The sequence below is a fragment of the Streptomyces sp. NPDC002057 genome, from assembly GCF_040296665.1.
GTDB lineage: Bacteria > Actinomycetota > Actinomycetes > Streptomycetales > Streptomycetaceae > Streptomyces.
On sequence record NZ_JBEOXR010000014.1, the window covers coordinates 1 to 57671 of the forward strand.

Consider the following 57671-nt stretch of genomic DNA (forward strand, 5'->3'; position numbering starts at 1 on the left):
CGGGGCCCGGACTCATGGAGTCCGGGCCCCGCCGCGTCCCCGAGAAGTGCTCAGTACGGGCGGCCGTAGTAGGTGCCCAGCTCGTCGCGGTATCCGCGGTCCTCGCCCAGGTGCTTGTCGCGGTGGAACTCCGGGGCGTCCTTGATCTGGTCCTTCGTCCGGTCGACATAGACCTTCTGGTCGTCCTGGTCGATCCGGGTCACCGTGCTCGCGGGAAGGAGGACCTCCTTGCCGAAGATCCACACACCCGTGTCCACGACCAGGTAGGCGTCACCGACCTCGTCGGAGTGCTTGTCGACCTTGCCGATGGAGCCGTCCGTCGCCTCCACCTTGTAGCCGATGAGATCCAGACCGGCCAGGTAGCCCGAAGTCGGGGTGTAGTTCCACAGGTTCTCCGTCATGCGAGAAACAACTCCTCAAGTCGATTTTGCGGTTATCCCGCTTACTTCCTTTTGCCTTCGACAGGTACGGGTGGGTTTCTTATCCGCACCACGGACCGTGCTGTTCTGTATTTGCCGCTGAATATCGCCTACCCCGTTCATCCCGGCTCATTCATCTGCGTATGCGGGCTTCAGATCCGGTCGTCCAGTGCAGACGGGGCGCCCGCTGACGTCGTGGGGTGGGTGACGGCGCTGATCAGCGAAATGACCACCACGACGATCGCGATCCACCTGAGAAATTTGAGCGCACATCCGGAACCGAAAGGAACAGGATCAAGAGGAGACCACGAAGGAGGAAGACCATCGCCATAAGCCTCCGCCGCCTTCGAGGTCTACATTTCCAGCGGCATGATGTCGGCGCAGGGTCAGGCCCGGCGCAGGGTCAGGCCCGGCGGTGGCGATGGCACCGATAAGGGAAGAGCCCCCGCCCGGTCACCCCGCCTCGGCCGCGACCGTCAGGTCAGGCGTTGCCGAACGCGATCAGAGCACCGCCCTGCGCCGGCGCGAAGACCCTCCCCTGCGCCGTCCCCAGCCCCGGCACGGTCCAACCCCGCCCATCGCTCTCCGCCACGATGTTCTCCATCGGATGCGGCTCCGCCGACAGCCGGTACGACCAGACCCTCTTCCCCGTCCGCTCCGCCAGGACCACCAGTTCGCCGGAGCCGTCGGCCACATACACGTGTCCCCCGGCGACCAGGCGCACCGTCGCCGCCTGGCGCGGGCTCGTATAGGTCCAGCGGGTGGCGTATCCGGCGGTGGTGTCGAGGGCCTTCACCACGCCGCGGTTGGCGACGTACACCCGCCCCGTGCCGAACGCGGGCGTGGCGTCGGCGGGCAGCCTCCGCACCACGGCGCCCGTCCTGCGGTCGTAGGCGACGACGTTCGCGTCGTCGGCGAAGCTGTTGCGCAGCCACAGAGCCCCGTCGCCCAACGCGGCGGGGTTCCCGCCCGGCCCGGACATGTCGGGCACGTCGTAGCGCCGCAACTCCTTCCCCGTCGTCCGGTCCAGCCGCTGGTAGGCAAGATTGTCGAAGCCGATCCAGACGCCGTCCTCGTCGACCAGGACGGGAGCGAACCCGTTCTCGACGAGGGGCGCCTCCCACAGGCGGGCGCCGGTGTCGGCCCGCAGCGCGAAGGCCCTGCCCCGGCCGTCCTGCGCGTAGACGACGTTGGCGTACCAGGTGGGCGGGTACTGGCAGAACCCGTTGCCGAGCTCCACGGTCCACTTCACCGTCCCGGTGGCCGGGTCCCATGCCCGTACCTGACCGTCCATGGTCTGTGTGTAGAGCAGCCCGCCTCCGTAGGTGACGGTGGCGTTGGGCCGACTGGTCAGGAACCGCTGCGGCCACAGGGACCTGCCCGTCGCGGCGTCGAGCCCGACGAGTTCCATGCGCGGACCGCCCTCGTCGCCCTGATCCGCGTTGACGACGGCGAAGACCTGGCCGCCCACCGCCACGGGGGCCGACACGACCGAACCCAGGTCGCGCTGCCACAGCTTCTTGAACGGCGGCTTCGCGGTGGCTCCGACGACCCGGCTGTCGCCCCGTGCGTTGGCCCGGTACCCGAAGGTGCCGCTCCGTACGGGCATCGCCGCAGGCCCTTCGCCCGACGACACGGATGACGCCGGCGGAGCGATCCCGAGCAGCAGCAAGGCACACGCCGTGGACGCCACCGCTCCCGCCCGCCACGGTCCTCGGAGCGCGATCCTGTTCACATGACCCCCCACGGTCTCGCCGAAGTTGACGATCCGTCCGATCCACCTCGGACAGCGTCGCCCGCATACCCCTGCCCCGTGTTCCCATGCACCTCCGGGATGGCATCTGCACGTCGCGCCGGCCGCGGGCCTCTCACCGTGCTCTCGGCAGCAGCAGCCGTACCGCGAGGCGCCGCACATTCCTGAAGATCAGGCGACTGCTCAAGGCACACGGCATCGTCATCCCACCCGCCGATACCCCGCCCGTCACCTCACGGTCTTCCACCCCCACGTCCTCCCTCGGAGCAGCGAGGTAGGCAGCAAGATCAAGACGACGTGTTATTGGTCTGCAAACCCTTCGGGATGATTGCGGGTCGGATGGTGGCTGACGGTCGGGCGGAGAGCAGGTCATGCACGACGTACGCCACCCGTTGGGACGGGGGTTCCGCCGCCCCAACGCGCCCGCAGAACCTGCGCCAGCCGCCCGGCCCCGACCTTGGCCGACACATCAGGACCGACGGCGAAGCCGGTCACACGTCGCCCAGGAACCCAGGCTCGGACGGCCCCATCTGCCGGGCGAAGTCAGCTGCGACTCCGAGGACCTCACGCATGGGCACAGGCCTCCGGCTCGTGGCCGCGAGATCGGCGTGAGCTTCCTCGGACCACAGGTACGGATACACGGAAAGACCCTCTCCGACAGCCAGGACGGCGGTCTCCTCACGCCAGCCGGGCCAACGCGTGCCGTCGTAGAACGTCTCCAGCCTGCCCGAGAACAGCCAGGAGACCCATCCGGAGTGGCCCATCTCCATCGCCTCCCACTCCAGGGTGTCGGGAGCGAAATACGTCATCTGGCCAGGTGCCCCCGGGCGGCCCGCGGCTGCGGGATCGCCACCGTTCAACGCGAAGACCCCTCCGACAACGTCATGCCCGACGACAAGACCTGTCGCGGGATACCAGCCAGGATCGAAGTCCGTGGGGAAGCGGTTGACCTGCGCCAGACTCGGGAGGCACCCATCCACGGGGGAACCCGAACCCCCGCCGAACACTCGCACCCACCCGTTGTCCACGAGCAATCCGCCGGTGTGCAACGCCAGCGCACCAAGCACCGATCGCCCGGTGACCTGCATCTGCAGAAGACACCGGCGGCCCTCGTTGATGTCCCCAGGCAGCACTTGAACCGGCACAGAGCTCGCCCTGAGCACCCCCTGCAGTTCCGGCCACGCCGGATCGTCCACGTTGACCAGCTCATCGATGCCTCGCATCCGCCGATGGTCGCACCTTGCGGTATCGCCCCGTCGTCCGGGCTGGACCGCGCTCACCCGGGGCCATCGAACGGGGTGCGCGCCAAGCGGGCAGGGGCAACGTCAGGGGAAGGCCTCCCCGGGTACGGCCGGGCGCCGCTGGGCGGCGCAGAGCAGCGTGTTCCGCGCAAGAGATCTTCTCCAGGTGTCTGCTCCGCTGTCACCATGTGTCGTATGACGCAGATGATCAAGGGTGCGAACGCGCCCGTCCCCGCCGCACCGCTACGTGTCGCCGTGGGTCGAGAGTCGGTGCCAGTTGGGCCGACCGTGTCAGCCGCGGCCCTTCTGCTCGACGCGGCCGGTGCAGTGCGCGGCGTTGCCGACATCGTCTTCCACGGCCGAACCATCCATCCTTCGGGCGCCGTTCGCCACGTCGGCACCGGAGAGGGTGCCGGACAGCTGGCCGAGTGGCTGGAGTTGGACCTGCTCCGCGTCGAACCCGGCGTCCAGCGGGTCCTGGTGGTCGGGTTCTGCGCGGACGGGACCTTCGGACAGGTCCGCGGTCTCTACGCCCAGTTGAGCACCTTCGACGGAACCATCGTCGCGCAGTACCCGATCACGGACGCCACCGCCGAAACCGCGTTCGTGCTCGGTGAGCTGTACCGGCGTGATGGGGCATGGCGGTTCCGCGCGGTGGGTCAGGGCTACGACGACGGGCTCGCGGGCCTGACGCAGGACGTAGGGGGCGCGGGAATGCTGGCGGCGGTGTCCCCACCCTCGCTGGTGATCCCCTCGGCGCCGCCGGCCGTGCCCTTGGTGTCCGGCCCGGTGTCGCTCGCCGGAGTGGGCAAGGCGGGCTCCGGCGTGGTGGCTCCCGGGGCGCCGTCGATACCGGGGCCCAGTGTGTCGGCGGCGGACCGGGTGCCGTCCGGGCCCGGCCCGGTGAGCGATCCCGCGACGTACCCCACCTCCCCCGTGTCGCCTGTCTCCGCGCCCGCCGGGTTCGCGCCCGCGTACACCGCCGGGACTCCCGCCGTCGGCTCATCCTTCGGGGCCGCGTCCTGGGCGGGCGACTTCTTCGCGTTCGAGCCATGCGTCTACCGCGGCAAGGGTAAGAAGACGATCACTGTGGACCTCCCGTTTCCGCCCAACGGGGAGCCGGTGATCCTGGAGGCCCGGACGGAGGAGTACAACTACATCTCCGTCAAGATTCCCGGCCGCGAGGACGATGTCTTCATGTCCGACCTACCCGATCACTATGGCCGAACCCTGATGGTGCCCAACCGCAAGGGCGGGCCGCTCACGCTGAAGGTGGCCAACTCCGGGGCGTGGCAGCTGACGGTCCTGCCCCTGTCGGCGGCCCTGCCGCTGGACTTCGGCACCACAGCGGGCAGCGGGCAGGAAGTCTTCGTCCGCACGGGCCCCGCAGCCGAGTTGAAGGTGCGGGCGGAGGACCCGCACAGGGGCTGGTTCCAGATGCACTACCACTGGGGTGACTCCCCCAGTGACCTGAGGCACCCTGCCAAGCGGCTCGTGTACGAGTGGAACGGTCGCCGGGTCCGGGAGAAGGTCGCCCTGCCCGGCGGGCCCATCCTGGTCACCATCGACAAGAGCAGGCATCAGTGGGAACTCACCCTCGATCCGGCTGACCCGAGCGCGCCGTCCCGGGGAGGGCGACGGGTATGGCGTCGCTGAGTCCGGTCCGGCAAAGGACCTCGGAGGGGTTCGCGGAGCCAGAGGGTGAATGCGGCAACGTTGGGCTCCGGCCCCCGGTGTCGCCGTGGCGTCGCGGCTCCCTCCGTACTGGCGGTCTGGTCGGACTTGTCCTGCCGCAGTCGTAGAGGTGCGGCTGGCCTTCGGCACTCCGGGCGGTCCCAGGCGTGATTCGAGTCCGTCGGCCGGGCCGGGCCCGCACCCTTGCAGGCCCGCGTCCGGGCGTGCACCGGTGGCGGAGAGAGCGGCCCGGGACGGCGCTCCGTCCTGGGGCCCGGTGTTCACGCCGTCGTCGCCCCGGACCGTGGTGACCGCAGCCTCAGGCAGCGCGACCCGGAGCGCGTACAGCGGATGGGCGTCCTCCACGAGAGACCGCAGGTCGCGGAGGAGCAGCCGTTCGTCCTCGGTCGGGGCCAGGCGACATCGGCCCGGCTTGCCGTTTGGGCCTTGGCGGAAGGGTGGTAGTGGCTGTCGGATCCGCCTGCCGCCGTCGTGCTCAGGAGGCGTGCCGGACCGGTTCCGCTCCGGTTTGGATCAGGAAGTCGGTGAGTACGTGGGCGAGTCGTTCCGGCTGGTCCTCGGGGATGAGGGTGGACGAGTCGGCGATCTCGATCAGCCGGCCCTGCGGGTACAGCTCGGCCAGCCGGGGGCCGTGCTCACGCGGCATCAACCGGTCTTCGGTCGCCCAGACGACCAGTACCGGACGGTCGAAGTCACGCAGTCGCTCGCTCCAGGCCAGCAGGGTCTCGCGCCCGGGTGCCCCGGTGGCGAATTTGGCGAAGTCCCTGCGAATGGCCCTGCTGCGGGTGGCGGGAGCGAACCAGTCGTCCATGATCTCGTCGGGGATCCCCCGCAGGCTCATCCCGCCGTATCCGCCCCGGCTGCGACGGAGGGCGGGCACGCGCATCAGCCGCGTCAGAAGCCAGACACCGCCGGGAACCCTGCAGACCTGCGCCATGGCCTTGGCCGGCCCCGGGGGAAAGTTGTCGAAGGCCTCGCAGGCCACCAGTACCAGGCGCGCGATGCGCTGGTCCCGCCCTTCCGACACAAGGAACTGTCCCCCGCCCCAGTCATTGAGTACGAGGGTCACCTGGTCCAGACCGAGCCTCTCGATGAACTCGCCCAGGAGACGTGCGACACCGCGCTGCGACAGGTCCGCATCGGGTTTCATCGGCTGACGGTGACCGCCCAGGGGCAGCGTGGGAAGGACGCAGCGGTATCCGTCCAGCAGGGGGACCACCTTGCGCCACTGGGTCTCGTTCATCGGCAGACCGTGGCCGAACACCAGCACGGGCCCCTCACCGCCGGTGTCCTGATAGTCGATCGGTCCGGACGACAACTCGATCCTCGGCATCCCTACCCCCAGTTGATAGATCGTTCTACTGTAATCTTGCCGGGGAAAGGGGTGGACGGCAATGGGACATACGGACACGCGAGCCAGGATTCGGCATGCCGCCTCGATGCTGTTCCGCCGACACGGCTACTCGGCCACCGGCCTGAAGCGGATCGCGGCGGAGGCGGACGCACCGTTCGGCTCGATCTACCACTTCTTCCCCGGCGGCAAGCAGCAGCTGGCCGAGGACATGATCCGGACATCCGGAACCGAGTACGGCCGGATGGTCCTGGCGCTGCTGGACAGCGTGCCAGACCCGGCGGAATCCCTCGTGCGTGCCTTCGAAGCGGCCGCGGACGACCTTGCGGCGGCCGAATACGCCGACGCGTGCCCGATCGGGACAGTGGCTCTGGAGGTCGCGAGCAGCAACGAGGTGCTGCGGGTCGCTACGGCGGAGGTTTTCGAGGAGTGGGTCGGCACGGCGACGCGGTGGTTCGGCCGTTGGGTGGCCGAACCGAAGGTGGCGCAGTCCCTCGCGTACTCGATGATCATGATGCTGGAGGGCGCCTTCATGCTCAGTCGAGCTGCCCGTGATCCGGAACCGCTGCGGGTGGCCGGCCGGTCGATGGCGGAGTTGCTGCGCACAGCCATAGCCCAGACCGGCGAGGGCTGATCTCGAAGCCGTGAGGGAGGTGGCCCGTACGTGAGCGGCGCACGGTTCACGGCCGGCCTGCGCCCGGCAGGACCGCCGGCAACGACCGTCGGTACGCCCTGAACTTCGGGAACGCAGAGCAGAAGCACCGGTACGTGCTGTTTCGGGCTGACCCGGCGTGCAGCTTCCCTCGGATGTCTCCCCGACCCGACCTGGACGGCCCCAGGTGAGCTGGCATCGGCTCACATCTCCCTCGCGGCACAGGTCCGGGCCGTTCGCAGCGGACGGCTTGGCAGTGCGTCTCCGCCGGGAGCGCGGGCCGGCGTAGTCGCGTACCTGCCAGGCGGTTCACCGTGACAGTGGAGGTGCGCACACGGCTGACCCCATGAGTGGGCGTGGGCAGTAGGCAGGCTGTCCTGCTCAACGGCGCGCGAGCGCGACAGTCTCGCGTCAGCCGGTTCCTTCGATGCGCGCGACGGTCACGCTCGCGGCGCTGCGGAGAGCCTCGTCCGATCCCGTACCGAAGCCATGCCGCCGTGGCGAGGCCAGCAGAGCGGCGAGTGCCGGCAGTGCGGGCGCGGCCGCTCCACCGATCTCGCCCAGTAGTTCCACCGCGCGCCGCACGGGGGCCTGCGGGCCGCGGAGTTCCTCGGGGGACACCGCTTCCAGCAGGGCGGGGAGGGCTTCGGCGGGGTCACCGGTCAGTCGCCACCAGGCCTCGGCCGCGTACGTCCGCGCCCACGGGCCGAGGGAGCCCGGTGTGGTCCGGGAGCGTAGAACGTTCCGTACGGCGTCCGCGTGGACGCGGGCTCTCGGCCCGAGCTCGGCGAGGAGGTGGAACGGGCCTCCCGCTCCCTGCCGTACGGCAGCGCCCAGCACAGTGACAGCCGGTTCCGGATCGCCCGTGACGCGCCAGTACGCCCAAGCCGCCGTCGGAGCGCCCGCCCACGGGATGCCCGGCTCGGGGGTACCACCGCCGTGGCGGGGCGGGCGGCGGGCGCCCAGCGCGAACGCCCGGAGGGTTGTGGCGGCGGCCCTGGCAGGGGGTCCGATCCGGCCGAGGGCGGCGGCCACCTCCCATGCCCAGGGGCCGGGCAGTCGCGGCAGCAACTCCGGGAGGACAGGGGCGGCTGCGGGTCCCCAACCGGCCAGGGCCCGGAACAGGGATGCCAGTTCCGGGTCGTCGGCGCGGGCCTCGCGCAGCCGCGTGACGACGCCGGGGAGCAGCTCATGAGCCCATGCGACGGGCACGGTGACCGGCACCGGCCAGGGCGAGAACCATCGCTCCGGGATCCACGGCAACACCCGCCGGTCACCGATACCCAGCAGGGCCATGACAGTCCCGCGGACGCCGACCGCATCGGGTGACGGCGCGTTCGTCAGCCAGTCCAGCAGACGGTCGGCGTGCGGGACGGCAGCGGAACCGGCGTCGTGAAGGATCCGGGCGGCGGCCTCAGCCGTCGCACCGCCTGCCCATAGGCCGTCGACAACGGTCTCCCAGAGGTGCGCGGGCGCGTCCCTGCGTTCGGCCAGCCAGACACCTGCCGCGAGCACGGTGCCCGTCGAGACCGGCGCGGGCGGTGGCGGGCTAAGGCTCTCGGTCAGCGCGGCGAGTTCGGCAGGGTGATCCGCAAGGCGCCGTGCCCACACCTGTGTCTCCTGGTGCCGGCTCGCGGCCCACGGTCGCCTGGGCCAGGGCTGCTCCTCCACCTCCGCGAGGGCGCGACCCACGACCCCGCCGAAGCCGACCGGCCACGGGAGGGATGCCGGTGACCCCGCGCGGTGCCTGAACACGCGCTCTGCCGCAGCGAGCCGGACCAGGGGAACGGGATGACGCAACTCCCTGTGGTCGGGGTCGTCGGAGAGGTCCAGGCGCGCGACCGCGGCCAGGGCTCGCAGCCGGGACGCCCGCGCGCTCGGGTGGATGTCGTCGGCGAGCCGGGAGCGGAGGGCATCGACCGTTCGGGCCGTCACGGCGGGATCGTCGCCGGGGCCGAGGGTCCCGAGGAGCCAGGCCGCCATGGTCCGCACGCCCGGACGCGCATCGACGACGAGACGCACGAGTCTCGGCAGGAGCGTGAGGAGGGCGGCGCGGGCGGCCGCCCGAGGCGGGGAGGCTTCGACGCCGGACGCGAGATCGGCGAGAAGCCCGACGACCTGCCCGCGGTCCGCCGTGTCGAGCATGTACCCGATCCGCGCTGCGGCCTGTTCGGCTGACTCGCTCCCAGTGGCGTACAGCACGCCGTCAACCAGGTCTCCGACCCGGACCTCTCCGACACCCATGTGGCTCTCCCTCCACCCGCAACCCCACCCCGCCAGCCACCCCGGCTGCCCGGCTGCCCGGCTGCCCGGCTGCCCGGCTGCCCGAGAAGATCATCACACCACGCGAGCCCTCACGAACCGGCGGGACTCCAGCTGGCCCGAGCAGGTTCTGAGCGCTTGTACGAGGTGGTCCGCCGAGGGTGGTACGGGCCAGGTTGACTAGGCCGTGTTCGGGAACTGGGTCCGGGTCATGCCATGTACCGAGATGATCTCGGTGTGGGGCGAGGGGATCTTTCAGATGACCAATGGGCTTTGCTGGGGCCGTTGTTGCCGGTCGCGGTGCTGGGCAGGCCGTCGCTCGGCCGACGGAGGTTGATCGACGGGATCCGCTGGCGGGTACGGACCGGGGCCCCGTGGCGGGGCCCGCCACCTGAGTACGGTCCGTGGCAGACGGTCTATGGGCTCTTCCGCCACTGGCAGCGCGATGGTGTCTGGTCGGCAGTTTCGACTGGGCTGCAGGCCCGTGCGGATGCGGCCGGCTTGATCACCTGGGACGTGAACGTCGACTCCACCAGCTGCCGGGCCCATCAGCACGCGGCCGGTGCCAGGCGGGACAGCCGAGCCGAGCAGGAGCCGCCTGACGGCAAGCGGTCAGAACCCGACGACCATGGTCTGGGCCGGTCTCGCGGGGGCTGGACGACGAAGATTCACCTGGCCTGCGAGCAAGGGCAGAGGCCGTTATCGCTGCTGATCACAGCAGGTCAGCGGGGAGACAGCCCGCAGTTCTGGGCGGTGCTGGAAGCGATCCGGGTTCCACGTATCGGGCCCGGCCGCGCGTTCGTCCGCTACGGGTGCGGGGCGACAAGGCGTATTCGTCGCGCGCGAACCGTGCATACCTACGTGGGCGCGGGATCCTCTGCACGATCCCGGAACCTGCCGACCAGGCCGGCCACCGCAAGCGCCGGGGAACGGCCGGCGGGCGGCCTCCGGCCTTCGACCGCGAGGACTACAAGGCCCGGCACGCGGTTGAGTGCGGCATCAACCGGCTGAAACGGAACCGGGCGGTGGCAACCCGGTTCGACAAACTTGCGGTCCGCTTCGAGGCGACGATCCTCATCGCAGCTATCGACGAATGGCTCTGACCTGGCGTGCGTTCTATCCCCTTTCACGGGTGCCCGCAGCGATCACTTCGCTCGTTGGGAGGCACTCAATCGACCTGGGTTCGATGGTGACGATGACAGGCTCACCTCGCTCGACCACTGATAGGCCGGGCGAGGTGAGCCTGATGGTGCGACGAACCAACGACTCTCCGGGCTGGTCTCGCGGGACAGCCCGGAGAGCAGTCAGCTCAGCCGGGTGATGGCGTACGCCTCGATGGCGTCGCGCTGGTAGACGGCCAGGCCCGGTGCGATCGCCTCGTACGCGGCGCGCCAGGCGCTGTTGTCCACGCAGGAGCGTCCGATGGTGCGGTACTCCTCGACGGATACGGGCCGCAGTTCGGTCAAGGCCTGGTACTGGGCGTCGATCTGGGCCTGCACGGGCGCGGCGTCGGCCGGGTGGCCGGCGGCCATCAGGTCGGCCAGCAGGATCATCTGTGTCGTGCGCTCGCGCTGTCCGGCCTCGATGTCCTGCGGGGTCATTGCGGCGACCGAGCGGGCGACTTCCTGGGCGTGCTCGGGGAAGTCGCGCAGGCTCTCCTGGTACTGGGAGGCCTGGACGCCCTCGAACAGGTTCTCCGGTCGGTTGATGGTCATGGGATTGCCGTCCTTCCTGGACTGTTCCAGTTCGGCGATCGTGCGGGAGACGGTGCCGGCCAGGGCGTCGAGCCGGTCACGCTCGGCGAGCAGCCACCGGTGGTGGCCGCGCAGGGCGTCCACCTCGTCGACCTGCTCGGCCAGGATCCGGCCGACCTCGACAAGCCCCACGCCCAGTGCCCGCAGTACGAGAATCTGCTGCAGCCGCAGCAGCTGGAGCTCCCCGTAGTAGCGGTGGCCGTTCGCCCCGATCCGGGCGGGCGGCAGCAGGCCGACCTCGTCGTAGTGCCGCAAGGTCCGGGCGGTCACACCCGACATCCGAGCGACCTCCGCAATAGGCCAGTCCATCGCCCTCTCCCTCACGATCGCGTCACAGGACCGGTTTCTCCGGCCCTGTAAAGGACGGTAGAAGCTGCCGCAGCGGCAACCGCAAGCCCGCACCCTCACGATCTGGATGACGGCCCGCGACTCTCCCCGACGGCCCCACCCAGCACACCAGCAACTTTCAACACATGGCCTAGCCTGACCGACGTGCAGAACAGGCTCACTCACGTGGACAACACCTTCATCAACTTTCGGAACTACGAGTACCAGGATTCGAGGTCACCCGCTTTCAGGTGGGTCGATGTCAAGCGTCTGCGGCTTCCGGCCGAGTCTCTCGGCGATACGCAGTTGCTTGCCGAGCTCATCGGACATGAGCAGTTCCGGGACGACTACGCCGGTGGTGGGGTACTGCCGGAGGGGATCCGGCACGGCCCGTATTGGGTGAGAGCGGTGACCCCAGACGCGTATCAACCCCTTGATCACCGGGAGAGTGACCGCATCCTGCGGACGTGGGCGAACCAGTTCGAGGACGTGCCCGTCGACCTTGCGACCGACCTGCAGCGGGAGGTCTTCGATCGTCTGGCTTCCGCCGAGCCCATCTACTACCTCAGTGAGCTCGGTGATGAGGCGATCCACGACTGGGGCGGTGTGCACAGCGAGTTCCACGAGTTCGTGCTCATCGACCGGGCGAGGGGGCTGATCACACTCCTCGTCGCGGCGGACGACTGAATCGACGGCCGTCGATCGTGTGGCACTAGGCTCGTGGCATGACGGATGTGCCCGCTGTGGTCTCGGAGTACGACAAGGGTCTGGCTCGTAAGCGGATGGCGGCCGGGGTGCTGTTCTTCGATGACGCGGGCAGGGTGCTCCTGGTCGATCCCGTCTACAAGGAGCCGTGGGAGATCCCTGGCGGGGCTGTCGAGGCCGAGGAGTCTCCCCGGGCCGGTGCCCGCCGTGAGGTCCTGGAGGAGCTCGGGCTCGACCTGGCGCCCGGACGCTTGCTGGGGCTTGACTGGACGCCTTCCCGGACGGGGCGCAGCGAGGGCCTGGCTGCGGTCTTCGACGGTGGTCGGCTGGTCCCGGAGCAGGTCTCCGCGATCCGGCTCCAGGAGGAGGAGCTGCGCGGCTACGCGTTCGTGGAGGTCGACGTGGTCGCTGAACTCCTCAAGCCCGTTCTGGCGCGCCGCGTGCAGGCGTGCGCGCGTGCGCGGCGACATGGTCGGACCGTGTATCTGGAGAACGGCTACGAGGTGGGCTGACCGCGTGGCGCCGATGGCTCCGGGTGCAACCATGGTCACGGCCGGAGGGCGCTCGGTAGATTCCCGCCATGAGTGACGACGAGGACTACCTGGACAAGAGCCCGGCTGCCGGACGCATGGGGAAGGCTGCGGAGTACTTGGTCGCGGCCTCGTGCATCCTGGCCACGGGCGGTGAGTTGAACGTGTCCACCTCGCTGGTGGACGACGAGGGGGTGGATCTCGTCTTTCACCGGCGCGGGAGTTCCGCGACCCTGGCGGTGCAGGTGAAGGCGCGGATGTCGACCGGAACGCAAGTTCAGCAGGGCCGGCTGATGGCCTTCGTACGCTCGCAGACGTTCCAGCCGCGGACCGACCTGGACATGCTGTTCGTCGCCGTGGACGTCGAACTGGGGGCGATCATGACTGCCTGGCTGGTACCGAGTGGCACTTTCGGTGACATGGTGACCGAGCCCAACAGCAAGGGGCGCTTCCGGTTCTCGGCGTCGATGAAGCCGGATTCCAAGGATCGCTGGAGCCCGTTCCGGCTGACGGCTGCGGAGCTCTCCCAGCGCGTCCTTGCCCGGTTGGTCGAGTTGGAGAAGGTGGAAGTCGAGTCGGCAGGGGCCTGACGGTTGGTGCTGTGACAGCGGGTACGAAGCGCGATTCCGCCTCCAAGGGCGGGCGGAGCCGGCCGGAGTACTCAGTACCGGTCGCCCAGGTGCTGGGCGAGGAAACGGTCGGCCGCGCGGTACATGTCGATGTTGTTCTCCGGGTTCACGAAGCCGTGGCCCTCGTTCTCCTTGACCATGTACTCGACCTCGACTCCCCGGGCGCGCAGCGCGTCGACGATCTGGTCGGACTCCGCCCGCACCACGCGGGGGTCGTTGCCTCCTTGTACGACCATCAGCGGTGTGCGGATGGCGTCGACGCGGCTGAGCGGCGAGCGGGCCCACAGGTCCGCCTCCTGCTGCGGGTCGTCGGGGTTCCCCGCGTACAGGTACCAGTTGTTGACCATGTACGGCTTGACGAACTCCGGTGCGGTGTGCAGGTACGTGACCAGGTTGGAGGGGCCGCAGAAGTCGATGGCGGCGGCGAAGACGTCGGGGGTGAAGGAGACTCCGACGAGCGCCGCGTAGCCTCCGTACGAGCCGCCGAAGATCGCGACCCGGTCGCGGTCCGCGTACCCCTCGGTCACGGCCCAGGCGACGGCGTCGATGAGGTCGTCGTGCATCGCGCCGCTCAGTTCGCCGATGCCCGCCTTGAGGAACGCCTTGCCGTAGCCGGTCGATCCCCGGAAGTTGACCTGCAGCACGGCGTATCCGCGGTTGGCGAGAAACTGGGCCGTGGGGTCGAAGCCCCAGCTGTCCCGGTGCCAGGGCCCGCCGTGGACGAGGAGTACCAGCGGCAGCCGTACGGGCTCCACGGCGCGGGGCAGGGTCAGGTAGCCCGGCAGTTCCAGGCCGTCGCGGGCGGGGACCGTGACCGGTGTCATCGGGGCGAGGACTTCGGGGTCCAGGTGCGGGAAGGGCCGGAAGAGCAGACGCCCGCTCCGCGTGGTGTGGTCGTAGAGGTAGGTCACCCCGGGGTCGCGGTCGTGGCTGAAGCTGACGACCCATCGTCGTCCGCTCGTGTCGGACGACAGGGCGAGCAGGTCGCCGTCGGACAGTTTCTCCAGGTTCTCCAGGACCTCCGCGAACTGCGGGTCCAGGGGCCGGATCTCCTGTCGCTCGCCGAGGTAGCGCACCCCGATGAGCTCTCCGGTCCGGCGGTCGAGGATGAGCGGCGAGGGCAGCGTGGGGAACACCGCGGAGCGGGGGTCGAGGTCCAGTCGCGGGTGGCTGTCGACCTCCGTCTCCAGGCCGGTGGCCAGGTCGAGTCGGACGACACGGGTGCGTTCACTGTCCCGGCTGGAGCCGATCCAGGCGCCGGTGCCGTCCGGTGTGAGCTGGAAGGGCTGGATGTCGAGCGGGTAGTCGGAGCCGTCGAAGGTGATGAGGGGGCGCAGGGTCCCCGTGTCGGGGTCCCAGCGCGAGAGTTCGATGTCTCCGCCGGGCGTCAGTCCGTGCGCGTACAGCGTGCCGTCGGGGGTGTGCAGCAGTCCGCCCACGTGGCCGGGGTTCTGGGCCAGCATCGTGAGACGGCCGGTGGCGATGTGGAGCTCGTACAGGTCGAACTCGACGGGGCTGCGGTGGTTGAGGTGCAGGATGGCGTTGCCCGGGCGTGCGGTGGTCATCTCGAAGCCCACCGCCCTGGCTCCGGGGAAGGGGGTGAGGTCGACCGCCTCGGCGTCCGGGGTGTCGAGGTCGACCCGGAAGATGTGCCAGTTCTCGTCGCCGTCGCCGTCCTGTTCGTAGAGCAGCCAGCGAGGATCGTCGGTCCAGTGGTAGCGGAGCACGCTGCGGTTGGCGTCGGCGGTGACGCAGCGGGGCTCCTCGTCCGTGTCGACGGTCTCCACCCAGACGTTGAGGCGGTCCCGCCAGGGTGCGAGGTAGGCGATGCGGGTGCCGTCGGGCGAGATCGAGGCGGCGGCGCGGACGGGTGAGCCGAAGAAGTCCTCGACGGTGAGGCGGGGGACCTCGTACGGAACGGCGGTGGCGGGCTTCTGCGGCATGGGGGCTCCTCGTCTGGTGGGGGCGGGTGGGGCGCGTCGGATTCTGTGTGGGTCAGTCGGCGCCGGGGGCGGTGGTCTCGGGGTCTTCCCGTTCGACGGGGTCGCCGACGGCTCCGCCGGTCGCGGTGCGGATGGCGTGTGCGTACCTCCGTGAGAGGGCCGCGACGTCCTCGATCGCGGTGAGATCGCTCCCGGCGAGGACGGCGGCGCCGATCTCCTCGTCGAGCACGCGCACCACCGCGGCGGCCGACGCCGCGTACAGCCGTGCTTCCAGGTCGTCGGAGGGGCGCTGAAGCCGGTCGCAGACGACGGCGCGCAGCTCGCGCTCCGTCTCGTCGCAGGCCATGAGCCACGCCGTGCGGAGGGCGGGCTCGGTGTCGGCGAGCCGGATCATCTTCATCGCGAGGAACTCGTCGGCGAGATCCACGGGCGCGCCTTCGCGGCCGAGCCGCGTGAGCTCCGCGACGAGGTGGTCCTCCAGCGAGACCTGGTGGGGCCAGCTGCGCAGCACGCTCAGGAGCGTGACGACGCCCTGCATCACGATCGGTTCGGCGCAACTCTCCTTGCTGCGGAAGTGGCGCCAGATGGTACGGGTGGACAGGCCCACCGCCTGGGCGATCTGGTCGCCGCTCGTGGCGGCGACGCCCTGTTCCCAGAACAGCCTGGCGGCCTCCCGCGAGATCTCCAGCCGCAGTCGCGCCCGCCGCTGGTCACTCATCCCTCCCCCACCGCCGCGGTGTGTCGTCGACACTTTTTCCCTCTCCTTCAGCTGTCCCTGAGCGCCATTATGTCATTAAGTGACACAGGCGGCGGCGAATCGACTCCGCGACGCCGCCTGCCGTCATGGACGCCCGCCAGGGCACGTCGAACCGTCCAGGGAACCCACGGGTGACGTTTTGGGCGTTATGTGACGGGAAAGCCCCCTGTCAGGAGGGCGGGCCCTCGCACCGGGGGGCCACTGGCGACAGAGCTCCTCCCCCGCAGAGACGAACACGCTGGAGCAGCAGAGATGAGCATCGTGAAGGCCGCAGTCAAGCGCGTACGGGGAATGATGAAGGAGGCGGACGGAAAGGCCCTGCAGAACCCGGCCTCCGAGGCAGCCGGCAAGCGCATGCAGCAGGAGGCCCGGGGCGAGGTAGCCCAGCACCGGAGCCACCGAGCCGGACACCCCCCTTCCGGCAAGTGAGGACGCCCGAGTCGAAGGGGCTGACCGTCCGGGGTGCCGCCACAGCGCTCACCAGTTCAGGGCGGCTCCGGGGGCGACGTGGAAGCGGGACGCGTTCCGCAGGGCACGGCGGTCGTGCGGTTCCAGCATGTCCCTGCGCTCGAACCAGTCGGTGAGGCGCGTACGGGCCTGCGCGTCGCGCTCCCGCACGCGGTCGTCCGCTCCCCGCGCCGAACGCGCCTCCGCGGGCGATACCTCACGGAGCAGCACGCGGATCGGGGACGTGTCGTCCTCCGACAGGTGGAGGGCCAGGACCGAGAAGGCCGTGCCCGGGGGAAACACCACCTCCGGTTCGTCGTCCGTACCGAGGAAGACGGACGTACGCCTGCCGGTGGTGGACCAGATCCCGAACTCGACCGCGCCCTCCAGTTCCGCGTCGCAGGCCGGGACCGCCGCCACCGCGGCGGGCTCGACGAGGACCGCGCCGGGCACATAGCGGTCCAGCGGCACCGCCTCGGCCGGAGCCGCGAGCATGACGGCCCCGTAGTGACCCGGCAGGCGACGCAGACCCGAGGCGAGGCAGCTCAGCACCGGGGTGAACGGGCCCGGCGCGGCCGACCGCGCGGCCTCGGCGAGGCCGGCGCGGCTCACCGGGTCGGGGCTGTCGCCCTGGTAGAGCGCGATCGCGACCATGTCCGGCTTGAGGTCGTCCTGCGCCGTGGACCGCAAGGACGGCAGCCGGGAGGCCAGCAGCTCCGTCTTGCTCGCGAGGATGTGGTAGCGCTCGCCGAGCAGTCCCCTGAGTGCCGCTCGGTCCTGGGGTCCGCTGCGGGCGCCGGGGTTGGGGGCCGGGGTCGAAGCCGAAACCGAGCCGGACCCCGTTCCCGTTCCCGTTCCCGATACTGAGCCCGATCCCGTTCCTGGACCCGATGCCGTTCCTGAACCCGATGCCGATCCCGGACCTTGCCTCTGCCTCTGTTCCGATCCCTGCCCCTGGCCCGGGCCCTGCCCGAACCCCTGCGACGCTGAGGCGGCGTGGTCGGGCGTGGATTCCGCGACCGGCGCGGTGTCGCCGTCGAGCCGTTCGGCCGACGGGAGGTCGGGGCCGGGTCCGCCGGGTCCCTCGGCCGACTCGGGGCTTTGCGAAGTCTGCGACGTATCCAGAGTCACCGAAGCCGCGGGAGTCACGGGAGTCGCTGTTTCCTCTGCGTCACCGCCCCCCTCGGCCAAGGTCAGGGGCGACGTCCGTCCGCTCGGGGCCTCCTGCCTGGGCCAGGAAATGCCGGGATCCAGCCAGTGCAGGTCGAGCGCCTCGGCCCAGGGTCGGCCGGCCTCCTCGTCGGAGCCGTCCCCGAGGAGGAGGAGTCCGTACGGTTCCGGCGCGCCCAGATCGGGGACCGCGTCCAGCACCCCGGGCAGGGCCTGCCACACCTCGGGGCCGAGGCGTCGTTCCCCGTCGCCCACGATCAGGACCGGGCGTGCCGGGTCGGGGGGCAGCAGGCGGGGGCGCGGGTCGGGCGCCTGGCCCGCCGGGCGCAGCCAGAGCCCCGCCGGTACGGACTCGAGTGCCCAGTCCCGCAGGTCCGCGCAGCGGTGCAGGGCCGGGGTGGTCGCGTCCGGTCCGAGCAGCCGCAGCCACGCCGACGGCACCACACGGCGGTGCTCGGGCGAGGCGAGGAGTTCGAGGAGCAGGGGCTGCCAGGTGGGGGCGCCCCGCTCGTCGAGGAGCGTGGTGGCGTGGTCGTCGGCCGTCCGTACGGGGAGGCCGATCGCCGCCCGTACCGTACGGCCGCTGTGTTCCGCGACGGCCACGGCCATGGCGGTGAGTTCGGTCTGGGTGGCCCACGGTGCGGCCACCAGCACGTCCTCCGCTTCTGCCACGGCCTCCGCCGCGCGTTCCAGGAGTTCGGCGGCGGGCAGTGCCGGCCGGCCGGGGGAGCCGACTCCCACGAGGAAGGTGCCCGCGCCGACGCCGATCAACGGCACTGCGGCTTCGGGCAGCCGCCCCAGCCAGAGCCCGCCCGGGACGGGACGGCTCTCGTCCCGCTCCGCTGACGACTCGAACCCGTGCGCACCGCCCCGGGACTCCGACACGACGGGCACGGGAGGCCCGGGGGGTGCGAGAGGCCCGGGGGGTGCGGGCATCTCACCGACCTCCGGTTCGCCCCCGCCTGACGGCGACTCCCCCGCACCGGCCTCCGATTCGCCCGCACCTGACGGCGACTCCCCCACCCCCGCCGCCAGCTCCCCCTTCTCGGTCTCCGGCTCCCCCGCCGTTACCTCCCGTTCGTCCGCCCCCGGCGGCCAGCCCGCCGCCAGTCGACGTGGCGGCGCCGCCGGCTCGGCGAGCCACCAGGCGCCCGGTTCGGCGAGTCGCACCGCGCCGTCCGGTTCGACGCTCACCACGCCGTCCGGAGCGATCACCGTGAAGTCAGCCGCCGTGGCGACCGCTTCGACCGGACGGCTGCCGTCGGGGCCCGGTGCGGCCAGGCCCGATGCCGCGAGCACCAGGCGCGTCGCGCCGCGCTCCACCGCGAGGGCCACCAGGTCCGGCAGGGACCGGCGGAGCACCGGTGCCGCGTCCGGCGCGGCGGCCAGGACCAGGAGGGCGGAGGGGAGCGGGGGCAGCCCGCCGAGGGCGGCCGTGAGGGCCGTGGCCGTTTCTTCGGAGCCGATCACCAGGTGCGGGCCGACCGGCAGCACGCTCGATCCGGTGGCGGGGGCGGACGTGGTCATCCGTCGTGTCCGTTCTGCGGGGTCTGGCCGTCGGGGTCGAGCAGCGGGGTCTGGAGCTGCACCGTGCGGCGGCGGGTGATGTGCAGGGCGCGTCCGGTGGGCAGCACCTTCGGCTTCGTACCGCCGAAGAGGTAGCCCTCCGTGGGCGGGCAGGACAGGAGGACGGCCGGGGTGTTGACGTCCTGGAGCTTGCGCAGGAGCTGGTCGGAGAGGCCTCGTCCCGCTCCGTTGGCGGAGCGGGCGACGATCACGTGCAGGCCGATCTCCGCGCCCTGGGCGAGGTGGTCGAGGACCGCGGCGAAGGGGTGGGCCGACATCGAGCCGTTGACCAGGTCGTAGTCGTCGATGAGCACGAAGAGTTCCGGGCCGCTCCACCAGTCGCGCAGCCGTAGCCGGTCGGGGGTGATGTCGGCGGACGGGACGCGGTTGGCGAGCGCCTTCGCCGCACCGGTGACCATCTGGCGCAGCGGGTCCGCGGAGACCGCGTAGCCGAGCCGGTACTCCTCGGGCACCGTCTCGTACATCTCCCGGCGGAAGTCGACCAGCATCAGGCGGCCCTGGTCGGGGGTGTAGGCGCGCATGATCTGGGTGGCGATGTGCTTGAGGAGGTTGGTCTTGCCGGTCTCGCTGTCGCCGACGACGATCAGGTGCGGGTCCTGGGAGAAGTCGTGCCACAGCGGCTGGACGTCGTGTTCCTCCAGGCCGAGGGGGATCCTCAGGCGGCCGTGCGGCGCGGGGAGGTCGGCGGCGTCGAGGATGAGCGGGAGCATGCGGACCTCGGGGGCGCGCGGGCCCGGCCAGTGGTCGGCGATGACGTCGACGAGGTCGGCGACGCCCTCGCCGAGGTCGTGGACGGTGCCGATGCCGTCCATGCGGGGCAGGGCGCACAGGAAGTGCATCTGGTCGCCGGTCAGTCCGCGGCCGGGCACCTTGGGCACCTTGCCGGCCGCGCGCATGTTGACGACCGAGTCCACGGCGTCGCCCAGGCGGAGTTCGAAGCGGGTCTGGAGCTGGTCGCGCAGGGCTCCGGTGATCTCGCCCCAGCGGGTAGTGCCGACGACCAGGTGGACGCCGTAGTTGAGGCCGCGCTGGGAGATCAGGGTGAGCGGCTGGACCAGGTCCATGAACTCCTGGCGCAGGGTGTTCCAGCCGTCGATGACCAGGAACACGTCTCCGTGCGGGTCGTCGGGCAGCTCCCCGGCAGCCTTCTTGCGGCGGAAGGCGGCGATGGAGTCGATGCCGAGTTCGGCGAAGTACTTCTCGCGGCGGGTGATGACCGCGTTGACCTCGGCGATGGTGCGGGTGACGCGATCGGGATCGTGACGGCCGGTGATCCCGCCGATGTGCGGCAGGCCGCGCAGGCCGGAGAGGGTCCCGCCGCCGAAGTCCAGGCAGTAGAACTGCACTTCGGCCGGGGTGTGGGTGAGCGCGAGGGACACCATCAGGGTGCGGATGAGGGTGGACTTGCCCGACTGCGGGGCTCCCGCGATGCCGACGTGCCCGTCGGCGCCTCCCAGGTCGGCCGTGAGGAGGTCGCGGACCTGCTGGAAGGGACGGTCGACGACGCCGACGGGGACCTTGAGGGTGCCGCGGACCTCGCCTTCGGCGGTGAAGCCGTACTCCGGGTCGGGTCCGATCGGGGGCAGCAGTTCGTCCAGCGTCGGTGGCACGTCCAGGGGCGGCAGCCACACCTGGTAGGCGGGAGGGCCCGCGTCGATCAGGCGTTCGGCGGCGATGTCGAGGAGTGTCCCGGTCTCCTCGCTCTCGGGTTCCTCCTCCGTCTCCGGGGCGGCGGGCAGCACGTGCGGGGCCACGTACTCCGTGCCGAAGGCCACGACCTGGCCCTCGATGACCGCGCGTCGCGCGGACGCCCGGCGCCTGGGCTGGTAGGCGCCGGAGACGTAGGCCGCCTTGAAGCGGGTGAGGGTGGAGATGTCGCTGCGCAGGTAGCCGTTGCCGGGCTGGGAGGGCAGCTGGTAGGCGTCGGGAACGCCCAGGACGCCCCGGGACTCCATTGCGGAGAAGGTACGCAGGCCGATCCGGTACGAGAGGTGGGACTCCAGCTGGTGGACGCGCCCCTCGTCGAGGCGCTGGGAGGCGAGGAGCAGGTGGACTCCGAGGGAGCGGCCGAGTCGGCCGATCATGACGAAGAGGTCCATGAAGTCCCGGTGCGCGGCGAGCAGTTCGGAGAACTCGTCGACGACGACGAACAGGGTGGGCAGCGGGTCCAGCGGGACGCCGCCGGCGCGGGCGGTCTCGTACTCCAGGAGGGAGGAGTAGTTGCCCGCGGCGCGCAGCAGTTCCTGGCGTCGGATCATCTCGCCGTGCAGCGCGTCGCGCATGCGGTCCACCAGGTCGGCCTCGTCGGCGAGGTTGGTGATGACGGCGGAGGTGTGGGGCAGGCGGTCCAGGCCGAGGAAGGTGGCGCCGCCCTTGAAGTCGACCAGGACGAAGTTGAGGATCTCCGAGGAGTGGCTGAGCGCCAGGGCGAGGACCAGGGTGCGCAGCAGCTCGGACTTGCCGGAGCCGGTGGCGCCGATCAGCATGCCGTGCGGGCCCATGCCGCCCTGGGCGGACTCCTTGATGTCCAGGTCGATGGGGGTGCCGTCGGGGCCGAGGCCGAGGGGGACCCGCAGCTTGTTGGACTGATTGCGCCGCGCCCAGTACTCCTTGACGTCGAAGCGGTGCAGGTCCTGGATGCCGAGCAGACTGGTCAGGTCGAAGTCGGTGGCGAGCGGCTCGCCCTGGTCGACGCTGTCACCCAGGCGGTACGGGGCCATGGCGGCGGCCAGCCGGGTCGCCGCGGCGGGGGTCAGCCCGTCCGGGCTGCCGAGCGAGGTGACCTGGTCCTTGCGGTTGCGGTCGGCGCCGACCATCTCCAGGGTGCTGCCGGTGCCGTCCGGGGCTCCGGCGATGCGCAGGCGGAGGGTGAGCCTGCTGTGCTTCCACTCCAGCGTGGAGCCGACGTCGATGACGGTGGCGTTGCGGTAGCCGCCGAGCGCGGCCCGGTGGGGGGCGGTGAAGGTGGCCCCGTCGAGCACGACCACCGTGTACGGCTCGTCGCGGCTGGGGGTGGCGTCGGGCTCGTAGGGCGGCCGGGCTCCGAACTCCTCGCCGAGCAGCTGCTCCAGCTCTCCGATCGTTCCCGCGACGAGCCGCAGCGGGCCGGCGCCGTCGGTCTCGGCGGGGTGCAGGGCGTGCGGCAGCCACTTGGTCCACTCCCAGTGGGCGCGCCGGTCGGGCGCGGCGACCACCGCGACGCGCAGTTCGTCGGGTGCGTGGAAGGTGGCCAGTTGGGCGAGGATCGCGCGGGCCAGGGCCCGGGGGCGGTCGTCGTCGGTGTCGTCCGGTGCCGCGCCGCGCGGTTCCGGCTCCTCCTCGGCGGTGATCAGGACGTGGGCGAAGCCGCGGAGGTGGATGGCGACGGGCTGGTCGGCGACGGAGCCGTACGCGTGGATGAAGCGGCGCAGGGCGTGGGCGCTGAGCGGTTCCAGGTCGTCGACCGGCTTGGTGGCGAGGGGGGCGAGGTGGACGGCGAGGCGCTGGGCGCCCAGGGCGATCCGTACGTCGCTGAAGTCGGGATGGGACGAGCGTCGCTCCCACAGCCGGGAGGTGCGCACCAGGAAGGGCAGCTCGGCGGGTTCGGGGTGGCGCCACGCCAGGGCCTCCTGCTGGCGGAGGACCTCCTTGCGCACCTGGCGCCGCATCTGTGTCAGGTAGCGCAGGTAGTCGCGGCGTTCGTCGGTCAGCTCCTGCTTGCGGTCGGCGTTGCCGCGCATGATCTGGGTGACGATCATGCCGATCGCGGACACGGCCATCGTGCCCATGGCGATGTACGTCATGATGCCGCCGTTGGGCCGCAGGAAGATGAACACCATGGAGAGCGAGGACAGGGCCATCGGCACCATCGTGATGATGTTGCCCATGCCGTTCTGCTTCTCCGGCAGGCCGGGCGGCTCCTGGAGCTGGATCTCGCCGTCCGGCATCTCGGGGCCCGGCCGCCGCGGTGGGCGGTTGACTTGCACCACGCTCAACGAACAACGCTCCTCACGCCTGACGGCGGACTGTGTCGGGCTCTCTCGTCAGACGGGAACGGGCGGACGGTGCGGCACGGTTCACCCGCGTTCCGGCGCGTCCGGAGTGAACCTCGTCGGAGGGGGGACGCGTTGATGGTTCCGTCGGGACAGGAAACGATGGACGGTGGGCGAGCGTGTGCGAGTACGGGCGCCCGTCGGGCCGCGCCGCCGATCGGTCGCCGGGGTGGGCGCGGAGGTGTGTGCACGCCCGTCGTGGCGGTGTCCGTGGGAGAGCGGTGTACGGGAACGAGGACGAGGAGGCGGACGAGGTGCGCGCGCTGTTGCGCGCGTGGCTGCCGGACGTCCGTCCGGAGGACGGGGACCCGCCGGCCGGGGCCACGACGGGGCTCGACGTGCCGGAGGCCACCGCGTCCGAGGTGACGGACGCGGTGGGCCGGCTGCTGGGCCGCGCCGCGTCCGGCGAGGCGCCCCCGCCGGAGACTCGGCTGATCGCGCGGGTGTTCGTGGTCGACGAGCATCCGTCGGCGGGCGGCTGGAGCGAGGAGGAGCGGCGGAGCGTGGCGGGTCTTGTCGCCGTGCTCCTGGCCCGGCACGGCGACGAGGGCGTCGAGGCGCTCGTACGCGCACTGCGCGGGGACGGCTGACTCCGGGGGCTCCCGGCGCGGGGCGGTGTCACCCTGCCGGTCCGGTCGGGTCCGGGGTGTCGTCGGAGTACGGGCCCGCCCGATCCGGGTCCGATTGGTGTCGTCGGCGCTGAACCCGGTGCTCGGGGATTTCCGTTCCACTGCCCGCCGAGGGCGTTCCGGCCTCGGCGGGACAGCAGGAAGGACACGCGGGCAGTGAGCGGTAGCGCGGTGGCGGGGCTGTGCAGGTTGAGGTTCCACGGACCGCACAAGGTGGTCGAACTCTCCGTGCCGGCGGACGTCCCCCTGGCGGATCTGTTGCCGACGATCATCGGCTACTCCGGGGACGGCCTCGACGAGGAGGCCGTCGAGGGGGGCGGCTGGGTGCTCCAGCGGCTCGGTGAGGAGCCCCTGGACGAGGAGCAGACGGCGGAGGCCCTGGGTCTGAAGGACGGTGAACGCCTCTATCTGCGGCTGCGCCGCGAGTCCCTGCCGGAGGTGCACTTCGACGATGTCGTCGACGGTGTCGCGACCGGGCTGGAGCGGCGCGGGGACGCGTGGCACCCGGCCCTCACCCACCACCTGGCCCTCGGTCTGTCGCTGCTCGCGCTGGCGGGCGGCTTCGTCCTGCTGGCCCTCTCCGCCGACATCGGGCCGCTGCGGGTCGTCGCGGCGGCACTGACCGGTGTGCTCCTTCTCCTCGGTGCGAGCAGCGCCGCCCGGGCGGTCGCCGACGCGGGGGCCGGCACGGCGCTCGGTGCGGCGGCCGTCCCCTTCCTGGCACTGGCCGGAGCGCTGCTGCCGACCGGGGACAGCGACCTGACCGCCGCCCGGCTGCTCGCGGGCGGTTCGGCGGCGGCGAGCGCGTCGGTCCTGGCGCTCGCCGCCGTGGCGTGCTCGGCGCCCCTGTTCCTCGGACTGCTCGTCACGTCGGTGGCCACGTCGGTGGCGGGGGCGCTCGTCCTGCTGGGGCTGACCCCGTCGGAGACGGCGGGGGCGCTGGCGGTGCTGGTGGTGGCGTTCGGGTCGTTCCTTCCCGGGTTCGCCTTCCGGCTGTCGGGGCTGAAGCTGCCCGCGCTGCCGCGCAACGCCGGGGAACTCCAGGAGGACATCGAGCCGTACCCGGCGCGGGACGTCGTGGACCGCAGCGCCGTGGCCGACGGGTATCTGACCGCCTTCCACGTGGTGACCGGCGCCCTGTGCGCCGGCTGCCTCACCCTGATGACCCGCGCGCCCGGCTGGGCGCCCGTGGCGCTGGCGGCCGCGCTGTCGCTGCTGCTGGTCCTGCACGCCCGTGAGGTGGGTTCCCGGTGGCAGCGGCTGGCCCTGGTCCTGCCCGGCGTGTACGGACTGGCCCTGCTGACGGCCGGGTGGGCCCTCACGCTCGGCCCCACCGGCCGTCTGTACCTGCTGGCGGGACTGACGGCGTCGGCCGCGGCCCTGGCGATCGTCTCGTGGACGGTGCCGGGGCGGCGGATGCTGCCGTACTGGGGGCGGGCCGCCGACCTGCTGCACAGCGCGCTGGCGCTGAGTCTGCTCCCGCTGGCGCTGACCGAGGCCGGGGTGTTCACGTGGGTGCGGGGGCTCACCGGGTGACCGCCGGGACCGGCCGGACCCGGGCGGGGTCGGTCCTGCGCGGGCTTCCCTTGCCCGGGTCGGGCCGGTCCCGGACAGGGAAGCCCGCGCAGGACCGACCAAAGCACCGGGAAGCGCCTCGCGCCCCGACGTACCTTTCCCCCTGAGGAGTTCACATGCAGTCCAGGCGCGACCAGGTGCAGGCTCACCTGTTCGTGATGAGCAGGCTCGGGGCAGGGATGCTGCGGGGCGAACCCGACGCCCTGGACCTCCCCACCCGGCGCACCACCCGCGGGGTGCGCACCGGACTGTTCATCGCCGTCCTCATCGCCCTGGTGATGGGCCTGTACGGAGCGATCAAACCGGGGGGCGCGACGAGCTGGGCGAAGCCGGGGACCCTGGTGGTGGTGAAGGAGACGGGTGCCCGGTACCTGTTCATCGGCGGCGAGTTGCGTCCGGTGCTCAACCAGGCCAGTGCCCGGCTGGTGGCCGGGGAGAAGATGACCGTCGCCCAGGTCGGCCAGAGCTCGCTCGCGTCGGCGCCTCGTGGCGGTCCGGTGGGGATCGTGGGCGCTCCGGACGGGCTGCCGGCCGCGTCCGCGCTGTCCCGGGGCGAGTGGATGGTGTGCGGGCTGGTGGCCGGCACGCCGTCGGGAGCGGCTGCGCCGGTGGTCTCGCTGGCCGTCGGCTCCGCGAGCACGGGCCGGGCCCTCGGTCCTGACCAGGGGCTCCTGGTGGCCACGGCGGACGGCGCCCGTCACGTGCTGTGGCAGGGCAAGCGGCTGCGGCTGGGCGCGGGAGCCGGGACGGCGCTCGGCCATGGCGCGGTCTCCCCGTTCCCGGTGGCGGCGTCCTACCTCAACTCCCTTCCCTCCGGACCCGATCTGGCCTCGCCCGAGGTCGCGGGGCGGGGGACGCCCGGTCCCGCCCTCGCCGGGCGGCCGACCCGGGTCGGCCAGTTGTTCACGGGGCCGGGCGGTGAGCCGTACGCGCTGACCGGAAGGGGGCTGGCACCGCTCAGCCGGACCCAGTTCGAGCTGCTGCGCGGTGACCCGCGGACGCAGAAGGAGGCGTACGCCGGGGCCGCCGCGGTGACGGCCGAGGTGGGCGCCGCCGACCTGGCGGCCCACCCGGCGCCGGCCGGGACGCTGACGGACGCGGGGCTTCCCGCGGTGCCGCCGAAGCTGGTGGAGCCGGGGGCGGGGCAGGGCGTGTGCACGGAGGTTCGGCCTTCGGCGGGCGGCGGGCCCAGCACCCTGGTGACCGTGGTCGACGCGGCAGCGGTCGCGGGCCGGCCGGTGACGCCCCAGCCTGGCGTGGCGGCGGCCTGTGGCGGTGCCGACCGGATCTCGGTGCGGCCGGGGGGCGGCGCGCTGGTGCGCGCCCTGTCCGGGGCGGGTGCCGCGGGGACGACGTACCTGGTGGCGGAGAACGGTGTGAAGTACCCGCTGCCGACGCAGGAGTCCGCGAAGGCCCTGGGCTACGGGGGCGCGTCGGCTGTGGGGGTGCCCGCGTCCCTGCTGACCATGCTGCCCTCGGGTCCCGGCCTCGACCCGGCGGCGCTTGCGGCGCAGGGGGTGGTCGAGGCGCCCTCGGGCGGGCCCGACCCGGCGTGTCCCGCGCCGGCTCCTCGGCGCTGAGTCCCGCCGGGCGAGCCGTGTGACGCCGGGACGGCGTTCCGGGTGAACCCCGCGCTGTGGACGGGCCGTTCCCCCTGCCGGGAATTCCACCGACCGTACGACCAAGGAGACCAGGTGTCCGAAGCTCCCAACGCCAACCTCAAGATTTCGTCCGCGGTACTCACCCAGACGCTCAACGAGCTGGAGGAGCACCTCCAGACGATGGAGCGCGCCTACACGCAGTCCGAGGACATCGCGAACCAGGTCGCGCAGAGCATGGTGTCCGCGGCGGGCACCAAGTTCATCGCGAAGATCGAGAACTGGCAGCGCGGCTACCGCACGGTGATGGCCGAGTACAAGGACCTCCTCGACGCCGTCGGCACGACCAGCAGGGTCATGACGGACACAGCCGGTGAGGCGGACGCCAACATGGACCTGTGGTCCGGCGACGTCTACGACGTCCTCAGCAAGTGACCCGGGACGGCGCTCCCCGGTCCGCCGCCTCTCTCCTCCCCTCCCCCGCTTCTCCCCCTTCTCCCCCTTCTCCCTAAGGAACGCGCATGAGCGAAATGGACATGGACATCAAACACGGCGCGCTCGAGGACGCGAACGCCCAGATGAAGCAGGTCGCCGCGACCATGAACGCGGCCCTCGAAACCGTCGTCCAGCGGCTCGACGCCATCCGCGCCGAGTTCACCGGTGAGGCGGCCAAGGAGTTCGCGGAGTTCAAGCAGGCCGTGAACAGCCTGGACTCCAACCTGTCGCAGCAGTTCAACAAGGGCGCCGACCTGCTCGCGGACGCCCACGGCATCATCCGCAACGGCGACCGCAAGAGTGCCTTCCTGTTCCAGCGCTGAACGCCGCACCCGCCCCGGGACCCGGCGCGCCGACCGTTCGTCGGTGTGCCGGGTCCCGGCGTGTCGCGGGTCGGGGGTGAACCACGGGGCGGGGGCCCTCCGTTCTCCGTGCCGAACGGTGTACGGCCCGGCACAGGACAGGAGAGGAACCATGGCGGACGACGACGAGGGCGACAAGAACGTCACTTCGATCACCGAGGACGTTCTGCTGGACAAGGCGACGAAGTTCGAGGCGCTGCTCAAGGAGCTGACGTCGGACCCGGTCCTGCTGGCGCTCCCGGACTGGTCCGCGGGCGCGTCCAACGGTGACTACGGCCAGCTCCTGCCGGGGAACCCGAAGCAGCTGACCAGTGCCGCCCGCGTGCAGGCGGGATTCACCGCGATGTGCAAGCAGGTGGAGGGCGCCCTCGACAAGCTCCAGGGCGTCACCAAGAGCGGCAGCCTCAATCTGCGGAGCGTCAAGGAGATCCTCGGCAACGCCGCCGGGGACTCCGTCGACGTGACCGAGATGTGGGAGCTCCTCAGCATGATCCAGCGGGACGCCCAGCAGCCCAGTGGGACCGGCTCCCCGCCCGCGAAGTAGACCGCCACCAACCCGACAGGAGTGCCGCGCGACGATGGACGCCAAGAAGTGGACCTGGGAGGAAGGCCTCAAGGTCTTCATGGACACGACCGGGACCTTGACGACCCGGGAAGCGGTGGCCGGCCCGGACTCGAAGGCATGGATCGACTTCGCCACCTTCCGCATCGAGAAGAACGTGGGGCTCACCAAGGACTACAGCAAGATCTTCGACATCTACTGGTCGGCCGAGAGCAGTTACGGCAATGAGAAGGCCCGGTACGTCGTGGGCTTCAGCGTCGACTGGAAGGGCTACTGGGACGCCGGTGACTCGCCGTACAACCTGTGGCTGAGCGAGCCGATGAAGGCCCTGGGGCCTCTGGTGAGCACCTCGCCCGCGAAGACGAGCATCGTCAACCAGTTCACCTTCGTCAACGCCAAGCAGCAGCTGGAGGGCGTGGTCGGCTGGCTCGACGAGTGGATGCCGGTCATCAAGGGGTGGGGCGACGACCTGGACTCCGAGGGCAGCGAGTGGCGGGGCAGCGCGGCCGGCTCGTTCAAGAAGTTCATCGACGTCATGCACATGGAGATGAACAAGGTCAGGCTGGACATCACGACGCCGCAGAACTGCGTCACCCTGCTGGAGGCCGCCAAGGAGCAGCTCAGGGCGTCCTCGTCCGGCATGTTCTACCAGGGCCTGGAGGCGTGGAAGAAGCCGGCGGGCGAAGGCACTCCGGAGGGCGTCTACTCGCCGTACAACGGCGTGTCGTTGCTGCGCAGGGAGTTCAACCGTCTCATGGCGGGTGCGACGCTCCACCTCACGTGGCAGACGTCGACGGCGAGCTACGGGAACGGATACACGAGCCAGACCGACCCGGTCTTCGACAAGATCGTCGACAAGTCGGGGACCGATGTCAGCGCCGCCGACTGGATCAAGACCGTCGAGCGGACCGCGAAGAACGAGTGGTTGCTCGGTCTGTCCACGCTGGACACCGCCGCGACGACCTACGTCGGCAAGCTGGACACCGAGTACCAGAAGCTCGCCTCCGCCCTCGAAGAAGGCGTCTACCAGCCGAACTTCACCCTGCCGAGCGGCGCGGGCGCCGGAGGGGCCGGGGGGCCCGGCGGGACCGGCGGTCCCGGCCCCAACCCCCCGAACCTGGACAAGAAGGGGCCCGGCGGCACCGGCGGGGGCAACCTCCCCGACCTCACGGGCGGCAAGGGCGGCGGGTCCGGTGGGACGGGCGGGTCCGGAGGCAACAACCCCGGCAAGCTGCCGGGAGGCAACCTCCCCGGCGGCCCCAAGCCCCCTCCGATCTCGGTTCCCACCACCTCGCCCGGGACGGTGGGCGGCGGCACGGGAGGCGGTACGGGAGGCGGCAAGGTCCCGCTGCTCGACAAGAACGGCAAACCCGTCATGGGCTCCGACGGCAACCCCGTCATGGTGCCGCCGGGTTCCCGCATCGGCAAGGACGGCAAGGTCTACGACTCCAACGGGAAGCCGGTGATGGGTGCGGGAGGCAAGCAGGTCGTCGCCCCGCCCGGGGGCAAGGTGGGCGTGCCGCCCAAGGAGGACACCCAGACGGGCGGACTGCCGGGCTCCTCCTACGACCGGATCCGTCTCCCCGAGGGCGCGAAGGTCCTGGCGGACGGCACCGTGGTCGACGCCAAGGGCAAGCCGCTGCTCGACTCCAACGGCAACCCGTACGCGCTGCCCAAGGGGGCGACGCTCAAGGACGGCATCGTCGTCGACGCGAACGGCAACCCGATCAGCCGGACCCACCAGCTGCTCACCAACGCGGAGCACGCCATCACCTCGCGTCCCGATCCGAAGACCATCACCAGCGGTGGTCCGGGCGGCAACAAGCACCTCACGGACGGGCTCGGCACGGGTGCCGGCGGCGGTGCCGGCGGCCGGAAGTTCGTGACGGACGGCCTCGGGTCGGGCGGCGGCGGGATCGGCGACGGCGCCAGGCTGAAGGGCACGGCCTCGACCGTCGGCGGCGCGACCGGTCTCGGCGAGCGGGCCGCCAAGATGCTCGGTCTCCCCACGCAGACCCCTCCGACAGGCTCCTCCGCCGCTCCCGGGGCCGATGGCCGGCAGTCGTCCGGCGGGACCGGAAGCGGCTCCGGAGCGTCGCAGTCCTCGATGATGCCGCCGATGATGCCCCCGATGAGTCCCGGAGCCGGGGCGGGCGCGGGTCAGCCCAACCAGGGCAAGGACCGGCAGCGCACCACCTGGCTCACCGAGGACGAGGACACCTGGGGCACCGACACCGGCTCCGTCAGCGGGGTCATCGGCCGCTGACGGCCGGCCGTCCCCTCCCCACCACACGAAAGGCGCCCCATGGCCATCGACTTCGACAGCATCCTCAAGGACGCGATGTCGGCCCTGAACGACCATCGGGACCGGATGCTCGCGGCCAAACGCGAACTGGACGAGGCGACCGCCTCCGTCACCTCCAAGGACCGCATGGTGTCCGTGACGGTCGGACCCCAGGGCCAGGTGGTCTCGCTCACCTTCCACACCAAGGCGTACCAGTCGATGGCGCCGGCCGAGCTCGCCGCCGCCCTGGTCAACGTGCTCAACGAGGCTCGGGCCACGATGGGCAGTCAGGTCATCGAACGCATCAAGGGCTTCGAGGACTTCGGCGGACACCTGCGCAGCGTCACGGGACTGAGCGGCATGCCCGCCGACATGGACGAACTGCTCAAGCCGCTGCGGGCGATGCGCCCCTCCTTCGGCCTGGAGGAGGCCCAGGAGGAGGCGAGGGCGGCCAGGCAGCAGGAGTTCGCCACCGAGGAGGAGGCGACCGCCCGCCGCGCCTCCGAGCAGGCCGCGAAGCAGGAGGAGTTCGCCACCGAGGCCGACACCCGCATCCCCACCGGGAAGCAGGAGGAGTTCAGTGGCTGACGACCTGAAGGTACTGAGCGACCTCAAGAGCAAGTTCGCCCACTACGACGACTACCAGCGCTGTCTCACCGACCTCAGCCGGGCGATCGTGGAGATCAACCGGATCAACAAGGAGTCGGCGGGAAAGGACGAGATCGGCACGGCCTACCACCAGCAGGTCGACAAGCCCACCGAGAACCTCACCGAGACGCTCGCGTACATCAGCAAGCGGCTGGGCACGGTCGTGGAGGCGGGGAACGAGACGTCCGACACGATGGCGAAGTCGGACGAGGAGGCCGGATCGCAGGCGGACGGGTTCTGAGGCCGATCGTCCGATGACCGCCCGGACCCGCGCCCGCGCCCGAACGCGGGTGCGGGTGCGGGCGTGGGCGCGGGTGTGGGCGCGGGTCATGCGGGTGGCGCGCGTGCCCGCGCACGCGCGTTCCCGGGGGTCCGCCCCCTGCGCGGGCGTGGCCCCGGCTGAACCGCTCGGACGGCTGTCCCCGTTCCTCCGGGCACAGCCGTCCGCCCGATCAGAGGACCTCCACGCCATGGCCATCAATCCGCCGGAAGGTGTCGCCGACTTCCTCGGCTTCGTGTCGGGCATGGAGTGGCCCGAGGCCGACGAGGACCTCATGCGGCGGGTGTCGGAGCACTACGGCTCCATCGCCCGGGACCTGGAGACGCTCACCGGGTACGTCGTGGAGCTCATCCCGATCGTCAAGAACGACTTCGACGGCGAGGCCGCCGACTCGTTCCTCGTGGCCATGAGGGACCTGACGGGCCAGACGGCGGGCGCGAACCAGCTGGAGCAGACGGCGGAGCTGTCCCGTCAGCTGTCCGAGGTGGCGCTCAAGGTCGCCAACCAGGTCGAGTACACGAAGATCATGGCGATCCTGCAGCTCGTCCAGCTGCTGGCCGAGATCCTGTTCGCCACGCTCTTCTCGGTCTTCACGTTCGGCGCGGTGTGGGGGCCGGTGTCGGCGATGTTCGCGGCGACCCGCGAGGGCATCCACCAGCTCTTCCGGTGGCTGCTCCAGACGATCCTCAGCCAGACGTTCATCGGCATCATGGGCGGCGTCTTCCAGGACACGGTGATCCAGCTCTACCAGCTCGGCGCGGGACACACCACGAGCTGGAACACCGAGTCGCTGATCGACTCGGTCAAGCAGGGCGCCCTGACCGGCCTGGTCGGCGGTCCGCTCGAGGTCTTCTTCCACTACGGCGGCAAGATGCTCGGCAGGCTCCTCGGCGGCAGGACGCCGGGCTCGATCCTCAGCAAGCGGATCGACGACGTGCTGAACAAGGCCGACGACACACTGGGAGACGTCCCGAAGAACAAGACCCCCGACGTCCCGACGGGCGGGGCCGGCCCGAAGTCGAAGCTGGACGACATCGCGGCCAAGACGGACAAGGAGCTGCCCCCGACACCGGTCAACCGGCCGACGGACGGCCCGACGCCTCCCCCGGTCCCGCCGAAGACCCCCACCGAAGGGGTGACACCCCCGCCGGCCGGCCGTCCGAAGACGGAGGCGCCCGGCGGAGCCGGCGCCAAGGACCAGCCGAACCCGCCCGCGACCGGGGCGAAGGACTCCCCCGCCACGGGCGCGGGGAGCGGCACCGGCGCGAAGGACGTGCCGGTCACCGGCCGGACGGACGCACCCGCCACCGGCAAAAAGGACGCGCCCGCCACCGGTAGGTCGGACGCGCCTGCCACCGGCAGGAAGGACGCCCCCGGCTCCGACAAGGCGGACGCACCCGCCACGGGCAGGAAGGACGCCGACGCTCCGGACAAGGCGGACGCACCCGCTTCCGGAAAGACGGAGACCGTCGGCGGCAAGGACGCCCCCGGCGCGGGCAAGTCCACCGCCACGGACGCGCCGGCGGCCGGGACGCCCTCCAAGTCCTCCGACGCCTCGACGGCCGGCCGCGCCGCGGGCGACACCGAGAACCCGCTGGACGATCTCCTGGCCACCAAGGAGGCGCGGTCGGACTTCGCCAAGGACATCGGCGAACTCCTCGGCGGCGTCAACCGCCAGCTGGAGACCGGATTCCTCCGCTTCGGCGAGGGCACCATCGCGGACACCTTCGCCGAGAAGATGGGCAAGGTCTTCGCCGACCACCTCAAGCACGAGGGAGCCGAACAGGCGGGCAAGGAGTTCGGTGAGGTCCTGGCCCGCAAGTGGGTCCGTCTCGGCGCGGACCACGGCGACCTCCCCGAACTGCTCACCAAGGCCATGGGGGACCTGGGGAACCTGGCGCCGCTGAAGAACCTCGCCGACGCGATGCCGGACCTGTTCAACCGCTCCCAGCACAGCAACGCCCTCGCGCGCGTCTTCAAGCAGGAGAACCCCCTGCAGGGCAGCCCGATGTACCAGCTCGGCGGAGCCGTCGCGTCGCTGCTCAGCGAGGGCACGCACGAGATGCTGAGCGAGGGGTTCTACAACCTGATCTTCGGGGACGGCGAGTTCACGGTCACCGGCGGCCCGTTCGCCTCCGGGGTGGCCATGGGCGCGCTGAGCCACGGCCTGCACCGGATGTTCGAGCCGGTCATGGTCAAGTACCAGAACTGGGTCCTCAGCCACCAGCACGCCGAGAACCCGCACGACAACAAGTACTTCGGCCTGCTCCATCCCATCAACATCGCCTCGTTCGTGGCGAACATGACGGGCAACCCGGCACCGTGGCCGGTGCCCCGGCCCACCGACGAGACGCAGAACACGAGCTTCACCCGTGACATGAAGGACATGGTGAAGTGGGTGTTCTCCAACCCCTTCACCGGGACGCCCTTCTTCTCCGACACGCCCGGCCGGCCGGACATCGGCGTCGAGAGCGACGGCGACGGCGCCTTCGTACCGCTCGATCTGGACCTGGGGACGTCGTTCGCCGACGACATCGCCAAGGACCCGTTGTTCCTCGACGCGTCCGACGGCGACGCGCTCACGGGCGGCGGCCGGGACGGGGACGAGGAGGCTTCGGACACGGGTCCCGGGCCGTCCCGGCCCACCGTCTCGTCCGATCTCTCCTCGCTGCTGGGCCTCGACCCCGAGACGTCGGCCCCCGGCGGAACGGACCAGGAGCCGCCCGCGGCCCGCCCCGTGACGCAGAGCGCCGGCGACCGGTTCGCCGCCGCCGTACCGAACGACGTCGAGTCCTCGGCGGAGAGCCGGGCCGAGACCCGGACCCTGCCCCGGACGGAAACGGCCGGGGAGGGCACGGCCGGGGAGAGCACGGCCCACCCGCTCCAGGCCGAGAAGGACAAGGCCGCCGCCGAGGGACTCGGGTACCTCCTCGTCGACGACGACGACGCGCCCTCCGACCACGGCGACGACACCCCTTCTCCGCTCGTCGACGGCGACGACACCACGCCTCCTCCGACCGACCGCGACGGCACCACACCTCCGCTCACCGAAGGCGACGGCGGCCGTACCCGGGACGAGGACGGCGACGACAGCGGCCTCACCCGCGCGACCGACGACGGTGACGACGACGCCCCGCCGCCCGGCGGCCCGGTACGGGACATCCCGGCCGGCCTCTCCGTCGGCGTCCTCACGCCCGCCCAGACCACCGCGCTCCAGGCCCTCCCCCGGCGCCCCGGCGTCTTCGTCGTCGGCATGCACACCGACCCCCGCACCCCGCACGACCCCGCACTCGTCCTCAAGGCGCTCATCGACGCCCAGGACAGCGGCAGGCTCGACGGCGTCACCGAGATCCAGTTCACCGCCTGCAACCTCGCCGCCCCCGTCCACGAGGCCACCGTCAGAACCGTCATGAGCGGCCTGTGGAAGCACCGCGCCCAGGGAGACGCCGATCCCGGCCCGCTCACGGCCCGCGCCGCCGACGCCCCTGTCTGGTACGTGCCCACGACGGGCGGGGACACGGCCGACGCCCACCTGATCACCGCCCAGCACATCGGGCTCACCCCGGACGGGAAGATCGCCGTCGTCGACGAGGGCGCCTGGCACGCGTACGACGACGGCGGCGCCCCGGACCACACCCCCGTCCGCACCACCCCCACCGCGGCCGAACTCCCCGACGACGCGGTCCGCTTCCTCTTCCGTACGCCCGCGGTCGACACCGCCCACCCGGAGGCCGTCGCGTTCGGCGCGGGCGGGCTCCCTTCGGGCCCCTCGGCCGGGCAGTCGGCGCGGGAGCGGGCGGCTGCCCTGATGTCCGACCCCGACTGGTCGGACACGCTCGCCGAGGTGCTGGACGGCCGGGACTCCCCCGGCGGCGACTGGACCACGATGAGCGCGGAGACGTACCTGAGGCTGCGGGAGAGGGTGCCGGAGGAAGACCGCGGCGACCTGACGGACGACGACATCACGGACGCCTTCGAGGCCTACGCGTCCGAATCCGCCACCGACGCCGCCCGTCGGCTGAGCGCCCTCACGACCCTCGTCAAGAGCCTCCACTTCGACGCGCCGGACCAGCCGCTGACGCCGGATGTCGAGGTGCTGGTGCAGCGCCTGCTCCTGGACCAGGGCCTGCCCCCGGCCCGGCTGACCGGCCTGGCCCGGACCTCGGCGTTCTGGAAGGACGGCAACAGCGGGCAGCTGAACGCCGAGCTGATCCTCGGCATGGCGGACATCGCGGGCGCCGGAGCCGTCCCCCTCACCGAGAGGCCGGTCGTCGCCCCGTCGCCCACGCCGTCCGACGACACCCTGGCGGCGCTGCTGCCGGAGGGTGACGCGGACACGACGGAGCTGCTCCGCGACCTGCTGGACGGCGCGCACCACTCCGAGAGCCCCTGGCACACCCTGGGCACCGACACCTACCTCTCCCTGCGCGCCCGGGTCCAGGGCTCCACGACGGAGACCCCCGACGCGGAGGTCCGCAGGAAGATCGACGACGTCTTCGCCACCTACGCGACGGCCGTGGGGTCCGCCGCCGGCCGCACGCAACAGCTCCAGGCCGTCGCCGACGCGGTGCTGACCCTCCACGCGGTCACCGGGCTGCCGGAGACCGCCCCGGGAGCCCTGACCGCCCACTCCCGCTTCCTGGTCCCGCGCATGCTGCAGGACCTCGGCATCGCCCCGGTGCCCCTGCCCGGCAAGCTGCACGAGGCGTCGTCGTGGCAGACGCCCAAGATGGCCAGGATGCGCGCGACGCGCGTGCAGAACTTCGCGGCCCAGGTCGCTTCGGCCGTCATGGACGCGCACCCCGAGTGGTCGCGCCCGTCGGCCCCCGGCACCCCGGACGACGGACCGGGAGACATCACGCCGACGCGCGGGACGGCCACCGTCAACGACGTCCCCGAGCCCCTCGCCCCGGCCGCCTCCGCCACCCTCCCGGCCGCCCCTGCCACGGACGCCCCCGCGCCGCAGCACGGTCCCACCCCCGACGGGACGCCGGAGGACGGCCCCGCCCCGCGGGACTTCGAGGCGGAGCTGAACGGACTCGGCACCCGGACGCAGGAGGTCACCACCGGCTACCTCTCCCTGACCGAGCCCCCGGTCGGGCTGGTGGGGCGGGCGGACCGGCTGCTGCGCACCGACGGCAAGCCGTACACCACGCTCACCCGGCGGCTCCCCGAGGGCACGGAGCACTGGCTGGAGGTGACGATCCCCGCCGGGCACGCCGTCGCGACCGAGGACGGCCGCCTGCTCGTCGGCAAGGCGCACACGGCGCGACTGGTGCTCAGCGGACCGGACGGCGCGGTCGCGGCCATCGGGCGACTGGAGCAGAACCTGCGGACCCCGGGCAGCGCGACGGGGACCGAGGCACTGACCCTCCCCCTCACCGTGCTGAGCCGCGTCGGACAGGCCCTGTACGCCAACCCGCTGCGCGACGAGCACCACACGACCGTCCGGACGGCGGTCCGCATGGCGTACGCGGACGCCTCGCGCGACGCCGAGCGTTCCCTCGGCGAGTACCTCACCGGGCTGCCGGACGTCCAGCGGCAGGTGCGGGACCTGGTCGGGACGATCTGGGCCAGGCTGTCCGACGCCGAGCGCGCCGGGCTCGGCACGCCGGAGAGGTCCGGCAGCGGTTCCGTCGGCAACGACCTGGCCACGCTGAGGGAGGTCGTCGAGCACGGGAACATCCGCGAGCAGATGCACCTGCTCGTCACGGCGGTCCACGGGCCCGTCAGGGACGCTCTGGGGCTGGGGAGCAAGCCGACGCCGCGCATCCTCACGCGCGAGCGCAGCGGGGAGGACGTGGAACCGGAGAAGCGGATCCAGCAGCAGGCCGACGTCGTCCAGCTCATCGAGCGCGAGAAGAAGCGGCTGCGGGACGAGCATCCGGCCGGGCCCGACCTCGACGCGCTGCTGCTCGCCCAGGACCGGCGCAGGCGCACCGAGCTGCTGGCCGACGAGGTCGTGCCGCCCCTCAGCGCCCGCGAGCGCGCCCACGCGCTGGACCAGGACGGGCTGACCTGGGAGCCGGGCGAACGGCACCGTCAGATCGCCCTGCTGACCGAGAGCCAGGTGACGGCCGAGGGGACCGGTGGCCTGATGAGCGCGGGCACGTCCAACACGACGTACTTCGCTCTGGAGGTGGTCGACGCCATGGCCCGCAAGTGGAAGGTCCCCGTCGACTTCCGGCTGGTGCGCCTCGCGCTGATGGCGGACATGCTCCCGGTGGGCCACCACACCTTCCACGAGATCATGACGGCGTCCGAGGCCTTCGAACGGGACGTCCTGGCCCGTCGGCCCGGCCACGTCGACGTGCTGGGGTACACCGACGACTGGAGCAGGTTCCGTTCGCTCCAGCCGCTGACCGAGGGCCAGTTGCGGGCGGCCATGCCGGACGGCAGGTTCCCGGACGAGGTGGCCCTGGGTCTTGAGGCCCACGAGACGACACCGGACCTGCTCACGCTCGCGCCGGCGGCGCCGCGCACCGTCCGGGCGCTCCCGGAGGACGACATGCGGGTGCTGGTGGACAGGACCCCCGGCCTGACCGACCGCACGACCGCGCTGCTGCGGGAGACGCTCGGCGACGGCGGGGGCACCGCCCGCGACTGGCGCCGGACGCACGCCGACAACTACCTGGAGCTGCGCGCCCGGGCCGAGCGGCCGGACGACCCCGAGCAGGACGCGCAGACCGGCGTGTGGGACGAGCTTCCTACCGTGATGGAGCGCCTGTACAGGCAGGACCCGGACGCGCCCGAGCGCGACCTCGTGCGGGAGGGCCTCGACGCCGCCTTCGACGCCTATTACACCGCCCTGGACGGTGCTTCGGGGGACCGGGCCAGGCTGACGGCCCTCGTCGAACTCGTCAAAGGCGTCCGGGCCGTCGACGGCCTCCCGCCGTCGGACGACCAAGGGATCACCGCCGACGTCCGGATCGTGGCCCAGCGCCTCCTGGTGGACCAGGGCTTCCCACCCGCGCTGTGGGGGGCGGAGGCGTACACCGCGGCGTACTGGCAGCGCGACACCCCGACGCTGGTGAACGAACTGATGACGGCCGTCTCCGACTTCACCGCGGAGCGCCCCGTGCGGCGGATCCCCGCGGGGGTCACCGTCGGCCGGCTGAGCGCCCCGCAGGCCAGGGCGCTCGACTCCCTGCCGTCGCGCCCCGGCGTCTTCGTCGTCGGCATGCACACCGATCCGGACACCCCGCCGGACCCGGACGCCGTCCTCAGGGCCCTCACCGACGCGCACGACGACGGGCGGCTCGACGGCGTCACCGAAATCCGCTTCACCGCCTGCGGCCTGGCCTCCCCCGTCCACGAGAACACCGTCAGGACCGTCATGGGCGGCCTGTGGAGGCACCGCGCGGGGACGGAGACGGGGAACGGACCCCTCACCGCCCTCGCCGCCGACGCCCCCGTCTGGTCGTTGCCCGGCGGCGCGCTGTTCACGGCACGGAACGTGGGCGTGACGGCGGACGGGAAGGTCACCGTCTTCGGCGACGGCGCGGACTGGCACCGCTACAGCGACGACGGCGCGCCCGACCACACGGCCACGAGCACCCCCGTCGGCGACGACGGGGCCCCCGCCGACGCCGTGCGCGCCGGGAGCGACGTCGCCGCCCCGCACGAGGACGCCGTCAGGTTCGGCGACGGGGACGACGGGGAGGACTCCGCCTCGATCAGCATGACGGTGGACGGTCTGTCCGTCCTCAGGGAACGGACCATCGCGTTCCCCAAGGGGGAGAAGACCCTCACGGACGAGGGCAGGACGGCCCTCCAGGACCTCGCGATGGAGCTGTTCCCCGAGCTGGTCCGGCGTTCCGAGGAGCCTTCGGGCGGCGAGCTGCGGATCCACGTCAGCGCGGGAGGCAACAACCTGCTGCCCGGGGCCGCGAGGGAGGCGGGAGAGGAGCGCGCCCTGACCGTCGCCGGCGCGCTGGCGACCGAGATCAGGAACCTGGCGTACGGCCTGGACGTGCCGAAGGCGAACGCGATGGCCGTGTTCGCCCCCGTTTCACGCGGCCGTGACACGACGGGGCTCGACACGGCGCGGGACACGCCGACGGCGGAGCTGCGCCGTCGGGCCACGGTCTCCGCCCGGGTCCAGGACGCGCACACGTCCCACGCGAAGCCCATGCGGTCGATGATGACGAACGCCGCCGCGGTGGACCTGTTCCGGCGGCTGGCGGACTCCCGGGCCGGCGACCGTACGCCGCTCTCCCTCGACGAGCTGGTCGGTTCGCGGATCTACTGGAAGGCGACGCCGTCCGTCCCGGAGGACCACAACCTGGTCTTCCACGTGGAGACCGCGGAGGGGGACGGGAGCACCCGGCACCACCTGACCGAGGACCTGGTGGTCTTCGCTCCCGGCACGCGTGTCCGCGTGGTGGGGTTCGAGCGGATGGACTCCGGCCGCTCCCTGGTGACGCTGCGCGAGGTGGACCCCGGTGAGGCGGACGAGCGGGACGGGGACCGGCCGCCCGGGCGGCCGGGGGCGTACCAGCCGGTCATCGGCATCCCCGGCGTCAGCTACGAGGGGCCGAACCGTCCCTTCGACTCCGCCCTGATCCACGACAAGGGCGAGGAGCAGGGCCAGACGCCGAACAAGGGCAAGAACAGGAAGAAGGAGGGCGAGGACGCGAGCAAGGGCCACTACAAGTTCCGGAAGCCCCTCTACATCCATCGCGGTGAGGTGGAGGTGGAGATGACGGAGGAGGGGCCGCACGTCCGTTTCTACACGGTGGTCACCAACCGGACGGACCTGACCATCGACAGGGAGTCCGGCCGGGTCACGTCGGGGAGGTTCAAGGACATCCAGCAGGACCCGGTCACCGGCAGGGTCGTGCTGGCCACCGGTCCGACCATGGAGGGCACCCTGTGGACCGGCATCGGCACTCCCGCGCGGGCCATCGCCTGGGCCATGAAGTACAAGGCGGAGACGCCGCCGAGTCCCGAGCCCGGGCAGGCGCCGCAGCGCAACAGACCGCTCATCCGCTCCTACCTGGTCCCCCTGCACATCTACCGCCGGATCACCTCGTTGGCGGTCCCGGAGGGCGACGCCCACCAGCTCGGCGCCCCCTACCGCGGCAGCGACTCGCTCGACCCCAGGAAGGTGCGCGAGCCCGTCGACACGTCGCTCGTCCCCGAGGCGCTGCGGGCCGTGGAGGAGACCCACCGGAAGCGGTGGGAGGCGCAGGCGGGCTCCACCCCCGACCCGATCGAGGGTCCGACGCCCCTCTCGGACCGGACGGTCAACACCGACCAGCCGGGAGAACGCAACCAGTTCGGCATCCGGGGCGAACACCTCGCCCTGCTCCGCGAGAGCATCGTTCCGGGCTCACTGGTCACGTACTTCGAGGCGGCCACCGACCTGAGCCCCCAGCCCCCGGACCAGGAACACCCCGCGAACGGCCGGACGGCCCACGTCGACGTGTTGCGCGGGCGTCTCGGCATCCCCGCCGTCGACGCGCCCCAGCTGCAGTCCTCGTACAACCCCTGGGTCCAGAACGAGAAGCACGTCAACAGTCCCGAGAAGCTGAAGTCGATCTCCACCATGCTGCGGCAGCACTACGTGACGTGGCAGTACTCCCGTCAGGAGCCGGCGCACCGCATGCCGAACCTCCTCCTGGACCACGACACGACCGTCCTGCCGTACCACGTCCGCGTCAAGCACCTCGAGAAGTTCCTCGCGGATCACGAGGACATCCTCTCGGACGCCGCCAGGCGGGTGCGGACCGAGGGCCTCCTGGGCACGCCCGACTCCGACGACATGCCCGACGCCGAGCGCGAGGCCAAGGAGGCCGTGGAGGACTTCATGAGGGAGACGGTCCTCACCTGGGCCTCCCACGCCGAGATCGGCTACCTCCTGGCGCTTCAGCACAAGGAGGTCAAGGCCGACCGGAACGTCACCGACGCGCCGGTGCCGCACGACTTCGACGAGATGCGGCGGCGACGGAGGGAGGAGGTCCACCTCCAGACGCAGGTGGGCGCGGACCTCACCCGGCTCGTGAAGGAGGGCGGGTCGCCGTACCAGGTGGTCAACCGCCTGATCCGGGACCACCCCGAACTCCGCCCCCTGTACGCGGAGATCTGCGCGCCGTCCGAGGGCTACACCTTCTTCCAGCACGCGCAGATGGTCCTGGGCCAGTACCTGAAGCTGGCCCACCGCGACACCGACGACGCGCGGCGCCTGGTGCCCGTGGACGCGGTCGCCAAGGCGATCCTCTTCCACGACATCGAGAAGGCGAACTCGAAGGCGATGTACGGGGACGAGAAGGATCCGGACCAGGAGCAGGAGGCGCCGAGGAAGGGCCCGCGGAGGAAGGAGCGGCACGACTACGAGTCCGAGCACCGCGGGGCCGTCGAGGTCATGAGCCGCTACCGTCACCTGTGGGGCGACGTCGACGTGGACAGGCAGCACGCGGACACGTACTGGGCCGCCGTCCGGATGGTCGACTCCGATCCCTTCGGCTTCTACTACCGCGGCAAGCACGCCGACGACCCGGCCGAGAACCGCGACGCGACGTTCCACTGGATCGTCAAGATGTACCTGGACCTCAAGGGCAGGAGCCCGGTGGTGTCCGACGGCACCACGCGCGGCGTCGCCGTCCTGGACACCGGGGACACCGAGGACATCCGGCGGCTGTTCCACGAGTTCCACCAGTACTACCAGGCGGACTTCTCCTCCTACTCGGTCTACAGCACGTACGACGACGACGCGGACCCGACGGCCAGACGCGCGGAGATCCTGCGCGGGGAGAACGCGTCCGGGGTCGCGACCTGGCCCGCCACCGAGAGGAAGCAGGGCAAGGAGACGTTCACCCGGCAGTTCCTCACCGACGAGGGCCAGGTGCCCCCGGACCCGGAGAACCCCTACGGCACCGGCCCCCGGGTGACCGAGGCGTCCCCGGTGGGGGACAGGAGCCCGCTGCGGTTCGTCTTCTCCGCGAAGTACGAGGCCATGTACGACGAGCTGGCGGCGATGTTCGACAGCCATCAGAGCGTCGTGGAGGAGTTCCAGCGGGTGGGCGGCGCACGGATGCGCGCCGACGCCCAGGCGTTCGGCGACATGGCGAACGCGACGGTGGCGGCGCCGGCGCCCGCACCGGTCGACGACGCGGACGGCGCGTCGTCGGATCAGGACGGGGAGGAGGGCATGCTCGGCGGCCTGTGGGGGGACGACGACCTCGCGTCCTCCGGGGGCGACGGGGCCTCCACCGGGTCCCGGTCCCCCGGCGGGCGGGTCGACGAGCTCGTCGAGTCCCTCACCCGCTCCCACCGGGACAACGGCACCCACCACCTCGTCGACCCCGACACCGCCCCGGACCAGGCGGACCGGCATCGCGACGCCGTCGGGCGCTTCCCCCGCGACGAGCGGTTCTTCTCGCTGGCCGGTCACATCACGGGGACCGACGGCGCGCCCACCTGGCGTGGGCAGCGGGTCTCCGCCGGGGAGCTGGCCACCGTGTTGTCCCGGCTCGCCGACGACGGGGTGTGGGACACCGCCAAACCGTTGCAGTTCGCCGCCTGCGGGCTGGGCGAGGGCCTGGAGCGGTCGTACGCCGCCGACACGCTGCGCGCCCTGCGGGAGCTGCGGCCGGAGCTGCCGCTCACGGTGTACGCGCCCCGGTCGACGTTGTGGTTCGTGCCGCCGGTGACCGGTCCGTTCGCCACCGACCCGAGCGGCCCCGGCCACCTGGCCGTGGCCCAGAGGGTGGCCTGGGACGCCGACGGCATGCCCCGGCTCGTCCCCGACCACTGGGTCAGACTCTCCCTCGCGGTGCACGAAGGGGCCGAGGTCGAGGCCGAGGTGCTCGGCGCGCACCTGCCGCCCGACGGTGAACTGCCCTCCGGCGGGGCACCGTCGACGGCACCGCTGCCCGACGGGTATCTCGTCGCCCGGCAGGACGACACCGGGGACTTCCCCGAGGCCGTGGCGTTCGGTACCGCCGACACCGGTGAGGGCTCCTCGTCGCGGCAGCCCGTCACCCCACCCGTACCCACCGTGTCGGAGTCCGCCGCTCCGCCGCCCCGGCGGGCTCCCTGGTACGTCGGCCACGGGGCGCTCGGTGACGGGCGGGTCACGGCCGTGCTCGACTCCGCCCGGACGGCCGAGGACCTCAAGGTCGCCGGGGCCGAGCTGCGCGGGGCCGGAATCGACGCCCGGACGGCCGCCAAGGTGATGGGGCGGCTGGCCCCGGTGCTGTCCAGCGCCGATCCCGCCTCCTGGAACGACTTCCTGCGGAGCGGTCTCGTCTTCCGCGCCGACGGCAGGGTCGTCGTGGTGACCGCCCGGCCGGACGGCCTCGTGCACCACGCCGCCCGGTCGCGGGAGGAGGCGGCACCGTACGCCTCGCGCAACCAGGCCGTCACCAACCGCGCGGTGTCCTCCGGCGGCAACGCCTCGGTCGCCGGCGGGGTGGACGTCGTGATGAAGCTGGCGGACGTGGCGAACCTCTCCGGGGCGGCCCCGTCCGTCAAACTCCAGGCGGGCACCACCTACGGCGCGACCCGGACGGCGACTTCGGACACCCAGGGCGCCGGACGGACCGTCGTCAAGGAGACGCACGCGTTCGACGGAGGCGTACGCGTCCAGGTGCGCGTCCTCGACCAGGACCCCCGGCACGCGCACACGGTGGAGATCGGCCTCTCCGGACGCCTGCGGCTGGCCTTCCCGGAGGGGGTCGACTCCTCGGGCGACGACGACACCTGGCAGGTCGTGGACCCCGGCGCGCTCAAGTCCGTGCTCTCGACGGTCAACGCGGTCGCCCCGGGGCGGCTCCTGGCCGATCTCGCCTCGACCCTGGACAAGGCCGGGTTCGCCCCCGACGTCACCGCGGCGTTCGTCTCGGAGGTGTCCCGGGAGTTCTTCAACGAGAAGGCGTTCAAGGACGGCAACCAGTGGTGGAGCACCGGGAGCCTGGCCTCCAGGGTGTTCACCGCGGGCGGGTTCCCGAGGAAGTCGCTCGCGGGCCACTTCCTGGTGGGCGCCGAACTGACCGGCCTCCAGCGCAAGGGCGAGACCGGCGGCCCCCTGCGGGTGCGGGAGGACTTCTCCGACGCGTTCGGCGTGAAGTCGAGCGGCAAGTTCGGTGACAGGTCGGGCCTCACCGTGGGCGCGGCCCTTCCGGTGAGCGTCAGCGAGTACGTGATCGTCCCCAGCCTGGAGCTGGCGCTCAACGCGGCGCGCTCGCACCAGTTCGACGTGGGCGGTTCGGACAAGAGCAAGGCGAAGCTCAAGCACGCGGAGGAGACCCAGGCCGAGTACCGCGCGACGGCACGATTCCACGTGGAGTTCGTGTCGTCGTCGAAGCGGCCGCCCCTGTCGTTCGACTCGACGCTGGAGATGGCCGTGGGCGTCCCCGCCTCACGGGCCGCCGACTTCGAGGCGCGGCTGCTCGGGCCGGTCCGCAGGCCGCTCCCGGAGGCGGAGGCGCACCCGGCGGACACCGCGCCGCGCCCGGCGTCGCGGTTCCGGGCCGTGGGTCTGGCCGTGAGCGCGCTGCTGCGCCTCGCCCGCCAGGAGCCGTCGGCGCACCGGGACGTCGGTGCGGAGCGGCCCTTCCCCAGCGGCGGGATGCCGGATCCCGCCGGCCTGCTGAAGATCGCCGGACGGCATCCGATCGAGATCGCGACCCCGGACGGCACGCTTCCCGGCGGAGCGCCGTGGACGCGCCTGCGCAACCACCCCCGGGTGTCGGTCGTGGCCGAGGGGCGTCCCTACTCACCCGTGAACGGGACCACGGACGGACCGGCCTTCCGCTACCACGTGAACGCGGCCGGGCAGGTCACCACGGCCCAGCGCCTGGGCACCTCCACGTTCGACCGGTTGTTCGGCGCGCTGGAGCGGGGAGCCGCGGGACTCGCGAGGCTCTCCGCGCTCGGTGACGCGCACCCCGGGCTCGGGTTCACCGTCCACGGCGGCTCGGACGCACCGCCCCGCCTCATCGGGTCCGTCCGGCCGGACGGGGCGCGGCTGGTCGTCCACCAGGACGCCGACGGAACACTCGACGTCCGGGGCACCCTGCGCCACCCCGTCGAGCAGGTCGTCCGCAACCTCGCCGCCGGCGACGACGACACGGCGGCGCGGCCGACCCGGGTGTACGCCGATGTCGCCTCCGAGCTGGAGGACTTCGCCGCGGTGCGCGGCCCGGTGGAGGTACGGATCGATCCCGGGTACGCGGCCGCGCCGGAACTCACCGCCCTCCTCGGCGGCAACCCCGACCTCTTCCTGGGCCACGACGGCGGCGACCCGCGCCGGCCGGCCGCGTACCTGATGGAGGTGACCAGGAGCGGCGCCCTGCTCGGGCCCTTCCGCCAGAGGGACTTCGGGAGCGATCCCGTCGAGCCGCCGGCCCTCGCCTCGCGCACCGGGCTCGGACCCGGCGTCGTCGGTGAACTCCCCGGCTCGCAGCAGGTGCTGAAGGCGGCGCGCGAGTGGCTCGGCACCCATCTGGAGCGGACCGGCCTGAAGCGGCGGCTCGGCGAGGAGGAGTACGCGCAGTTCCACCGCGAGCTCACGGCCTCCTTCGGAACGCCCGGCATGCGGGCCCGCTTCGCGAAACTCCTCGGCTCCGGCGTCCCGGTCGTCCTCAAGGCGGGCGATCAGGAGATCCGGCTGCACCTGCGCACCGAACTGCGCGACCTGCGGGGCACGTTCGGGGAGAGCGGCCTGTCGCTGACCCGCTCCGCGACACGGACCACCAACCAGGCCGTCGGCGTCGGCGACCAGGTGTCCTTCTCGGCCGCCGGGGGCGCCACGCTGCGGGTCGGCACCGGAGAGAAGTCACGGGTCGAGGTGCCGGCGGTCAAGGTCGGCGGCGGCGCCACCCTCTCCCACGTCAAGGACTCGGTGACGGCCACCGTCAAGGCGTCCCGCGAGCAGGAGACCAGCGGCGAGCACACCGCGTTCACCTACGCGGCCGTCCACCACCTGACCGCGACCGTCCACGACTCCAAGGGCGAGCTGGTGTCCGGTTCGTCGCTGCGCATCGAGGGGGACGACGTGTCCGCCGTGGTGCGCGTCGGCAACGACCATCTACCGGGCCCCGCGACCGTCCCCCGCGCCTCCACGGGCACCGTGACGGTGTTCCCCGGGGACGACGCCCCGGGCTGGATCGCCGACGACGCGGTCCCGGAGTTCATCCTCCCCCGGAACGGGCTCGGCGGCGTCCATCCCGAGTTCCTCGGTACCGGTGGGCTCACCTCCTCCGCGGGCGAGCTGATCGCCGAACACGGAGGCGGCACCCCGCCGAGGGCCCGGGACGACGAGTTCGGCCGGCACTCCGGCGATACGGTCGGCGCGCTGCGCCATGGCCTCACCCCGGAGATCGAGGACGCGCTCACCCCGAACTTCCTCCAGTCCCGCTTCGAGCAGCTCACCGGACCGGACGGCGCGGTGTTCCCGCTGCCGCCGGGCCCGGCCGGCCGCGCGCAGGCGCTCGTGGTCCGGCTGAGGCTCGGCAGGCCCGTGCACGAGGGGACGGGGACGGGCACCAGCCTGGCGTACGGGGCGGAGGCGGGCACCAAGTCCGCCACGGCCGCGACCGGCTCGTACAACCTCGGGGCCGGGCTCGGACTCGGCGGCTACGCGGCCCTCGACGGCGCCTCGGTCGCCGCGGGCGGGTCCGTGGACCTCGGCCGCACCCACACGGACGTGCGGACCGTCGCCTCGGCGAGCACCGCGACCTCGACGCTGACCTACAAGGGCACGAGCCACCGCTACCGCGCCGACGCCTACTACGAGATCAGCCACCACACCTGGCGGCCCGACGGCCGCTTCACGACCAGCCCGTCGGACCACTCCCTGCGCGGTCGGCTGGTCAAGGTGGACGGCGGCGTGGAACTGACCGTCCCCGACCACCAGGCGCGCGCCCTGGGCATGGACGTCCCCGGGGAGCGGCCGCCCGTCGCCGCTCCCCCGCCCCGCTCGTACGTCGACGCCGACCTGGCGAAGGCCGTCTCGCACGTGGAGAAGCTCGACGCGGACGACGTGCTGCCCGAGGTCAGGAGACTGCTCGGCACGCTGAAGGGGCTCCCCGGGGGCATCGGCGCCGGCACCCCCACGGACCTCTCGCGCGGCCTGGCGTCGGTGTTCTCCGCGGAGTCGCTGCGCGCCCACTTCACCGCGCTCAGCACGACGTCGGTACGCCAGCTGATCAAGCTCCGGCAGCACGGCGGCGGCACCCGGCTGGTGGGCGTCCGCGTCACCGCCGCGCTCGGCGATCCGGCGTACGTGGGGCCCCGCGAACAGGTGACGCTCGCCGTGGCCGACACCGCCACCCGGTCGACCGCGTCCGCGTCCGGGGTGTCGGACAAGGTGGGCGGGCAGTTCGCCGTCACCGTCAAGGGGACCGACATGGCGGGCCTGCCGCGCGGCGGGGTCAAGGCGGGCGTCGGGGCGGAGACGTCCGTCGGCCGCACGAGGACCGACACCTCCTCGGAACGGGACCAGCACAGCCTCGAAGTCACCGGTACCGCACAGGAGTTCCGGCACTCGGTGACGTACACCGTGGAGGTCTTCGACGCCTCCGAGCCCCATCAGACGGTACGGATGGCGGGCGCCGCGCTCAACGCCCCGGCTCAGTGGGTCGACCGGGCCACGGGCGGCCTGGCCGGGCGATGGTTCGCCGAGCGGTGGGGCGGCCCGTGGGAGAAGCTGTTCCCGTCCGGGCACAGGCCCGCGGCGACGAACACGCTCACGGGCGGCGAGGCCCGGCTGCTCGTACCCGATCATCTGACGCGCCCGGGCGCACCCGTCCCCGCCGGAGCCGTACCGGTCTCCGGCCGTGTCCGGCCCAACGGCCCGACGGCCGTGTCCCAGCCGGTCGAGGAGCTGAACAGGGACCTGGCTTCCGCGGTGCAGGCCCTCTCCCTGCCCGGTCTCGACCGGGTGCTGCGGTGGCTGCCCGCCGCCGCCTCCCTGCCGCGCCGGGTCGCGGAGGGCGACACCGCGGCGCCCACGCGCCAGGACCTGGCCCCGGCGACCCTGGCGGGCCTGCGGACCGACCTGCTGACGACGGAGCAGAACCTGCGCGCCAACGTCCGGCGGCTGCTCGACGGGGGCTACACAGTCCCGGTGGCGGACGGTGAGGAGATCACCGTCCGCATGGTGGTCCACCGCGCACGGCACCTCGCCTCCGGGGAGTTCGAGACGAACGTCGAGACCCTGGTCCGGGAGCGGGAGACCGAGCGGGAACGGGAACGGACCACGATCGGCTGGTCCGGCTCGGTCACCCCCGACGGCCGCGCGCACGCCACGGACACCGGTACGCCGGAGGGTCCGGGCGTCTCCCACGTCGCCACGAACCTGGGCGTGCCCCTGGGCGTCGGAGGCGAGCGCGGCCACAGCCTCAGCTCGACCCGCAGCGAGACGGTCGACGAGCGGGACAGGAGGAAGGGGACCCAGCACTACTACACGGCGGACGTCACCTGGGTCCTCACCGGCAGCAGGAGGACCACGGTCGAGGTCACGGTCGACGGCGGCCTGATCGGTGTGCTGCACGACGACACGGTCGACGGGCTGGTACGGAAGCACCCGGGGCTGTTCGGCGAGAAGCCGGAACCTCGGGCTGAGACCGAGACCGAGACCGGGCCCAAGGCTGAGGCTGAGGCCGAGACCGGGCCCAAGGCTGAAGCCGAGACCGAGCCCCAGACCGAGCCCGAGCCCGAGCCCGAGAGGAAGGGGACGGGGACGACCGAGGGGGAGCAGGAGCAGGACCAAGACCAGGCGCGGGACCACGAGCAGGACCACGACCAGGAGTCTCGGATCCACCCCCAGGGGATCCCCCTGCCCACACTCACCGTCACGCCGCCCGCCGACGCCCCGGCCCCGCCCGACACCGGCCCGGGCCGCCCGGCACCGGGCCGTCTGGCTCCGCCGGCGACGCCCCGGGGACCCGTGCCGACGATCACCGTCACACCGCCCCCCGGGTCCGGGGAGGCCACCGTCCCCGACGGCGGCCCCGCACCCCGCGACCCCGGCCGGCTGGCCCCACCGGCCGTGCCCCCCGGCCCTGTTCCCGTGGTCACGGTGACCCCGCCCTCCGACCCGGCCGCGCCGGCCGCCCCCTCCTACCGGCTCGCCGCGTACGAGACGGCGGGGACGGCATCGCACACCCGCCGCGTCGGCGAGGCGCGCGTGGAGATGTCCGTGGAAGGGGACGACCCGATCGCGCTCGCCCTGAACGGCCCCTCCGCGAACACCGACGGCTTCCCGGCCTACCGGCCCGTGCGGCCGTTCGAGACGGTGGAACGGCCCGTCCTGGAGGTCTCCGCCGACCACCGGTTCGCCGTACCGGACCATGAGGGCGGGGGCCGCGCGTTCTACGCCGCGGCGGACGCCGTCGAGGACGCGCGGACCGGCCTGACCCCCGCCGGGATACGGCTGGACGTGGACCCGGACTCCTCCGTCCGCTTCGCGCGGGACGGCGTGGAGCACACCCTGGTCCGGGTCACCGTGGGCGGCGGGGGTGCTCCCGGTTCCGCGCCCCTGGTGCTCGCGGGTGACCCCGAGGGGCGCCACGTCGTGCTCCGGCATGACGCGCGGCCGGGCCATCGGGACGCCGACATGCGGCGCGCCGTGGAGGCGAACCTCGGCCACTACGGTCCGGAACTGGAGCGGATCGCCGTCGAGTTGGAGCGCGCCGATCCCGAGCACCCGGGCCCTCGGACGGTGCTGGCGCGTGCTCTGGCCGACCTGCACCGGGTGCGGCGGGAGGGGGGCGCGCCGGGCGCCCTGGCGCGGGCAGAGTCCGAGGCGGCGCGGGCGTTCGCGGCCGTGGCGGGGGACGGGTACGGGACGCCGGAGGACGACTGGCGCGTGGTCCTCGCTCCGGCGTCCGCCGCCGTCACCCTGCCGGCCGTGGACTGGTCGTTCTGACCCGTCGTCGGGGCCGGGGCCGGGCCTCCTCCGCCCGGTCTGAACCGTGCCCGGCGTTCCGTACGTTCCCCCGGGGGCGTACGGCCGCCGGGCCGCCCCGATCCAAGGACAGGACCTCGCCATGACCGACCCGGAGTTCCAGCTCGCCTCCGTCTTCGACCACGCCGGATCGGAGGCGGGCCCGGGGTTCGACCTGGACCACCCGGTGGTCGAGGACCCGGAGCTGCGCGCCCTGCTGGTGGAGCGGCTGAACGCGGGGACGCCCGTGCTGGTGACTCCGGTCCTGATGGACGACGTGCTCGATCCCTCCCGGGTGGCGGAGGTGCCGCTCAACTTCCGTACGGACGGGGAGTGGGTGTGGACGGACACCGTCACGTACTACCTGGAGCAGTACGCCCTCGCCCCCGAACCCGGTCTGCTCGCCCATCTGGACAGGCCCGGCTACACGGCTCCGGGCCCCCTCGACCAGGACGTCGTCGAGCGCGCCGCCGCCTTCGTGCTGACCCCGGCGCCGGAGGGGACGGAGGTCCACCCGCTGAGTTGACCGGCCCGCTGAACCACGGGATGCCACCGGTCCGTTCGTACCTGTCGCGGGGGGTCCGCGACGACCGAGGGGAATCAGGGTGGACAACAACGAGGTGCGGGCCGGGAACGCCGCCGCGCAGGCCGCGTCGGCCATCAGCCTGCCGACGGTCGCCTGGCAGTCGGCGGGCGAGGAACCGGCCGGGGCCACCGCGGCGCCGGAGCCGCAGGCCGGCGCGGGCTCGGCGACCGCCCCCGGATCCGGGCCGGCTCCCGAAGCGGAACCGGCCACCACCGCGCCGACGACGGCGGCCGAGGCCACGCCGGAGGCGGCCGGCGCGACCGCCTCGGTGACCGAACCGGACACCGCGCGGACACCCGCCGGCACCGCCGCACCGGGCGGCCCCGACTCCTCCGTGGTCACCGCTCCCGACGGCGAGGCCGAGACAGCCGGGGAGACCGCGCCGGACAGTGGCCGGGAGGGCGAGCAGCAGGCCGCGCCCGACGCGGAGAGCCTCGCGGCGGCCGCCGCCCCTGCCGCGACCCCTCGCTCCGTCTCCCGCCCCGCCAAGCGGCTCTCGAAGCCGATGATCGCGGCGGCGGCCACCTCGGGCGTGGTCCTGATGGGCGTGCCCTTGCTCTTCTCGCAGCTCGGCGGTGGCTCCGGCCCCGGCCCCGTGCCGCCGCGCCCGACCGGGTACAACCAGGCCGACGGAGGCTCCGACGGCTTCGTGCCGGGGGTCGACACGCCGGAGAAGGGTTCCTCGCTGCCCGGTGCCGCCGCCCCGGGGGCCGCCACCGGTGGGCACGGCGGCGGACCTGAGCCCGCCAACAACCCCCTGGCGAAGTCCGCCGCCGGCCTCGGCGCGGGGGCCGGTGTGGGCAGCGTCGGCCTCGGGCCGTCCGCCACGCAGAGCCCCGGCACCGGCGGGGGCTCGGGTGACTCCCGGCCCTCCGCCGGGCAGACGCCCGGCACCGGTCGGACCTCCGCACCCGGCGGGTCCCGGCCCACCTCCGGCCCGACGACCGGCGCCCGGCCCAGCCCGACTCCGACCAGGTCGCGGGAGACGGTGAGCACGCCGCAGAAGACCCCGGCTCCCCCGGCGAAGGCGCAGTACTCGGCGGTGGCGGGCCCCGCGTGCGCGGGCTCGGGTGCGAGCTTCAGCTACAACGGCTGGTACACGGACGGCAAGGAGGGCTGGCAGCGGTACGGCTCCGGCGGCTACGTGGGTTCCGGATGCAACGGCGGCTTCTTCTCGCTGCCGATGTCCGGAAGCGCGAGCAAGGACGCGGGGCACTCGCTGCGCTGGACGTTCCGTACCGGCGCGGTGACCTCCGGCACCTGCCAGGTCTCGGTGCACATCCCGAACAACAGCGACATCAAGGCCGTCGGCGGCAAGCCGTCGTACTACACCGTGCACGCCGGGGCGACGGGCAACGACCCGATCCTGCGCTCCTTCACCGTCAACCAGGCCTCCTCGCGGGGCCTGTGGATCAGCGCGGGCGGCGTCAGTGTCACCCGTGGCCTGCTGACGGTGAAGCTCCACGACCGGGGTGTCGACTGGTCGGGGTCGAAGAGGACGTACGCCCACCACGCCGGTGACGCCGCCCGAGTCCAGTGCACCTCCTCCTGAAGCGGTTCGGCCTCCGACGGCCACCGGCCCACGACGAAGGGAACAACCACGCATGTCGCGCCATGTGCTGACCGTGAGCGCCGAGGCGCAGGGCGACCGCCCGTCGGGCTCCGGCGGCCTCTACCGCACCATCGGGGCCGCCCTGGAGGCGGCGCGCAGCGGTGCGGTGATCTCGGTGCGTCCGGGCCGGTACGAGGAGAACCTGGTCATCACCAAGATGGTGACGATCACCGCTGAGGACCCGCGCGGGAGCGTGCGGATCGTGCCGCCCCGGGGGTCGGTGGTGCAGGTGGTGGCCGAGGCGGTGCAGCTGACGGGGCTGGTGCTGCAGGGGCAGGACGACGAACTGCCCGCGGTGGACGTGCCGCGCGGTCAGGCGGCGCTCCAGGATTGCGAGGTGGTGGGCAACGCCTGGACGGCCGTGCTCACCCGCCAGCAGGGGTCGCTGGCGATGCGCGGCTGCCGGGTGACCAACCCGGGCGGTGCGGGGATCGTGGAGACGTCCACCGGTACCAGTGTCATCGACGGCTGTGTCGTGGAGCACCTGGGCACGTCGGCGGTGGTCATCGGCGAGCGGGCCAATCCGACGTTCCGCAACTGCGTGCTGCGCGATGCCCGGGGCAACGGGGTGTGCGCCAACGGCGAGAGCCGGGGCGTGATCGAGGACTGCGAGATCTCGGCCACCGACAAGCCCGCGATCGCCCTGGAGCAGAACAGCGCCACCCGGGTGCTGCGGACCTCGGTGCGGGACTGTCTGCTGGGCGTGTTCATCAGTTCCAAGGAGCGGGTGGTCCTGGAGGACTGCTCGGTGTCCGGGACGAAGGTGCACGGCATCGCGCTGGCCGAGGGCACCGATCCGGTACTGCTCCGCTGCCGGGTGTCCCGTACCAAGGGCAACGGCATCCACGTCACCGGCCGTTCGCGCGGCTCGTTCGAGGAGTGCGAGGTCACCGCGCCCGAGGGCAGCGGCATCTGGGTGGAGGAGACGTCGGGGCCGTCGTTCAAGCGGTGTTCGGTGCGGGACGCGAAGGGCCCCGGGGTCCAGCTGACCGGGGACAGCGCGCCGGACTTCGACCGGCTGGAGGTGCGCGACGGCGCGGGTGCGGGGGTCCGGGTGCTGGAGGGCGCGAACCCGATGCTGCGGCGCGTGACCGTGTCGGACGTCGCCGGGGCGGGCGTGGAGGTGACCCGCGACGGCCGGGGCCGGCTGGAGGGCTCGGAGATCTCGGCCACCGGGCAGGCCGGGGTGCGGATCGCCGACGGCGGCAACGCGTACGTCGGCAACACCGTGGTCCGGGAGACCGGTGGGGTGGCGGTCTCGGTCGGCGGGGGAGGCACGGCCACGTTGCGGGACTGCGAGGTCGCCGACTCTCCGCAGGAGGGGGTGCTGGTCGAGGACGGTGGGGAGCTGACCGCGACCCGGGTCCGGGCGCGGTCCTGCCGGCGGTACGGCTTCCGGGTCGCGGAGGGCGGCCGGGCGACGCTCAGCCGGTGCGAGGCCGTGGACAACACGGCCGACGGCATCCGTGTCGACTCGACGGAGGCGGTACGGGTGCACGACTGCACGGTCTCCGGCAACCGGGGGTCGGGGCTGCGTCAGCTCAGGCCGTCGGGCCGGCTCGCGGTGGAGAACCTGACGAGCGCGGAGAACGAACTGCCGGACGCGTACGGCGAGATCGGCGTCTCGTCCGCCGGGCCGGGGGGCCCGGCGGGCGGGACGTACGAGGAAGCGGGCGGCGGGGGCGCGGCGGGCGGCCCCACCGGTGAGGCCGCGCACGTGGCGGCTCCGGCCGCGCCGCGCAGGCCGGACGGGCCTCTGGAGGCGCTGACCGCGCTGGTCGGCCTGAACGGGGTGAAGGAGCAGGTCACCACCCTGGTCAATCTCAACAAGCTGGCCAGACGGCGGGAGTTGGCGGGTATGCCCGCGCTGCCCATGAGCCGCCATCTGATCTTCGCGGGCCCCCCGGGAACCGGCAAGACGACCGTGGCCCGGCTCTACGGTTCGATCCTCGCCGAGCTGGACGTCCTGCCGTCGGGGCACCTCGTCGAGGTGGCCCGCGCGGACCTGGTGGCGTCGATCATCGGCGGTACGGCGATCAAGACGACGGAGGTCTTCCAGCAGGCGCTCGGCGGTGTGCTGTTCATCGACGAGGCGTACACCCTGTCCCAGGGCACCGGCGGGAGCGGACCGGACTTCGGCCGGGAGGCCATCGACACGCTGGTCAAGCTGATGGAGGACCACCGCGACGAGGTGGTGGTCATCGTCGCCGGGTACTCGGAGGAGATGCGGGGCTTCCTCGACTCCAACCCCGGTCTCGCGTCCCGGTTCAGCCGCACGGTGGACTTCGAGAACTACTCGGACAGCGAGCTGACCACGATCGTGGCCATGTCCGCCGCGTCGCACGGCTACCAGCTCGCCGACGGCACCCGCGAGGCGCTGACGCAGCACTTCGAGGGTGTGTCCAAGGGCGCCGACTTCGGCAACGGCCGGGCCGCGCGGAAGGTCTTCGAGGAGATGGTGGACCGGCAGGCCTCGCGGCTGGCCGCGCTGCCCGAGATCCGCAACACCGACCTGGCGCTGCTCACGCCCGAGGACGTGGGGGTGACGGCCGTCGCGGCGGGTGCGGGCGGTGGGCCCGGGGAGCGCCGGACGGAGCTGCTCGACGAGTTGCGGGCGATGATCGGCCTGCCGGCCGCCAAGGAGCAGGTCGAGGACCTGGTCAATCTGATCAAACAGGTCAACCGCCGTAAGGAGGCCGGGCTTCCGACGGCCACGATCAGCCACCACCTGGTGTTCTCGGGCCCGCCCGGCACCGGCAAGACGACGGTGGCCCGTCTGTACGGACAGCTGCTCGCCGAACTCGGTGTGCTGCCGGGCGGCCAGTTGATCGAGACGGCGCGGGCTGACCTGGTGGGCCGCTTCGTGGGGCACACCGCGCAGCTGACGAAGGAGGCCTTCGACCGGGCGCGCGGCGGCGTCCTGTTCATCGACGAGGCGTACACGCTGACGCCGCGCGGCGGCACGGGCAACGACTTCGGCCAGGAGGCGGTCGACACCCTGATGAAGCTGATGGAGGACCACCGCGACGAGGTCGTGGTCATCGTCGCCGGGTACTCCGACGAGATGCGGGGCTTCCTGGACTCCAACCCGGGCCTGGCCTCCCGGTTCTCCCGGTCCGTCTCCTTCGAGCACTACACGGACGAGGAACTCGTACGGATCGTCGAGGCGCTGTCCGACAAGGCCGGGTACGTGTGCCCGCCGGAGACCCTGTCGGCGCTGGGCGAGCTGTTCGCGGCGGTGCCCCGCGACCGTTCCTTCGGCAACGGCCGCTTCGCCCGGCAGACGCTGGAGTCGATGATCACCCGGCAGGCCGGGCGGCTCAGCAGGCTCGACATCGACGACGTGGCCGAACTGAGTCTGCTGCTGCCGCAGGACGTGCCCCGGGACCGGGTGCCGGGCGGTGTCGCGTGAGCCGGGGCGCGCGAGGGGCCGCGACGGCTCTCGCGCTGCTGCTGTGCGGGGCCCTGACGCTGAGTCCGGGGGACGCGGCGGCGGCCGGGGCGGCTCCGGGCGCGGACCCCGTCTCGCTGCCCGCGCTCACGCAGCGGCTCTCCGACGACACGTGTCTCAAGGCGTCCGCCCGTACGGTCACCCAGGTGCCGTGGGCCCAGGCCCGGCTGCGCCCCGACATGGTCTGGCCGCTGTCCGAAGGGGCCGGGGTGACGGTGGCCGTGGTCGGCTCCGGCGTGGACGACGCGGCCGGGCTGCTGGGCGACCGGCTGAAGCGGGCACCGCGCCAGTTCGACGGTGGCCCGGCCAGGGACTGTGCAGGGCACGGCACGTTCACAGCGGGCCTGATCGCGGCAGCCCGTACCCCGGGGGTGGGGTTCGCGGGGATCGCGCCCCGCGCCCGGATCCTCGACGTCCCGGTCACCGACCGCCGGGGGAACACCACCCCCGACCTCCTCGCCAAGGGCATCCGGGTCGCGGTCGACGGCGGCGCCCGCGTGGTCGTGACGGTGGCGGTGGCGGGCACGGACAGCCCGGCGCTGTCGGCCGCCGTACGGTACGCGGTCTCCAGGGGCTCGGTCGTGATCGCCCCGGCCTCCCCCGACGGCGCGGACGGCACGGTCGCGTACCCGGCGGCCCACCCGCAGGTCGTGTCCGTGCTGGGGACCGGGCCCGGCGGGGCGTCGCGGCGACAGGACTCCCGGAGCCGGGTGGACCTGACGGCTCCGGGCGAGGCGGTGACGGGCCCCGGTCCGGGCGGACGGGGGAAGTTCACCGCGTCCGGGGCGAGTTACGCGGCCGCCCTGGTGGCCGGAACCGCGGCTCTGGTCCTCGGCTACCACCCGGAGCTGAGCGCCGAGGCGCTGGTGCAACGGCTGCGCGCCACCACGTCGGGGCCGGGCGGACGCGTCCCGGACCCGGTGCGGGGCTTCGGTCCGGTCGACCCGGTGGCGGCCGTCACGGCCGTGCTCCCCGAGGAGCGGCGCGAGGAGGCTTCCGGGAGCGCCCGGGCGCCGGTGCCCGGCGTGACGATGCCACCCGGTCCCGGCCCGTCCGCCGCGGGTCCCGCCTGGTGGGTGTCGGCCGGTTCCCTGGCGGTACTGGCGGCGGTGGCGGGGGCCGCCGCCGTAGTGCCGCGGGGGCGGCGACGGCGTTGGCGGCCGGGCGGCTATCAGGCCCCCGCGCCGGAACGGAAGCCCGGATGAGGGCCGCTCGGCAAGGACGCAAGCGATGCGTTACCGAGCGGGGCAGGATCGACGGCGAATCATTAGCAGAACATTAGTCAAGGTTGCGAGTGTCTCCCCGAACGGGCCTGACGCAGAGGGTCGTCGGTGCCGCCGTCGTCCGCCCTAGAGCCGTCGACGGCACAGCGCGAGGGGAACAGCCAGGATGGTCATGCAGGGGGACAGCGCCGGCGGTGTGCCGGACGACGCGGGCCGTG

31 protein-coding genes and 1 pseudogene (1 of these 32 running past the window's edge) are annotated in these 57671 nt (G+C 72.4%); 22 read left to right on the forward strand and 10 right to left on the reverse strand.

The window, feature by feature from the left end:
* Nucleotides 1-50: 50 nt before the first annotated feature.
* The 3 genes from ABT129_RS14115 to ABT129_RS14130 all read right to left on the reverse strand — a co-directional run bounded on the left by ABT129_RS14115 (nt 51) and on the right by ABT129_RS14130 (nt 3395).
* A complete protein-coding gene (locus tag ABT129_RS14115; protein WP_351900551.1) occupies nt 51-401 on the reverse strand; it encodes a PRC-barrel domain-containing protein in 351 nt (116 codons plus the stop codon).
* A 499-nt stretch (nt 402-900) separates the two neighbouring features.
* Entirely contained in the window at nt 901-2028 is a 1128-nt protein-coding gene (locus ABT129_RS14125) for an outer membrane protein assembly factor BamB family protein (RefSeq protein ID WP_351900552.1), read from the reverse strand.
* 635 nt (nt 2029-2663) lie between these two features.
* A complete protein-coding gene (locus ABT129_RS14130) occupies nt 2664-3395 on the reverse strand; it encodes a DUF2625 family protein (protein WP_351900554.1) in 732 nt (243 codons plus the stop codon).
* A 213-nt stretch (nt 3396-3608) separates the two neighbouring features.
* Here ABT129_RS14130 and ABT129_RS14135 point away from each other — a divergent pair, with 213 nt between their 5' ends.
* Nucleotides 3609-5069, forward strand: a complete 1461-nt coding sequence (locus ABT129_RS14135) for a TerD family protein (RefSeq protein ID WP_351900555.1) — start codon at nt 3609-3611, stop codon at nt 5067-5069.
* Nucleotides 5070-5583: 514 nt separating this feature from the next.
* Here the strand turns inward: ABT129_RS14135 and ABT129_RS14140 are convergent.
* A complete protein-coding gene (locus ABT129_RS14140) occupies nt 5584-6441 on the reverse strand; it encodes an alpha/beta fold hydrolase (RefSeq protein ID WP_351900557.1) in 858 nt (285 codons plus the stop codon).
* A 61-nt stretch (nt 6442-6502) separates the two neighbouring features.
* Here ABT129_RS14140 and ABT129_RS14145 point away from each other — a divergent pair, with 61 nt between their 5' ends.
* Nucleotides 6503-7093, forward strand: a complete 591-nt coding sequence (locus ABT129_RS14145) for a TetR/AcrR family transcriptional regulator (RefSeq protein ID WP_351900558.1) — start codon at nt 6503-6505, stop codon at nt 7091-7093.
* Between the two features lie 429 nt (nt 7094-7522).
* Here ABT129_RS14145 and ABT129_RS14150 read toward each other — a convergent pair whose 3' ends face one another.
* A complete protein-coding gene (locus tag ABT129_RS14150) occupies nt 7523-9355 on the reverse strand; it encodes a hypothetical protein (RefSeq protein ID WP_351900559.1) in 1833 nt (610 codons plus the stop codon).
* 255 nt (nt 9356-9610) lie between these two features.
* Here ABT129_RS14150 and ABT129_RS14155 point away from each other — a divergent pair.
* Nucleotides 9611-10476 (forward strand): annotated as a pseudogene (locus ABT129_RS14155) (IS5 family transposase).
* Between the two features lie 201 nt (nt 10477-10677).
* Here ABT129_RS14155 and ABT129_RS14160 read toward each other — a convergent pair.
* The gene (locus ABT129_RS14160; RefSeq protein WP_351900561.1) at nt 10678-11436 is read right to left on the reverse strand and encodes a MerR family transcriptional regulator; all 759 of its coding nucleotides are present in this window, start codon (nt 11434-11436) and stop codon (nt 10678-10680) included.
* A gap of 183 nt (nt 11437-11619) precedes the next feature.
* On the opposite strand from ABT129_RS14160, the gene ABT129_RS14165 reads away from it, so the two are divergent.
* The 3 genes from ABT129_RS14165 to ABT129_RS14175 all read left to right on the forward strand — a co-directional run bounded on the left by ABT129_RS14165 (nt 11620) and on the right by ABT129_RS14175 (nt 13279).
* A complete protein-coding gene (locus tag ABT129_RS14165; protein WP_351900562.1) occupies nt 11620-12141 on the forward strand; it encodes a hypothetical protein in 522 nt (173 codons plus the stop codon).
* Nucleotides 12142-12179: 38 nt separating this feature from the next.
* Complete coding sequence (locus ABT129_RS14170) at nt 12180-12671, forward strand: NUDIX domain-containing protein (RefSeq protein WP_351900563.1); 492 nt, start codon at nt 12180-12182, stop codon at nt 12669-12671.
* 68 nt (nt 12672-12739) lie between these two features.
* On the forward strand, nt 12740-13279 hold the full coding sequence (locus ABT129_RS14175; protein WP_351900565.1) for a hypothetical protein: 540 nt from the start codon (nt 12740-12742) through the stop codon (nt 13277-13279).
* Nucleotides 13280-13350: 71 nt separating this feature from the next.
* On the opposite strand, the gene ABT129_RS14180 is transcribed toward ABT129_RS14175, so the two are convergent.
* A complete protein-coding gene (locus ABT129_RS14180) occupies nt 13351-15261 on the reverse strand; it encodes an alpha/beta fold hydrolase (RefSeq protein WP_351900566.1) in 1911 nt (636 codons plus the stop codon).
* 52 nt (nt 15262-15313) lie between these two features.
* Nucleotides 15314-15979 (reverse strand): TetR/AcrR family transcriptional regulator, encoded by a 666-nt coding sequence (locus tag ABT129_RS14185; RefSeq protein WP_351900567.1) that lies wholly within the window; start codon nt 15977-15979, stop codon nt 15314-15316.
* A 291-nt stretch (nt 15980-16270) separates the two neighbouring features.
* Between ABT129_RS14185 and ABT129_RS14190 the strand changes: the two genes are divergently transcribed.
* Nucleotides 16271-16447 (forward strand): hypothetical protein, encoded by a 177-nt coding sequence (locus ABT129_RS14190; RefSeq protein ID WP_351900569.1) that lies wholly within the window; start codon nt 16271-16273, stop codon nt 16445-16447.
* 48 nt (nt 16448-16495) lie between these two features.
* Here the strand turns inward: ABT129_RS14190 and ABT129_RS14195 are convergent, their stop codons facing one another.
* Nucleotides 16496-19162 (reverse strand): hypothetical protein, encoded by a 2667-nt coding sequence (locus ABT129_RS14195; protein WP_351900570.1) that lies wholly within the window; start codon nt 19160-19162, stop codon nt 16496-16498.
* Nucleotides 19159-23148, reverse strand: coding sequence for a type VII secretion protein EccCa (eccCa, locus tag ABT129_RS14200; RefSeq protein WP_351900692.1), 3990 nt, complete (start codon nt 23146-23148; stop codon nt 19159-19161). Before eccCa ends, ABT129_RS14195 begins: the two co-directional genes overlap by 4 nt.
* A gap of 326 nt (nt 23149-23474) precedes the next feature.
* On the opposite strand from eccCa, the gene ABT129_RS14205 reads away from it, so the two are divergent.
* The 15 genes from ABT129_RS14205 to ABT129_RS14275 all read left to right on the forward strand — a co-directional run.
* Entirely contained in the window at nt 23475-23843 is a 369-nt protein-coding gene (locus ABT129_RS14205; protein WP_351900571.1) for a hypothetical protein, read from the forward strand.
* Nucleotides 23844-24038: 195 nt separating this feature from the next.
* Entirely contained in the window at nt 24039-25418 is a 1380-nt protein-coding gene (gene eccD, locus ABT129_RS14210; RefSeq protein WP_351900573.1) for a type VII secretion integral membrane protein EccD, read from the forward strand.
* A 155-nt stretch (nt 25419-25573) separates the two neighbouring features.
* Nucleotides 25574-27037 carry a type VII secretion protein EccB gene (gene eccB, locus ABT129_RS14215; RefSeq protein WP_351900574.1) on the forward strand — a complete coding sequence of 488 codons (1464 nt, stop codon included), beginning with the start codon at nt 25574-25576 and terminating at the stop codon, nt 27035-27037.
* Nucleotides 27038-27151: 114 nt separating this feature from the next.
* Entirely contained in the window at nt 27152-27490 is a 339-nt protein-coding gene (locus tag ABT129_RS14220) for a hypothetical protein (protein ID WP_351900575.1), read from the forward strand.
* A gap of 86 nt (nt 27491-27576) precedes the next feature.
* Complete coding sequence (locus ABT129_RS14225) at nt 27577-27873, forward strand: WXG100 family type VII secretion target (protein ID WP_351900577.1); 297 nt, start codon at nt 27577-27579, stop codon at nt 27871-27873.
* Between the two features lie 151 nt (nt 27874-28024).
* Nucleotides 28025-28456 carry a hypothetical protein gene (locus ABT129_RS14230; protein WP_351900578.1) on the forward strand — a complete coding sequence of 144 codons (432 nt, stop codon included), beginning with the start codon at nt 28025-28027 and terminating at the stop codon, nt 28454-28456.
* Nucleotides 28457-28490: 34 nt separating this feature from the next.
* Entirely contained in the window at nt 28491-30740 is a 2250-nt protein-coding gene (locus ABT129_RS14235) for a hypothetical protein (RefSeq protein ID WP_351900580.1), read from the forward strand.
* Between the two features lie 39 nt (nt 30741-30779).
* Nucleotides 30780-31346, forward strand: a complete 567-nt coding sequence (locus ABT129_RS14240) for a YbaB/EbfC family nucleoid-associated protein (protein ID WP_351900581.1) — start codon at nt 30780-30782, stop codon at nt 31344-31346.
* Nucleotides 31339-31647: a hypothetical protein gene (locus tag ABT129_RS14245; RefSeq protein WP_351900582.1), complete on the forward strand. Its 309-nt coding sequence runs from the start codon at nt 31339-31341 to the stop codon at nt 31645-31647. The genes ABT129_RS14240 and ABT129_RS14245 overlap by 8 nt, the downstream gene beginning before the upstream one ends.
* Nucleotides 31648-31876: 229 nt before the next feature.
* The gene (locus ABT129_RS14250; protein ID WP_351900584.1) at nt 31877-50563 is read left to right on the forward strand and encodes a WXG100-like domain-containing protein; all 18687 of its coding nucleotides are present in this window, start codon (nt 31877-31879) and stop codon (nt 50561-50563) included.
* A 121-nt stretch (nt 50564-50684) separates the two neighbouring features.
* The gene (locus ABT129_RS14255; protein WP_351900585.1) at nt 50685-51107 is read left to right on the forward strand and encodes a hypothetical protein; all 423 of its coding nucleotides are present in this window, start codon (nt 50685-50687) and stop codon (nt 51105-51107) included.
* A gap of 79 nt (nt 51108-51186) precedes the next feature.
* The gene (locus ABT129_RS14260) at nt 51187-52719 is read left to right on the forward strand and encodes a hypothetical protein (protein ID WP_351900586.1); all 1533 of its coding nucleotides are present in this window, start codon (nt 51187-51189) and stop codon (nt 52717-52719) included.
* Nucleotides 52720-52771: 52 nt separating this feature from the next.
* A complete protein-coding gene (locus ABT129_RS14265) occupies nt 52772-56191 on the forward strand; it encodes a right-handed parallel beta-helix repeat-containing protein (protein WP_351900588.1) in 3420 nt (1139 codons plus the stop codon).
* The gene (locus ABT129_RS14270) at nt 56188-57435 is read left to right on the forward strand and encodes a S8 family serine peptidase (RefSeq protein WP_351900589.1); all 1248 of its coding nucleotides are present in this window, start codon (nt 56188-56190) and stop codon (nt 57433-57435) included. Before ABT129_RS14265 ends, ABT129_RS14270 begins: the two co-directional genes overlap by 4 nt.
* Before the next feature lie 190 nt (nt 57436-57625).
* Nucleotides 57626-57671 carry the 5' end (the start) of a sigma-70 family RNA polymerase sigma factor gene (locus tag ABT129_RS14275; RefSeq protein ID WP_351900591.1) on the forward strand. Its footprint extends 557 nt past the window's final position, so the window shows 46 of its 603 coding nt (coding positions 1-46); its start codon is at nt 57626-57628; its stop codon lies beyond the right edge, outside the window.

Coding starts and splice junctions, on each gene's coding strand:
- ABT129_RS14185 (WP_351900567.1), bottom strand. CDS start 15,979: ATGAGTGACCAGCGGCGGGCGCGACTGCGGCTGGAGATCTCGCGGGAG.
- eccB (WP_351900574.1), top strand. CDS start 25,574: ATGCAGTCCAGGCGCGACCAGGTGCAGGCTCACCTGTTCGTGATGAGC.
- ABT129_RS14180 (WP_351900566.1), bottom strand. CDS start 15,261: ATGCCGCAGAAGCCCGCCACCGCCGTTCCGTACGAGGTCCCCCGCCTC.
- ABT129_RS14195 (WP_351900570.1), bottom strand. CDS start 19,162: ATGACCACGTCCGCCCCCGCCACCGGATCGAGCGTGCTGCCGGTCGGC.
- ABT129_RS14160 (WP_351900561.1), bottom strand. CDS start 11,436: ATGGACTGGCCTATTGCGGAGGTCGCTCGGATGTCGGGTGTGACCGCC.
- ABT129_RS14265 (WP_351900588.1), top strand. CDS start 52,772: ATGTCGCGCCATGTGCTGACCGTGAGCGCCGAGGCGCAGGGCGACCGC.
- ABT129_RS14250 (WP_351900584.1), top strand. CDS start 31,877: ATGGCCATCAATCCGCCGGAAGGTGTCGCCGACTTCCTCGGCTTCGTG.
- ABT129_RS14225 (WP_351900577.1), top strand. CDS start 27,577: ATGAGCGAAATGGACATGGACATCAAACACGGCGCGCTCGAGGACGCG.
- ABT129_RS14255 (WP_351900585.1), top strand. CDS start 50,685: ATGACCGACCCGGAGTTCCAGCTCGCCTCCGTCTTCGACCACGCCGGA.
- ABT129_RS14230 (WP_351900578.1), top strand. CDS start 28,025: ATGGCGGACGACGACGAGGGCGACAAGAACGTCACTTCGATCACCGAG.
- eccCa (WP_351900692.1), bottom strand. CDS start 23,148: ATGCCGGACGGCGAGATCCAGCTCCAGGAGCCGCCCGGCCTGCCGGAG.
- ABT129_RS14150 (WP_351900559.1), bottom strand. CDS start 9,355: ATGGGTGTCGGAGAGGTCCGGGTCGGAGACCTGGTTGACGGCGTGCTG.
- ABT129_RS14115 (WP_351900551.1), bottom strand. CDS start 401: ATGACGGAGAACCTGTGGAACTACACCCCGACTTCGGGCTACCTGGCC.
- ABT129_RS14125 (WP_351900552.1), bottom strand. CDS start 2,028: ATGCCCGTACGGAGCGGCACCTTCGGGTACCGGGCCAACGCACGGGGC.
- ABT129_RS14235 (WP_351900580.1), top strand. CDS start 28,491: ATGGACGCCAAGAAGTGGACCTGGGAGGAAGGCCTCAAGGTCTTCATG.
- ABT129_RS14130 (WP_351900554.1), bottom strand. CDS start 3,395: ATGCGAGGCATCGATGAGCTGGTCAACGTGGACGATCCGGCGTGGCCG.
- ABT129_RS14140 (WP_351900557.1), bottom strand. CDS start 6,441: ATGCCGAGGATCGAGTTGTCGTCCGGACCGATCGACTATCAGGACACC.
- ABT129_RS14145 (WP_351900558.1), top strand. CDS start 6,503: ATGGGACATACGGACACGCGAGCCAGGATTCGGCATGCCGCCTCGATG.
- ABT129_RS14240 (WP_351900581.1), top strand. CDS start 30,780: ATGGCCATCGACTTCGACAGCATCCTCAAGGACGCGATGTCGGCCCTG.
- ABT129_RS14135 (WP_351900555.1), top strand. CDS start 3,609: ATGACGCAGATGATCAAGGGTGCGAACGCGCCCGTCCCCGCCGCACCG.
- ABT129_RS14175 (WP_351900565.1), top strand. CDS start 12,740: ATGAGTGACGACGAGGACTACCTGGACAAGAGCCCGGCTGCCGGACGC.
- ABT129_RS14170 (WP_351900563.1), top strand. CDS start 12,180: ATGACGGATGTGCCCGCTGTGGTCTCGGAGTACGACAAGGGTCTGGCT.
- ABT129_RS14190 (WP_351900569.1), top strand. CDS start 16,271: ATGAGCATCGTGAAGGCCGCAGTCAAGCGCGTACGGGGAATGATGAAG.